Here is a 55,428-nt window from a genome sequence, read left to right as displayed (position 1 = left end):
CGGGGAGAGATTGATGTCCTTCCGATCCGGAGTTGCCCGATGAAGACCGCCGAGACCCTGCAGAACCCCGCCACCGTCGCCGTCCTGAACCGCCGCGCGGAAAAGACTGCCGCCGAAGCAATGGCCGTGCTGGAACAGATGTTTGGTTATTTCAGCTTCGAACCCCTGCCGCTGGAAAGCGCCGAGGATCGCCTCGCCGCCTGATCCGGCAGCATCCCTGGAAATGCTGGCGCGGCCGATCGGTCGCGCCTTTTGCTTTCGCCCCAGATTCTCACCAGTTCCGCGTGTCGCACGGTTGAGTGGTTCTGCGGTCAGGCGCGGCGATTACAGGTCGATCGCGACCATCACCTGGGGCTCGATGACCTTGACGCCGGGCAAGCCGGCCTTCAGCGCCTCGGCATCCTGTTCGAGCAGCGGGAAGGTCTTGTAGTGGCACGGGATCACGGTCTTGAAGTTGAAGTACTTCTTTGCTGCCCAGGCCGCACGCTTCATGTCCATGGTGAAATGCCCGCCCGCTGACAGGATCCCGATATCGGGCTGGTGGTATTCGCCCATCCACGACATGTCGGCCATGATGTCGGTATCGCCCGAGACATAGATGACGTGGCCTTCGCCGGCGATCATGTAGCCGGATTCGTGGCCGGCATAGACCGGTCCCTCATTCCCTTCGAGGGAGGAGGAATGGGCGGCGTTGACCATCGTGACCTTTGCCCCGCCCAGGTCGACGGTGCCGCCCTTGTTGAAGCCCAGGCCCTGGATACCCTGATGGGTCTGCCAGGTGCTGATCAGATCATAGATCCCGACCACCGGCACGTTCAGCTCGCGCGCGATGGACAGCGTGTCGCCGGTATGGTCGCCATGCCCGTGGGTCAGCAGGATATGCGTCGCGCCTGCGATCGCATTCTGCTTCTGATCATCGGGAAAGACGGGGTTTCCTGACAGCCATGGGTCGATCAGGATCACGGCCTGCTCGATCTCGAGGCGGAAGCCGGAATGGCCAAGCCAGGTCAGTTTCATGGAAGAGGCTCCTTTTTCGCTGCGCGCATCCTGCCAAGCCCGCTGCCGCGCGTAAAGTTCCCATGCCCGCGCTTGCCCCGACCGGGCGCGGGGGGTAAACCCTCGGCCAAGTGAAAAGGAGCCCCCATGTCGATCACAGAGGATGAAGCCCGCAAGGTCGCGCACCTGTCGCGCATCGCGGTCGATGACGCGGACCTGCCTGCGCTGGCGCAGGAATTGAACGGCATCCTGCATTTCATGGAACAGTTGAACGAAGTCGATGTCGAGGGTGTCGAGCCGATGACCGGCGTTGAACCCATGCGCCTGAAGCGGCGCGAGGATGTCGTGACCGACGGCGAGATGCAGGATCTGGTCCTGAAGAATGCGCCGGATGCGCGCGAAGGCTTCTTTGCCGTGCCGAAGGTGGTGGAATGAGCGATCTGAACAAACTGACCATCGCCGGGGCCCGCGACGCGCTGGCCAAGGGCGAAGTGACCGCGGTCGAACTGACCGATGCCTGCCTTTCGGCGATCGAAGGCTCGGGCGCACTGAACGCCTTTGTCCATCAGACGCCTGAAAAGGCGCGCGACATGGCCGTCGCAGCGGATGCGCGGATCAAGGCGGGCAATGCCGCCGCCATGACCGGGATTCCGGTGGGCGTGAAGGATCTTTTCTGCGTGCGCGGCGTGCCCAGCCAGTCGGCCAGCCGCATCCTGGAAGGTTTCTTGCCGCAATATGAATCGACCGTGACTCAGAACCTGTGGGATCAGGGCGCGGTCATGCTGGGCAAGGTGAACCAGGACGAGTTCGCGATGGGTTCGTCGACGGAAAACAGCGTCTATGGCCCGACGGTCAACCCGTGGAAACTGGGTGACGGCATCGACCGGACCGCAGGCGGATCGTCCGGCGGCTCGGCGGCGGCGGTGGCGGCCGACCTGTGCCTTGGCGCAACCGGGACCGACACCGGCGGCTCGATCCGCCAGCCTGCGGCCTTTACCGGCACCGTGGGTCTGCGCCCGACCTATGGCCGGGTCAGCCGCTGGGGCGTGATCGCCTATGCCTCGTCGCTGGATCAGGCCGGGCCGATCACCAAGACCGTGCGCGATACGGCGATCATGCTGGGGGCCATGGCCTCGGTCGATCCGAAGGATTCGACCAGCGCCGACCGCCCGGTCCCGGATTACGAGGCCGCTCTGACCGGCGATATCCGCGGCAAGAAGATCGGCATTCCCAAGGAATACCGGATCGAGGGCCTGTCGGACGAGATTGACCGGCTTTGGTCCCGCACCGCCGAGATGCTGAAGGATGCCGGCGCAGAGATCGTCGGTATCAGCCTGCCGCATGCGAAATACGCGCTGCCCGCCTATTACGTCATCGCGCCGGCCGAGGCGTCCTCGAACCTGGCGCGCTATGACGGGGTGCGCTATGGCCGTCGGGCGAAGCTGGGGCAGGGTGACGGCATCGTCGAGATGTACGAGAAGACCCGCGCCGAAGGCTTTGGCCCCGAGGTCCAGCGCCGCGTGATGGTCGGCACCTATGTCCTGTCGGCGGGTTTCTATGACGCCTATTACAACCGCGCCCGCAAGGTCCGCGCGCTGATCAAGCGCGATTTCGAACATGCCTATGCCGCTGGCATCGACGCGATCCTGGCGCCGACCACCCCCAGCGCAGCCTTTGGCCTGGGCACTGCGGACAAGAGCAACCCGGTCGAGATGTATCTGAACGACGTCTTCACGGTGACGCTTAACCTTGCCGGACTGCCGGGCATTTCGGTTCCGGTGGGCCTGGACAGCCAGGGATTGCCGCTTGGAATGCAACTGATCGGTCGTCCTTGGGACGAAGGCGGGCTGTTGAACCTTGCGCAGGCACTGGAAACTGCGGCAGGCTTTACCGGGAAACCGGCGCGCTGGTGGTAAGCGCAGAACTGGAGTGTGCGTGATGCGAGGACTCGTGACGCTGGGGTTGCTGGCCCCCGTCCTGTCGTTGATGGCCTGTGCCGAGAATACGGGCTGGAACCCGAATTACAGCGCGATCAACAACGGCTCGGGCTATTCCAAATATCTTCGGCAACGCGAGGCGGCATTGCACGGGACCGGCCCGGTCCCGCAGGCCATTCCAATTCAATTGCCCGCGCAAGCGCCATCCGTGCTCGACGTGGGTGGAACGCCGACCTCGACCGTTCCGGCCAAGGTCCAGATCGTGACGAAAGATGGCACGCGCAGTGCCATGCCGGTGACGACGAGCGGACCCTATGCCGGGACGACGCCGGTGCTGGTGCGTTATGCCTATGAGCAGAAGCAGGCTCCGGGCAGTTCGATCTACAAGCGGACGGGTGGATCGGTCGCGCAGGCGGCGCGTCTTTGCAGCACCTATCCTTCGGTCGATGCCGCGCAGCGCGGCTTCATCTCGCAGGGTGGTCCGCTGATCGACCCGAAAGGGATGGACCCGGACGGCGACGGTTTCGTCTGTGGCTGGGATCCACGGCCGGTTCGGCAGTCGAACGGGCTTTGAGCCTGTCTCCGAACCACGGCGACCGGCGCGGGCAGCGGCCCGAGCTGATCGTGCTGCATTATACCGGCATGGCCGACGGGCCTTCGGCGCGGGCACGCCTTTGCGATCCCGAAGCCGAGGTCAGCGCGCATTGGCTGATCCACGAAAATGGCCTGACCGAGGCGCTGGTCCCCGAGGATCGGCGCGCCTGGCACGCGGGCGCGGGCAGTTGGCAGGGGCGCGCCGATGTGAATTCGCGCTCGATCGGCATCGAGATCGCCAACCCCGGCGACCGTCCCTTTCCTGAACCGCAGATGGCGGCGCTGGAAAGATTGCTCGCGGCGATCATGGCGCGCTGGGAGATTCCCGCCTCGGGCATCATCGCGCATTCCGACATGGCGCCCGAACGCAAGATCGACCCCGGCCCGCATTTCGACTGGCTGAGGCTGGCCCGTCAGGGATTGGCGCTTTGGCCCGAGGCGGCGGGTGCGGACCTGCCGCTGTCCGAAAGCCTGCGGCGGATCGGCTATCCCGACAGCCCGGCAACGCTTTCGGCATTTCGATTGCGGTTCCGGCCCTGGGCCGATGGCCCGGAAGAGGCCGAGGATCGCAGGCTTGCCGCCGCGCTGGCCTATAGCCGGGCGTAAAGCCGTTCGATCCGGCGGGCCTCGTCCTCCAGCCCGAAGGGCGGGTTGATGACGAACATGCCGGACCCGACCATGCCATGTCCCGGCCTTGCGGGCGGAAATCTCACCTCGGACAGCAGCGCCTGCGGGTGATCACGGCGCAAGGCGTCGACCATCGGTTTCTGGCGGTCGTCGGTCAGGATCGGATACCAAAGCGCGATGACGCCCACGTTCCATTTCCGCGCGATCTGGGCGATGTGGCGGGGAACGGCGTCGTAATCCGCCTTTACTTCATAGCTGGGGTCGATCAGCAGCAGCCCCCGGCGTGGCGTGGGCGGGCAGATGGCCTTGGCCATCGCGAATCCGTCCTGCCGGTGCAGATGCGCAAAGCCGCCGATGCGTGACAGCGCCTCGTGCTCGGTCGGGTGCAGTTCGGCCAGATGGGCCTCGTCCTCGGGGCGCAGGAAGTACCGCGCGATCAGCGGTGATCCGGGATAGGCGTCGGGGCCATGCAGGTCGCGAACCTGATCCAGCGCCCCGCGCAAGGGGTGGTCGGCGGGCAGCCAGTCCTCGGCCAAAGCGCGGGTGATGCCGGCGCGGGCCTCGCCGGTCTTTTCGGATTCCGGGCCGGACAGGTCGTAAAGCCCGCGCCCGGCATGGGTTTCCAGATAGCTCAGCGGCTTGGGCTTGAGCGTCAGGTAATCCAGCATCCACGCAAGCAGCGCGTGCTTCTGCAGGTCGGCCAGATTCCCGGCGTGATAGGCGTGCTGATAGGACAACATCCCCTGCGAATAACCGTCTTGTCCGGAAATGAAAAGCGGCGGTGCCCAGGGAGGAGGGGGCACCGCCGCGGAACGCCGGCCCAGGGAGGAGGAGGGGCCGCGTATTGGTGCGGCAATGGCAGGGAGGAGGAGGCCATTACCGCTAGCTGACGACCCAGGGAGGAGGAGGGGTCGTCGCATTCCTTGGTCCCGACAGTGGTTTTGTGGCGGCACCCTCAGGGAGGAGGAGGAGGGTGCCGCCTGAACCGCGAAGCCCAGGGAGGAGGAGGGGCTTCGCCGTGTCGGTGGCGGCATCCCCAGGGAGGAGGAGGGGGAGCCGCCGGAACCGTGAAACCCAGGGAGGAGGAGGGGTTTCACCGTAACTGTCGGCGGCGCCCTCAGGGAGGAGGAGAGGGGCGCCGCCTGAACTGCAGGACCCAGGGAGGAGGAGGGGTCCTACGGTATCTGGTCGGCGGCGCCCTCAGGGAGGAGGAGAAGGGCGCCGCCTGAACTGCGAAGCCCAGGGAGGAGGAGGGGCTTCACGGTATTGGAGCGGCGACATCCTCAGGGAGGAGGAGAGAGGATGTCGCCTGAACCCAGACCCAAGGGAGGAGGAGTGGGTCGGGTATTCTAATTCTTACTTCGAGCCCCAGGCGGCTTCGTAAGCCACGCTGCGGATCATCGAGCGGTTGATCCCCAGGTCGGCAAGCTCGCGACCCGACAGGTCGTTCAGCTCGCGGACGGTCTGGCGGAACAGGGCCCGACGCGCAAGGTAATCGCGCAGGTCGGCAAACAGGTTCCCGAAGCGTCCTTCGCCGCGTTGGGCGGCACCTTGGTTCAGATCCAGAACAGCCATATCATTCACTCTACTTTGGCGTTTGAGCTTCGGGTCTGTTTTCCGTTTCCGGCCCGTCGCTCTGTTACGGCGAACATGCTCTTTTCGCTGCGCCTGCACAATAGCTGGGGGCGTGATGCTGCTATGCAGAAATGGAATGGCTTTTGAAAGTCCAAGGGTCAAGAGCTTCATAAACTTGGTTTTTTTGTTTTGCCTTTGGGTCAGTATCAAGGAATCCGCAATAATCCCCGGCAAGTTCTGTGAGGGATCAGGCGTTTAGTATTTCGGGGGGTGTCGGCGGCTTGCCGAGGGGCCGCGAAGTTGACATGCTGCCCCCGCTTTGAATCCGGAGGCGATATGGCCATTTCACGAGAAGTTGTGCTTTTCGAACTGCAGCAGATAGCGGTTCCGGGGGGCGGAAACCTGATCTCGGCCGATCTTGTCCGGGCCCTTACGGTGGATGGCGGGACCGTTCGATTCGTCATCGAGGCCGGTGATCCCGAGATTGCACGCAATCTTGCACCGGTCGAGGCCGAGGCGCAGAGGCGTCTTGCGGCACTGCCCGGCGTCGAGAAGGTCCAGATCGTGACGACCGCGCCGGCCGCCCCGCGCCGGGCTGCGGCGCCGGCGGGTGACGTGGTCGCCCGGTCGGGGCAGGCGGGCGCCGAACCGCCGCCCAGTCTCAAGATCGGACGACATCCGACCCCGCAGGCCGGGCCGGCCCCGGTCAGCGGCGTCGCGCGCATCCTGGCCATCGGTTCGGGCAAGGGTGGCGTGGGGAAATCCACGCTGACCTCGAACCTTGCCGTTGCGCTGGCACGGGCCGGGCGCCGGGTCGGGCTGCTGGATGCCGATATCTATGGTCCCTCGCAGCCGCGGATGCTGGGCCTGACCGGCCAGAAGCCAACCAGCGACGGCCAGATGATCGAGCCGCTTCACGCCCACGGCGTCACCGTCATGTCCCTTGGGCTGATGATGAAAGAGGGCGAGGCTCTGGTCTGGCGCGGTCCGATGCTGATGGGCGCGCTGCAGCAGATGCTGAACCAGGTGAAATGGGGCGAGCTGGACGTGCTGTTGGTGGACCTGCCGCCCGGCACCGGCGACGTGCAACTGTCCTTGTGCCAGAAGGCGCAGGTGACGGGGGCGTTGATCGTCTCGACCCCGCAGGACGTGGCGCTGATCGACGCGCGCCGCGCCATCGACATGTTCAACAAGCTGAAGACCCCTGTTCTGGGTCTGGTCGAAAATATGTCGACCTATATCTGTCCGAATTGCGGACATGAGGCGCATCTTTTCGGACATGGCGGTGTCGCCGCCGAGGCGAAGGAGCTGGGTCTGCCCTTCCTGGGCGAGATCCCCCTGAACCTAGACGTGCGGCTGGCGGGCGATTCAGGCACGCCGATCGCTGCGACCGAGGGCCCGGTGGCGCAGGCCTTTTCCCGACTGGCCGACCGGCTGATCGGCGGCGGCATGGCCTGACCTGGTCAGACCCGCATCCAATCTCAAGGGGGCCGCGTCGCGGCCCCTTTTTTCATGGTCGCGGAGGATCGGGAGAACTTCGGGATTTCATGGGAACGGGTCCCCAGATTCGAATCACCGCAGCGTGACTCGTCGTGAAGTCCCATGTTCGCCCGAGAATCGCGAGGCGCCCGGCGGGCCGTCTTATCGCTTTCGAGGGCCGTGGGCAGGGGGTCCGGCCGCGTTTTTGGGAAATTGTGGGATTTTTGCCCCACCTTTCCTGAACTACCATATGTAGTGGTTTGATCGCGCGAGACTTCCAAACCTTCCGTTCCGAAAGATGAGGTCAGATTCGGTTCGGCCGATGTTCACGGGCAAACTCCCGCTCGCGCCCCGATTGCAGCCAAACAAACCCATTGCGTCCCATGCATTCCCATGTCATCCCTTTCCTCACGGAAACGGGCTCAAGGGGCAACAAGACCCCAAGGCGAAAAGCAGGCTTCATACAGGCACCCGCTTTCCGAAAATGGCCTTTGTGGCGCGCGAGCAGCACCTCCCCCAGGTGGCGCAAACACGAAGGTCGATCCCCGAAACTACGGGGCCCAGAGATGGGAACGAGGGCGGCGGATCGGGCAGTGGCAGCAGCCCGATCCGCCCTTTCCTTTTCCGGCAAACGGAAAAGGGCAGGGACAGTGGGAAGGAGCGCGGACAGTGGCGCGCAGGTTCAGAGGATCCGAAGAGGTCAAGGTCGACGCGAAAGGTCGCGTTTCGATCCCGGCCAAGTTTCGGCGGGTCTTCGAGGCGAGCGATCCCGACTGGTCCGCTGGCAAGCGCCCCCAGCTGGTCATCGTCTACGGCACCCGCGACTGGAAGCACCTGCAGCTGTTCACCATCGAGGCGATGGACGACATCGACGACCAGATCTCGAAACTGGGTCGCGGCAGCGCAGAGCGCAACTTGCTGGAAAACATCTATCACGGCCATGCCGAGGAAACCGAGATCGACGGCGATGGCCGCCTGGTCCTTCCGCAGAAGCTGCGCGAGAAGATCGGGCTTGTCGACAGCGCCTTCTTCATTTCGGCCGGCGACAGCCTGAAGGTGTGGACCCCCGAGAATTACGCCGACGAGGAGCGCCGCATCGAAGGACTGGTCCCGGATTTCGAACCGGGCGCCGATCCCCTGTCGCTGCTTGCCCCGGCCCACAAGGAAGAGGGGTAGGGGATGGCTCACACGGAAGATCCCCATATCCCCGTCCTGCTTGGCCCGCTTCTGCGGGCCGTTGCGCCTGTGTCCGGGACCTGGATCGACGGCACATTCGGCGCGGGCGGCTATGCCCGCGGGTTGCTGGCGCAAGGCGCGGACCGGGTCATCGGCATCGATCGCGATCCTTCGGTCTTTCGCATGGCGGCGGAATGGGCGGGCAGCCACGGCGACCGGCTGCGGCTGGTCGAGGGCACGTTTTCGGACATGGACCGGCTGGCGGGCGAACAGGTGGACGGGGTTGTCCTGGATCTGGGCGTCAGCTCGATGCAGCTTGACCAGGCCGAGCGCGGATTTTCATTTTTGCGCGACGGTCCGCTGGACATGCGCATGGGCGGCGACGGCCCGAGCGCGGCCGATCTGCTGAACACCGCGCCCGAAGCCGTCATCGCGGACGTGCTTTACCTGTACGGTGAAGAGCGTGCCTCGCGCCGCATTGCCCGCGCGATCGTCGCGGCACGCCCGCTGACCCGTACCGGACAGTTGTCCGAAGTCGTCTCATCCTGCCTGCCGCGGCCCAAGCCGGGGCAGAGCCATCCCTCGACCCGCGCCTTCCAGGCGATCCGCATCTGGGTCAATGACGAATTCGGCCAGCTGGTCGCAGGGCTTGCCGCGGCCGAGCGGGTGCTGAAGCCGGGCGGCAAGTTGGCGGTCGTCAGCTTCCATTCGCTTGAGGACCGGATCGTCAAGCGGTTCATGCAGGCGCGGTCGAACAGCGCGGGTGGCGGCAGCCGTCACGCGCCAGAGCTTGTGCAGACAGAGCCCGCCTTCAAGCTGCCCTTCCGTCGCGCCATCGGGCCGGACGAGGCGGAGCTTGCGCAGAATCCGCGTTCACGCTCGGCCTTGCTGCGCGTGGGCATCCGCACCGCAGCCTCCGCGGGCGGGGTTGATCCTGGATCGCTGGGCCTGCCCCGGCTGGATTACAGGGGTTCATGATGCGCTCTGTCCTTTACCTGCTGACGACATTGGTGGTGATGGGACTGGCTTTCTGGGCCTATCGCGAGAATTACAGCACGCAGGCCGCATTGACCGACCTGGGCAAGGCGCAGCACGAGATCGCGACCCTGCGCGAGGATCTGGGCGTGCTGCGCGCCGAGTGGTCCTATCTCAACCGCCCCGATCGCCTGCGCGAGCTGGTGAACCTGAATTTCGAGAAGCTGAAGCTCGTTCCTTTCAGCGCCGACCAGTATGTCGATGTTGGGCAGGTCGCGTTCCCGGTTCCTGTCGCGCCGCAACCTTCCGATCCCGCCGCCGCGCTGGCCGGCGCGGGTCTGGGGACAGGCGCGGTGCCCGTCGAACGCCCTGCCGGTTTCCCGCCGCTCAGACCACAGGAGAGGACGCCATGATCCGCACCCCCCTGCGCCCGCTGGCGCGCATTCTCCGGGCCCGCGAAAAAGGCGAGAATCCAGACGTCATCGAGGCCGAGAACCGCGCCCAGCGTCACGCCGTCATTCAGGACGGCGCGCGCCATCGGGCCGAGGGGCGGCTGTTCATCCTGGCTCTGGCCTTCGTGGGGGCTTTCGGGGTCGTCGGGGTGCGCATGGGTGCGCTCGCCTCGACCCATCCCAGTGAGCCGCAAACCCAGGTGACGGGCGCGCAGATCATGTCGCAGCGGGCGGACATAACCGACCGCTATGGACGCGTTCTTGCGACGAACCTGCTGACCCATTCGCTTTACGCCCATCCCCGTCAGATGGTCGATCCGCAGGGCGCGGCCGAAAAGCTGGCCGCGATCTTTCCCGACCTCGATGTCGAGCGTCTGAGGAAGGATTTCTCGGGCAAGCGCAGCTTCCTGTGGATCAAGAAGAAGATCTCTCCCGAACAGATGCAGGCGGTCCATGACATCGGCGAACCCGGCCTGTTGTTCGGCCCGCGCGAGATGCGGCTATATCCCAACGGGCGCATCGCCAGCCACATCCTTGGCGGCTCGACCTTCGGCAAGGAGGACGTGGCCAGCGCCGAGGTCGTCGGCGTCGCCGGCGTCGAGAAGGCTTTCGACCGCTGGTTGCGCGATCCCGCCAATGATGGTGCACCGCTGACCCTGTCGCTGGACCTGACCGTCCAGTCCGCGATGGAGGACGTGCTTGCCAATGGCATGAAGGTCATGAGTGCCAAGGGCGCGACCGCCGTGCTGATGGAGGTGAAGACGGGCGAGGTCGTGGCACTGGCCAGCCTGCCCGATTTCGACCCGAACGATCGGCCGCGGCCGCTGCTCAAGGGCGACGCGTCGGACAGCCCGCTGTTCAACCGGGCCGTGCAGGGGCAATACGAACTCGGCTCGACGTTCAAGATTTTCCCTGTCGCGCAGGCGCTGGACCTGAAACTGGTCAGCCCGACGACGATGATCAACTCGACCACGCCGATGAAGATCGGGAAGTACCTGATCAACGACTTCCACAGCTATGGCAGCCAGCTTTCGGTGACCGACATCATCGTGAAGTCATCGAACGTCGGGACGGTGCGCATCGCGCAATTGCTGGGCGCAGATCGCCAAAAGGACTTCCTCCAGAAGCTGGGCCTGTTTGAGCCGACGCCGCTGGAGTTGAGCGAGGCGCCGACCGGTCGTCCGCTGGTGCCGCAGCGCTGGCCTGCCGTGACCTCGGCCACCGTGGCATTCGGTCACGGGCTTGCGGCAAGCCCGCTGCATCTTGCGACGGCCTATGCCACCATCGCCAATGGCGGAAAGCGTGTCCGCCCGACGCTGGTTCATGAGCGCCAGCGCCGCGATGGCGAACAGGTCCTGTCCCCAGAGGCCGCCAAGACCGCGCTTGCATTGCTGCGCCAGGTCGTGACCCGCGGCACCGCCCGCTCGGCCAATATCGAGGGCTATGAGGTTGCGGGCAAGACCGGGACCGCCGACAAGCCGCGTCCGACGGGGGGCTATTACCACAACAAGAACGTCTCGACCCTGGCCTCGGTCTTTCCGGTCAGCGATCCGAAATATGTCCTGGTGCTGACGCTGGACGAACCTTCGGCCGGACTTGCCGGCGGCGGCGAAAGCCGGACGGCGGGCATGACCTCTGCACCGGTCGCGGGCGAGATGATCCGCCGCCTTGCCCCTCTGCTGGGGCTGCGCCCGATCACCGAACACCCGCTGCCCATGGTTGAACGGCCTTTGACAGATGGGCTAAAGCTCGTCTCGAACTGAGATACGAGGGTTGCGTGACTGACAGGACGATGCGGCTGTCCCTTCTGGGGCTAAGGGGGGACAAAGGGCGCGACCCCGAGGTGACCGGGATCTCGGTCGATTCCCGGACTGTTCAGCCGGGGCATCTGTTCGCGGCGCTGCCCGGATCGGCCCTGCACGGGGCAGAGTTCATTCAATACGCGCTGCGCCAGGGCGCCGCCGCGGTGCTGACCGATCGCGCCGGGGCCGAAATCGCGGCGCCCGTCCTGTCCGGCACTGATGCCGCGCTGGTCGTGGCCGAGGATCCGCGCGCCGTCCTGGCCGCCGCCGCCGCCTTGTGGTTTGGTCAGCAGCCCGACACCGTCGTGGGCATCACCGGGACTTCGGGCAAGACCTCGGTCGCAACCTTCACCCGGCAGATCTGGCAGGAACTGGGCCACCGCGCCATCAGCCTGGGCACCATGGGCGTGCAGGGCGACTATCAGGCGAAGCTTGCCCATACCACGCCCGACCCCCTGACGCTGCACCGGGTCCTTGCCGAGGCAGCCGCCATTGGTGTCACCCATGCCGCGATGGAGGCGTCTTCCCACGGGTTGGACCAGCGGCGGCTGGACGGGGTGCGACTGAAGGTCGGGGCCTTCACCAATTTCAGCCAGGACCACCTGGATTACCACAAGGACTTCGACGAATATTTCGCGGCCAAGGCGCTGCTCTTCAACCATGTGCTGGACGAGGGCGCGGGCGCAGTCATCAACATCGACGACGCCCGTGGCCGCCAGATGGCCGAGATTGCCCGTGACCGCGGACTGGACCTGACCACAGTGGGCCGCGATGGCGCGGCCGATCTGCGTATCCTGGGCCAGCGCTACGACGCCACCGGTCAGGATCTGCGATTCTCGTTCAAGGGCCAGGCACATCTGGTCCGGCTGGCCCTGATCGGAGGCTTCCAGGCAGAAAACGTGCTGGCCGCCGCAGGGCTTGCCATCGCTGCGGGGGATGAGCCCAGCCGCGTGATCGAGACATTGCCCAGCCTGATCACCGTGCGCGGCCGGATGGAACTGGCCGCAATGCGCGAAAATGGTGCCGCCGTCTTCGTCGATTACAGCCACAAGCCGGGCGCTCTTGCCTCGGCCCTGCAATCGCTGCGCCCGCATGTGATGGGCCGGATCATCGTGGTTTTCGGCGCGGGTGGCGATCGCGACCGGCTGAAGCGCCCGCTGATGGGTGAGGCGGCTCGCGACCATGCTGATCTGGTCTTTGTCACCGACGACAACCCCCGATCCGAGGATCCGGCCGCCATCCGTGCCGAGGTCATGGCCGGGGCGGGGCCTGACGCCATCGAGATTGGCGACCGGGCCGAGGCAATCCTGCGCGGCGTCGATGCCCTGCAGCCGGGTGACGCGCTGCTGATCGCAGGCAAGGGACACGAGACCGGCCAGATCATCGGCAGCGACATTTATCCCTTTGACGATGCCGAGCAGGCCTCGGTGGCCGTCGCGGCGCTGGATGGCAAGATATGACCCTTTGGACCTCGCAGGATGCCGCCGCCGCGACCGGTGGCCGCGTCACCCGTGATTTCGCGATCGGTGGCGTCTCGATCGATACCCGCACCATCCAGCCGGGGGACCTGTTCATTGCCCTGCAAGCGGCGCGGGACGGGCATGATTTCGTGGCGCAGGCGCTGGCCAAAGGCGCCGCCGCGGCGCTGGTCAGCCGTGTTCCCGAAGATGTGGCAGAGGATGCAGCCCTGCTGGTCGTCCCCGATGTCCTGGTCGCGCTTGAGGCGCTGGGCCGTGCGGGCCGCGCGCGGATGTCGGGCAAGGTGATCGCGATCACAGGATCGGTCGGCAAGACCTCGACCAAGGAAATGGCGCGTGTCGCGCTTGCCGGGCAGGGCAATATCCATGCTGCCGAAGCCAGCTACAACAACCATTGGGGAGTACCGCTGACGCTGGCGCGGATGCCGGCCGACACGGATTTCGCGATCATCGAGATCGGCATGAACCATCCGGGCGAGATCGAGCCGCTGGCGCGGCTGGCCCGCCCACATGTCGCCATGATCACCACCGTCGCCGCCGCCCATCTTGAGGCCTTTGGTGCGATCGAGGGGATCGCGCGCGAGAAGGGCGCGATTTTTCGCGGCCTGATCCAGCCGGGCACCGCCGTCATCCCCGAGGATCTGGCGGTGACGCCCTTGCTGCGTGATTGCGCCGACGAATCGGGCGCGATCGTGGTCGGATTCGGCCAGCAGGGCGTGGCGCGGCCGCTGAAAGCCGAGACTGCCGACGGCGCGACCCACGTGCGTGCGCGCATCCTGGGCGAGACGGTGGATTTCGATCTTGCCACGGCGGGAACGCATTTCGTGATGAACGCGGTTGGCGTTCTTGCCGCGCTGGCGGCGGCGGGCGCCGATGTCGCGGCGGCTGGAAAGGCGTTGTCTGCTTGGCAGCCCCCCTTGGGCCGCGGCGCGGTTGAGGAACTGGGCGGCATCCGCCTGATCGACGACGCCTATAATTCGAACCCGACCTCGCTTTCGGCGGGACTGGCAACGCTGGTCCGCCTGACCGGGGGCCGCCGTGTCGCGATCCTGGGCGACATGCTGGAACTTGGCCCCGAAGAAATCGAAATGCACCGCACCATGGCCGAGGACGCGGCCATGGCTGAGATCGATCTTGTTCATACCGCCGGGCCCCTGATGAAGGCGCTGCATGACGCGCTTCCCCCCACGCGGCGCGGCCAGCATGCCGAAAACGCCGCCGACCTTGCCGCACGGGTCGGCGATCTGGTCGCCGCCGGCGATATCGTGCTCGTGAAGGGGTCGAAATCGTCGAAAGTGTCAGCAGTGGTTGACGCCCTGCGCCGGACACGGCAAAGCACGCCGCCTGGCGAAAGGAAAGAGTAATGCTCTATTGGCTCGCGACGCTCTCCGACGGCGGGGATTTTTTCAACCTTTTCAGGTATATCACGTTTCGGGCCGGTGGGGCCTTCTTTACGGCGCTGATCTTCGGCTTTATGTTCGGTCGCCCGCTGATCGACCTTTTGCGGCGCAAGCAGAAAAAGGGCCAGCCGATCCGCGATGACGGACCGCAGAATCACTTCTCGAAGGCAGGAACCCCGACGATGGGGGGGCTGCTGATCTTGGCCGCCCTGGTCGTGGGCACGCTGCTTTGGGCGCGCCTCGACAATGGCTATGTCTGGATTGTTCTGGCTGTGACGCTGGGCTTTGCGGCGATCGGCTTTGCCGACGATTATGCCAAGGTGACCAAGCAGCACCATGCGGGCCTGTCGGGTCGCGTGCGTTTGCTGATCGGGCTGTGCATCTCGGCAGGGGCGGCGGCGGCGGCGGCATACATGCATCCCGCCGCGCTCAGCGGTCAGCTTGCATTGCCCTTCATGAAGGACGCGCTGATCAATCTGGGCCTGCTCTACATTCCCTTTTCGGTCCTCGTGATTCTGGGCGCGGCCAATGCGGTGAACCTGACGGACGGGCTGGACGGGCTTGCCATCATGCCGGTCATGATCGCCGCAGCGACTTTCGCGGTCATCGCCTACATGGTCGGGAACGCGAATTTCGCCAATTACCTCGGCGTTCACTTCGTCCCCGGCACCGGCGAGCTTGCGGTCTTCGTCGCCGCGCTGATCGGGGGCGGGCTGGGCTTTCTGTGGTATAACGCGCCGCCTGCGGCCGTGTTCATGGGCGATACCGGCTCGCTTGCGCTTGGCGGGGCGCTGGGTGCCATTGCGGTCGTCACCAAGCACGAGATCGTCCTTGCCATCGTCGGCGGCCTTTTCGTGGTCGAGGCGCTTTCGGTCATCATCCAGGTCCTCTACTTCAAGCGCACCGGTCGCCGCGTCTTCCTGATGGCCCCGATCCACCACCATTTCGAAAAGAAGGGCTGGGGCGAGGCGCAGATCGTGATCCGCTTCTGGATCATCGCGCTGGTGCTGGCCCTGATCGGTCTCGCGACGCTGAAGCTGCGCTGATCCCGTCGCCGTTTTCCAAATACCCTCGGGGGGTCCGGGGGGCGAAGCGCCCCCGGCCTCTCATCGCGAAGGAAAAAGCATGATCCCGGTTCAGGGTGTCGAAAACCAGACCATCGCAGTCCTCGGCCTTGGCCGGTCGGGGCGGGCCACCGCGGCCGCGCTTGCGGCGGGCGGGGCGAATGTCGTCGTCTGGGACGACGGCGTCGATACGCGTGAACAGGCGGCTGCCGAAGGCATGACCGTCCTTGACCTGACCCGCGACCAAAGCTGGGAAGGGGTCTCGGCCCTGATTACCAGCCCGGGCATCCCGCACCTTTATCCCCGTCCCCATCCTGTCATCGCCAAGGCCTATGAGCTTGGCGTGCCGGTCGACAACGATATCGGGCTGTTCTTCCGCAGCTTTGCGACGCGTGACTGGGACCAGTTCGATACCGCACCGCGCGTGATCGCTATCACCGGGTCGAACGGCAAGTCGACGACCACCGCCCTGATCCATCACATCCTGAAAGAGGCGGGCCGTCCGACCCAGATCGGCGGCAATATCGGAACCGGCGTGCTGTCGCTGGAACCCGCCCATGATGGCGAGGTGATCGTGCTTGAGCTTTCCAGCTATCAGACCGATCTGGCCCGCGCGCTGACCCCCGACATCGCGGTCTTCACCAATCTTTCGCCCGATCACCTGGACCGTCATGGCGGCCCCGGCGGCTATTTCGCTGCCAAGCGCCGGCTGTTCGCCGAAGGCGGGCCGGATCGAGCCGTGATCGGCGTTGACGAGGCCGAGGGGCGATATCTTGCGAACCAGCTGGGCATGGGACCGGCGGACGATCGGGTGATCCGGGTTTCCTCGGGTCAGAAGCTGGAAGGCTTCGGCTGGTCGGTCTTTGCCCGCAAGGGGTTCCTGTCGGAATATCGCAAGGGCCGTCAGGTCGCCTCGATCGACCTGCGCGAAGTGACGGGCCTGCCAGGCGAGCACAACCACCAGAACGCCTGTGCCGCCTATGCGGCCGCCCGTTCGGTCGGGATCGCCCCGCGCGAGATCGAGCGCGCCTTCCACTGCTTCGCTGGCCTGCCGCATCGCAGTCAGACCGTGGCCGAGATCGGCGGCGTGCGCTGGGTCAATGACAGCAAGGCCACCAATGTCGACGCCGCGGCCAAGGCGCTGAATGCCTTTACCAACATCCGGTGGATTGCGGGGGGCATGGGCAAGGAAGGCGGGATCGAGGCGCTGGGGCCGCATCTGGGCCAGGTGGTTAAGGCCTACCTGATCGGCCACTCGGCCCGCGATTTCGCCTTGCAGATCGGCCAGACCCCCTATGAGATCGCCGAAACGATGGAGCAGGCGGTCGCCCGCGCCCGAGAAGAGGCGCAGCCGGGTGACACCGTCCTGCTGGCACCCGCCGCAGCCAGCTTTGACCAGTATCCGAATTTCGAGAAGCGGGGCGAGCATTTCACCCAGCTGGTCAATGCGCTGAAGGACTGACGCGACAGCTTCAAGCACAAAGAAAAAAAGGCCCCGCATCGCGGGGCCTTTGTCGTTCGGTTGCGCTGGCTCAGAAGTTGTAGCCGATGCGCATCCCGATGCCCCAAAGGTCGTTGCCCGACATCTTGGCGCGTTTCTCGTCCGGGGTTCCGGTTTCGGCATAGGCATCGCCCAGCTTCATGTAGCTGATGCCGGTGGTGATCTTGATCTGGTCCATCGTGTAGATCGCGGCCACCGTCACGCCCTTGCGTCCGTTCGTCGGCGCCAGCGGGGACACCAGGTCGTCGGTTTCCGGCTCATATGTGATCGAGGCGGTGCCCGACCAGTTCTCGGTGAACTTGCGGCCGATGCCGATGGTATAGGTCGTCGTGTCCTCAAGCTCGACCAGGCCGTCCTCAACGCCGAAGCCGCCGGGCGGGGCCGAGACCAGGACCTGCGGATCGACCTTGAATTCGGACCATTTCACCCAGCGGATCGAGCCGTAAAGCAGCGTGTCCGCGGCCACGCCGGTCTGACCTTCAAGCACCCAGGAACGCGGCGTCTTGACCGTAGTGCTGCTGTCCACATCGATCGGGGGCAGCGCACCGGCGATGCCGGGATGCGTCTCGGTCGTGTCGAAATCATGTTCGATCGGAGAGTTGTAGGTCAGCGAGATGCGCGCCGCGATATCGGGGACTTCATAGGATGCACCCGCGACCCAGCCCACGCCCCAGGCGCCGTCCAGATCGACGTTGTAGCCGGACAGAGGGCCATAGGCGAGGCCCTGCAATGTCACATTGCCGTCCGCATGAGAGCCGCGCAGACCACCATGGACCGAGAAGTTGTTCTCGAACTTGTAGCGCAGCAGTGCGGTATAAGTCGTCGAGTTCACCTCGACCGCGGTTCCGCCCAGCATCAGCGAACCCGAGGGATCATACAGGATGTCCGCGCCGAAGGGCTGCTCCATGATGAAGGCGCCCGACAGGTTGTCGGTGAACTGCTGCTTGTAGGCCAGGCCCATGAAGCCATAGCCCTGCGCAACGTCGCCCGTCTTGCTGCCGCCATAGATGTCGAGATCGCGGCCCGAGACATCCGGGGTCACACCGCCGAAGCTGAGTTCCAGATATTTGCCCTGTTCGAACAGCACCGCGATCGATTGCGGCGCGCGCTCGATGCCTCCGGCCAGGACTGGTGCGGCGCTGGTCAGCAACAGGGCCAGCCCGGTCATCGTCTTTTTCATGTTTTCCTCCCATTCGTGGCCCAAAGGCCTGAGCCGAGCTTTTGGCCGCGGTGACGCCCCCGTCAATCGTATGGCCTGACTGACGCGACGTCGAAAGGGGCGTTCAATCATTAGGCGTGTCGGTGCGACCACTCTACAACAGCCGCGATCCTCGCGCGGTTCGCGACGGCCCACGATTCCACCGTGTTTGCGCTGGACATTCCTGCGTCTCCGTGAAATGGGAAACTGCCAAACGAACCCCTGACAAGGATGCTCCCATGCAGATTCGTGAGGCTTTGACCTTCGACGATGTTCTTCTCGTACCTGCGGCATCCTCGGTGATGCCCTCGACGGCGGATGTGACCACTTGGGTCACAAAGCAGATCCGGATGAACATTCCCCTGCTCTCCAGCGCCATGGACACCGTCACCGAGAGCCGCATGGCGATCGCGATGGCCCAGGCGGGCGGGATCGGTGTGATCCACCGCAATTTGACCGCCGAACAGCAGGCGGACGAAGTTCGCCGCGTGAAGCGGTTCGAATCCGGCATCGTCTATGATCCGGTCACGCTGCGCCCCGACCAGACCATCGCCGACGCCAAGGCGCTGCAAGAGCGCTATAACGTCACCGGCTTTCCGGTGGTGGATGACGAGGGCCGCGTCGTTGGCATCATCACCAACCGCGACATGCGCTTTGCCAGCGACGACCGCACCCCGGTTCGTGCGGTGATGACGGCGCAGGATCTTGCCATCCTGCACGAGCCCGCTGATCGGGCACAGGCGATCAACCTGATGAAGGAACGCCGGATCGAGAAGCTGCTGATCACCAATGGTCAGGGCAAACTGACCGGTCTGCTGACCCTGAAGGATACCGAGAAATCCGTCCTGAACCCGCTGGCCTGCAAGGACGAATTGGGCCGCCTGCGCGTCGCCGCGGCCTCGACCGTGGGCGACGAGGGTTATGAGCGCAGCCTTGCGCTGGTCGAAGCCGGGGTCGACATGGTGGTGATCGACACCGCGCATGGCCATTCCGAGGGCGTGGCCCGTGCCGTGAGCCGGATCAAGGCGCATTCGAACGAAGTCCAGGTCGTCGCCGGCAACGTCGCCACCGCAGAGGCCGCGCGCGCGCTGGTCGATGCCGGTGCCGATGCGATCAAGGTGGGGATCGGCCCCGGCTCGATCTGCACGACCCGCATCGTCGCGGGCGTCGGCGTGCCGCAGCTGACCGCGATCATGGACGCGGTCCGGGGCGCGGGCGACATCCCGGTCATCGCGGATGGCGGCATCAAGTTCTCGGGCGACTTCGCCAAGGCCATCGCCGCCGGCGCAAGCTGCGCGATGGTCGGTTCGGCCATCGCGGGTACCGACGAAAGCCCCGGCGAGGTGATCCTGTACCAGGGCCGGTCCTTCAAGTCCTATCGCGGCATGGGCAGCCTGGGTGCCATGGCGCGCGGTTCGGCCGACCGCTATTTCCAGAAGGATGCAGCCTCGGACAAGCTGGTCCCCGAGGGGATCGAGGGTCAGGTGCCCTACAAGGGCACGGCCTCGGCGGTAATCCACCAGCTGGTCGGCGGTCTGCGCGCGGCAATGGGCTATACGGGCAACGCCACCGTGGCCGAGATGCGGGGCGGTTGCGAATTCGTCCGCATCACCGGCGCGGGCCTGAAGGAAAGCCATGTCCACGACGTGCAGATCACGCGTGAAAGCCCGAACTACCGCATGGGCTGAATCGGGCAGGGCGGCCCTGCGCCGCCCGCCTTTCGACTGTGGCAACGGAATCTTAAGCCCGGTCCGGTATCCAGACGCGATATCGCCGCTGCCGGGATTCCATGTCTGCCTTGCGTCGCCCCGCCGTTCTGCTGATCCTTGGCCTTCTTTGGGCCGGCCGCGCACTTGGCCAGCCCGGTGCCGAGGTTTGCGAATGGGCGGCGGCGCAGGCGGCCCGCGAAACCGGCGTGCCCGCCGACATCCTGGGCGCGCTGACCCTGACCGAGACGGGCCGGCGTCTTGATGGCGTGGTCCGGCCCTGGGCCTGGAGCGCCAATGCCGAAGGTGAAGGGACGTGGTTCGACGATCCCGGCAGCGCCATCGCCTTTGCCGAGGATCGGATCAGGTCGGGGCGCAGCAATCTTGATATCGGGTGCTTCCAGCTGAACTATCGCTGGCATGGCGCGCAATTCGCCTCGGTCGCGCAGATGTTCGATCCGCTTGAGAATGCGCGCTATGCCGCCCGCTTCGTCAGCGACCTCTACCGAGAGACGGGCGACTGGCGGCGGGCCGCGGGTGCGTTCCATTCGCGCACCGCGGTTTATGCCGACCGCTATCTTGCGCGGTTCGACACGTTGCGCGCGACGCTGAAGGAACGCGGGTTCCAGGGCATGACCGGCACGCCCGAAACCTATAACAGCTTCGCCTCGGTCGCGGCGGACAGCCGCCAGCGCGTCCGCCAGCGGCTGATGTTGCTGGGCGCGCCGCCCGGAACCGCGGTGACGGGGACCCCCGGGTCTTTGGCCGCGATCGGTGCCGGGCGGGGCAGTGCGATCACAGCGGCGCGCGGGCCGCTGGTTCCGCTGCACGGGGGCGGACCGCTGTTCGATGATCCGACCCTGCCGCCCCCGCCGGATAACGAGGGGTCATAACTTGACATCGCCCGGCAGAGTGACTTTCTGGGCAAAACCTTTCCAGCCCGCGAATTGCCATGACTCCCGCCGCCCGCGCACAGGCCGCCATCACCGTTCTCGATCAGGTCCTGTCGGGCGAAGCGGCCGAGGCTGCGCTGATTCGCTGGGCAAGGAACAGCCGTTTCGCCGGGTCCGGTGACCGCGCGGCGGTGCGTGACATAGTTTTCGATGCGCTGCGGCGGATGCGTTCGCGTGCGGCACTGGGCGGCGCGCTGAGCGGGCGGGGCCTGATCCTTGGCATGTGCCGCGACGAAGGCACCGATCCCGCCCAAGTCTTTACCGGCGCGCCTTATGCACCCGCCATGCTTGAACCGGCGGAAGTTCAAAGCCAGCGCGCGTCCAGCCCGGCCGAGGCGATGGACCTGCCGGACTGGATGCAGCCGCTTTGGCGGGACGCCCTGGGGGAAACGGCTGCGGATGTCGCTGCCGCGATGCGGGTCCGTGCCCCGGTCTGGCTGCGGGCGAACACGCTTCGCGCGAGCCCTGACGAGGCGCTGGCCGCGCTGGAGCGGGATGGAATCGTTGCCCGCCCGTCTGCGAAGCTGGCAAGCGCGCTGGAGGTAATCGAGGGCGCGCGCCGCGTCTCGGCCTCGGGCGCCTATGCCGATGGGCTGGTCGAGCTTCAGGATCTGTCGCCGCAACTGGCCTGCGCGGCGCTGCCGCGGGTCGGATCGGCGCTGGATTATTGCGCGGGCGGCGGCGGCAAGGCGCTGGCGTTGGCGGCCGCCGGTGTCACCCGCATCGTCGCCCATGATGTCGAAGCTTCGCGCATGGCGGACCTGCCCGGCCGTGCCAAGCGCGCCGGGGCGCGCCTGCGCATTGCCGCGCCCGGTCGCGTCGAGGGGAAATTCGATCTGGTCCTGACCGACGTGCCCTGTTCCGGCAGCGGGACGTGGCGGCGGACACCAGACGCGAAATGGCGGTTGGACCGTGCCGGTCTGGACCGGCTGGTCGCGCTGCAGGCCCGGATCATGGACGAAGCTGCCGCCTTCGTCGCCCCGGGCGGGCATCTGGCCTATATGACCTGCTCGGTCTTCGAACAGGAAAACGCAGAACAGGTCGCGACCTTCCGCGAGCGCAGCGATTTCGAGCCTGTCAGTGAGCTTCGGCTGACGCCGCTGAACGCCTCGGACGGGTTCTATCTTGCGCTGATGCGCCGGCGTTAACCCGCGATTAACCGACTGCGGATACTGACTTCCCATGCAGGGGGAGGACGCATGGCATTCGCAGGTCTGACGCGGCAATGGATGGCGGCGCTTCTGGGGATGGCGATGGCCATCTGCGCGGGCTTCGCGATTTGCTCCATGAATGCGCGCGACAGGGCCGCACATGAGCCCGCAGGGCTGGCCCTGCTTGGGGCAGTGCTGGGGATCGGCCTTCTGGGCCTGTTCCTGCCGATGGGGCGCATGGCCTCGACGTGGCAGCGGCGGCGCGCATTGGCGCGGCTGCGGCAAAGGCTGCGGACGGATCCCGGTGTGACGCTGGTGATCGACCGGGAGGGGACCATTGCCGCCCAGACCCAGCGCGCGCGCGAGCAGATGGGCGAACTTGTCGGCAGTCAGGCGGGCGATCTTTTGGGCAGGTCCAATGCCGATCCCGCCGCCGCGCTGCGGGATATTGCCCAACTGCTTCTGCGCAACCGCGAATGTCGCGTGGATCTGGCGGAAGCGGGCGTTTTTCTGGTCCGCCGCGATCCCAAGGGGGGGCAGATCTGGACTGCCGCCGACCCCTCGCATCTTCCGTTGCCGGTCGACCCGGCCACGCAGGTCGACGAATTCGAAACGCTGCCAGTCCCCCTGCTGCGGCTTGATGCCGCGGCGCGGATCCTGCGCCTCAACGATGCCGCACGGCAGCTTCTGGGCGACGCGCAGCCGGGCCAGCCGCTTTCCGCGCTTCTGGACGGGCCGGGGCGCGAGATCGGCGGTTGGGTGTCGGACATCTGCTTCGGGCGGACTGTGGGCGGGGCCGAGGTATTGCATCTGAAGGGCGACGGCGGCGACCGCTTCCTTCAAGTCAGCCTGACGCGCGGAGAAGGCGATTACGCCACCGCCGTCCTGTCGGATGCAAGCGCGCTGAAGACGCTCGAGGCGCAATTCGTCCAAAGTCAGAAGATGCAGGCGATTGGCCAGCTCGCGGGCGGAATCGCGCATGACTTCAACAACCTGCTGACGGCGATCACCGGTCATTGCGACCTGCTGATGCTGCGCCACGACAAGGCCGACCCGGATTTCGCCGACCTCGACCAGATCAGCCAGAACGCCAATCGTGCGGCCGCGCTGGTGCGGCAGTTGCTGGCCTTTTCGCGCAAGCAGGTGTTGAAACCGCAGATCATCGACCTGCGCGACACGCTGTCGGATCTTACGCATCTGCTGAACCGGCTGGTCGGGGAAAGGGTGGTGCTGACCTTCGACCATGATCCCTCGCTGCGGATGATCCGGGCTGACCGTCGCCAGCTGGAACAGGTGATCATGAACCTTGTGGTCAATGCCCGCGACGCCATGCCCGCCGGTGGTGACATTGCGATCAGGACCGACAACATGCAGCTGGATCAGGCGACCGAGGTCGGTCGCGCGCGGCTGCCTGCCGGAGATTACGTCCGGGTCGAGGTTCATGACCAGGGTTGCGGCATCCCGCCCGAGGAACTGACCAAGATCTTCGAACCGTTTTATACCACCAAGCGTACGGGCGAGGGGACGGGGCTGGGGCTGTCCACCGCTTATGGCATCGTCAAGCAGACTGGCGGCTATATCTTCTGCGACAGCACGCCCGGAGTCGGCAGCGTCTTTTCACTGTTCTTTCCCGCTCATGACCGGTCGCTGGCGACCGAGGAACCCGAAGAGGCACCCGCCCAGCCCCTGGTCACGCGTGCCGAGGCAGAAGCCACGGTCCTGCTGGTCGAGGATGAGGCCCCGGTCCGCGCCTTTGCCAGCCGGGCGCTGAAACTGCAGGGCTATGCCGTGCTGGAGGCCGCCAGCGCCGAAGACGCGCTGACCCTGCTTTCGGATCAGCGGCTGGTGGTCGATGTCTTCGTGACCGATGTCGTCATGCCGGGCATGGACGGTCCGGCCTGGGTCCGGTCCGCGCTGCGCGACCGCCCCCAGACCCGCGTGATCTTCATCTCGGGTTATGCCGAGGACGTCTTTGCCGAAGGGCACGCGCCGGTGCCGAATTCGGCCTTCCTCGCCAAGCCCTTCTCGCTTTCGGACCTGACGGCTCTGGTCGGCCGCCAGTTGGCACGCAAGCTGGAGGCCTAGGCCGCGACCATGCAAAGCGAATCGTAAAGCGCCACGTCGCGATGCAGGAAGCGGCGCAGCATCGCCTCGTGCTCATCACTCAGCGAGACGTCGACCGCTGGCGGGACGTTGACGCGCGGCAGGCTGATGGCACAGTCAAGCCGATCTTCAAGGAAATGGGTCAGGTCCTGCATCTCCTCATAGCGGAAGATGCGGTCGACCCGATCCTCGCTCCGGGTCAGGAAGTCGCATTGCATCCCGATCTGGCGATAGGTTTCCGCCGATCCGGCATAGGACTGCGCGAATTGCGAGAAGGTGACACCATCCATCGCGTGGTCGGGATCATCGATATCGTCGCGGTGGCGAAAGCGGTACCAGCTGCGCAGCCATCCGATCGGTTCGCGCATCAGCGCGACGGTGGTGAACCTGTCCCCGGTCATCTGGTGCAGCCAGGGTTCGATATGGCGGCGATAGCTGCCCAGATCGGTGTGCTTCAATTCCGCGGGCCGCTGGACGGCGACATTGGCCAGGGATTCCAGCGCTGCCTCGACCGCGGTCGAGCCTGCCTTGGGGGTCGCCAGAAAGACGAGCCGTTTCTCCCAAAAAATCAGCATCTTGTTCCATTTCGTGCGATTGGTGGGCGGTCAGGAAATAGCGGCAGGGCGGATCGCTGTAAATCTTTTCTTAATTTCTGCCCCTCAGGATCGACCGTGAGGCGGTGGAAGAATGTGGCGAATCGGCAAGCTGTTCTTGCTTTCTTTCGCGAATTCCCCCACAAAGAGAACAACCCGTGAACATGTGACGGGCGGGCACTGATTGCCCCGACGGGCGGGGTATGAAATAAGCATGGGGACCGCATGGCAGGGGCAACACTTTTCGACATGAACGACAAGCGATCGGCAGACAAGCAGAAGGCTCTGGACAGCGCGCTGGCCCAGATCGAACGGCAGTTCGGCAAGGGTTCGATCATGAAGCTGGGGGGCGACAATCCCGTGGCCGAGATCGAGGCGACATCGACCGGTTCGCTTGGCCTTGATATCGCGCTGGGCATCGGCGGCCTGCCGAAGGGCCGGATCATCGAGATCTTTGGCCCGGAAAGTTCGGGCAAGACCACGCTGACCCTGCATGTGGTGGCCGAAGAACAGAAAAAAGGCGGCGTCTGCGCCTTTGTCGACGCGGAACACGCACTTGATCCGCAATATGCCCGCAAGCTTGGCGTCAACCTGGACGAGTTGCTGATCAGCCAGCCCGATACCGGCGAACAGGCACTGGAAATCGTCGACACGCTGGTGCGTTCGGGCGCGGTGAGCCTGGTCGTGGTGGACTCGGTCGCGGCGCTGACGCCGAAGTCCGAGATCGAAGGCGACATGGGCGACATGCAGATGGGCAGCCAGGCCCGCCTGATGAGCCAGGCGATGCGCAAGCTGACCGCCAGCATCGGCCGCAGCAACTGCATGGTCATCTTCATCAACCAGATCCGCATGAAGATCGGCGTGATGTTCGGCAACCCCGAAACCACGACCGGCGGCAATGCGCTGAAATTCTATGCTTCGGTCCGCCTCGATATCCGCCGTACCGGCTCGATCAAGGACCGGGACGAGGTCGTGGGCAACGCGACCCGCGTCAAGGTCGTCAAGAACAAGGTGGCGCCGCCCTTCCGCCAGGTCGAATTCGACATCATGTACGGCGAAGGCATCTCGAAGGTTGGCGAGCTGATCGATCTGGGCGTCAAGGCCGGCGTCGTCGAGAAGTCGGGATCCTGGTATTCCTATGGCGACGAACGCATCGGCCAGGGTCGTGAGAATGCCAAGCAGTTCCTGCGTGACAATACGGAAATCGCCTTCGCGATCGAAGACAAGATCCGCGCCAGCCACGGTCTTGATTTCGGCGCCGGCGACGAAGGCGACGACTCGCTGACCGAGGACTGATCGCCGAAGATCGCCATCCGCGCGTCCCGCTGATCCGGGGCGCGTTTTTCTTTGCTGCGTCCCGGTCCCTTGTACCAGCGTTCCGGCTTTACGCCCGCGCCCCCCTCGGTTATTTGCGGACTCTGCCCATCCGGAAAGATTGCGCCATGCCCAGCTTGAACGACATTCGCTCGACGTTTCTGAACTTCTTCGAACGCAACGGCCACCGTGTCGTCCAATCCAGCCCGCTGGTTCCACGCAACGACCCCACGCTGATGTTCACGAATTCGGGGATGGTGCAGTTCAAGAACCTGTTCACCGGGGTTGAGACGCGGGACTACAAGCGCGCGACCACCGCGCAGAAATGCGTTCGCGCCGGGGGCAAGCACAACGACCTGGACAATGTGGGCTATACCGCGCGGCACCACACCTTCTTCGAGATGCTGGGGAACTTCAGCTTCGGCGACTATTTCAAGACGCAGGCGATCCCCTATGCCTGGGAATTGCTGACGAAGGATTTCGGCATTCCCAAGGACAAGCTTCTGGTCACCGTCTATCACACCGATGACGAGGCCGCCGATATCTGGAAGAAGGTCGCGGGCCTGTCGGACGACCGGATCATCCGCATCCCGACCAGCGACAACTTCTGGCAGATGGGTCCGACCGGTCCCTGCGGCCCCTGCACCGAGATCTTCTTCGACCACGGCGACAAGATCTGGGGCGGCCCGCCCGGTTCGGCGGACGAGGATGGCGACCGCTTCATCGAGATCTGGAACCTCGTCTTCATGCAGAACGAGCAGTTCGAGGACGGCTCGATGCGCGCGCTTGACATGCAGTCGATCGACACCGGCATGGGGCTGGAGCGGATCGGCGCGCTTTTGCAGGGCAAGCACGACAACTACGACACCGACCTGATGCGCAGCCTGATCGAAGCGTCGGCGCATGCGACCTCGAACGACCCGGATGGGCCGGGCAAGGTGCATCACCGCGTCATCGCCGATCACCTGCGTTCGACCAGCTTCCTGATCGCCGACGGTGTCATGCCCTCGAACGAGGGGCGGGGCTATGTCCTGCGGCGGATCATGCGCCGGGCCATGCGCCACGCCCATATCCTGGGTGCCAAGGACCCGGTCATGCATAAGCTGGTCCCGGCGCTGGTGCGCGAAATGGGCGCGGCCTATCCTGAACTTGGCCGCGCGCAGGCCCTGATCGAAGAAACCTTGAAGCTGGAGGAGACCCGCTTCAAGCAGACGCTGGACCGCGGTCTGCGCCTGCTGGATGACGAACTCGGGAAGCTGCCCGAAGGGGTGAACCTGCCCGGCGAGGCGGCGTTCAAACTTTACGACACCTATGGCTTCCCGCTGGACCTGACGCAGGATGCCCTGCGCGAAAAGGGCCGCGCGGTCGATACCGCTGGGTTCGACAGCGCCATGGCCGAGCAGAAGGCCAAGGCGCGTGCCGCATGGGCAGGCTCGGGTGAAACCAAGGATGCCGCGATCTGGTTCGACCTGGCCGAACAGCACGGCGCGACCGAATTCCTAGGCTATGACACCGAGGAGAGCGAAGGCCAGATCCTGGCGCTGGTGCAGGACGGCGCGGCAGTCGAGACCGCGGGCGAGGGTCAGCAGATCCAGATCGTCGTGAACCAGACGCCCTTCTACGGCGAATCCGGCGGCCAGGTTGGCGATACCGGCCTGATCAAGACCGAGACCGGTGCCGCACGCGTCACCGACACGAAGAAGGCCAATGGTCTTTTCGTCCATGTGGCCGAGGTCACGCTGGGCACGATCAGCCGCGGGCAGGGTGCACAGCTTGCTGTCGAGCACGACCGCCGCGGCGCGATCCGGGCGAACCACTCGGCCACGCACCTGCTGCACGAAGCCCTACGCCGCGCGCTGGGGGAACATGTCGCGCAGCGCGGCAGCCTGAACGCCCCCGACCGTCTGCGCTTCGACTTCAGCCACACCAAGGCCTTGACGGCCGAGGAAATCTCCCAGGTCGAACGCGAGGTGAATGACTTCATCCGCCAGAACACCCCGGTCGAAACCCGGATCATGACCCCGGACGACGCCCGCGGCCTTGGTGCGCAGGCCCTGTTCGGCGAGAAATATGGCGATGAGGTCCGCGTCGTGTCGATGGGCGAGCTGCAAGGCTCGGGCAAAGGCATCGGCGGCAAGACCTATTCGCTGGAACTGTGCGGCGGCACCCATGTCGCGCGCACGGGCGACATCGGGATGTTTGCGCTGACCTCGGAAACCGCGTCCGCCGCCGGCATCCGCCGGATCGAGGCGCTGACCGGTCAGGCCGCGCTGGATGCGCTGCGCCGCGTCGATGGCGAGCTTGCCGAGGTCGCGGGTATCGTCAAGGCGCAGGCCGGCGATGTCGTGAACAAGGTTCGCGCGCTCGCCGACGAGCGCAAGGCACTGGCCAATGAGGTCGCGCAGCTGAAGCGCCAGTTGGCGATGGGCGGTGGTTCGGACGAGGCGCCGAAGGAAATCAACGGAATCAAGCTGATTGCCCGTCGTGTCGATGGCGTCTCGGGGAAGGAGCTTGGCCCGCTGGTCGACGAGATGAAGGCGCGTCTTGGCTCGGGCGCCGTGGTCGTTCTGGCCGAGGCCGACGGCAAGGCTACGGTCGCGGCGGGCGTGACGCCGGACCTGACCGGCCGCGTCACCGCGGTCGAGCTGGTCCAGGCTGCGACCGCAGCACTAGGCGGCAAGGGCGGCGGTGGCCGTCCCGACCGCGCCCAAGGCGGTGCACCCAGCCTTGACGCTGCCGACAGCGCCATTTCCGCCGTCGAAACCCTGATCGGAGAGAAAGCATGACCGCGCTCTGGATTGCCCATGTGAACGTCACCAACCCGGAATCCTACGGCGAATATGCAAAGCTTGCGGGTCCGGCCATCGCGGCGCATGGCGGCGTGTTCCTCGCGCGCGGCACGCGTTATGTCCAGCTTGAGGGGAATGAACGCGCCCGCAACGTCGTGGCGCGCTTCCCCAGCGTCGAGGATGCGGTCGCCTGCTACAACTCGGACGAGTACCAGGCGGCGCTGGAACATGCCAAAAATGCCGCAGAGCGCGATCTTGTGATCGTCGAAGAAAACCCGGCCTGAGACTTCTTGATGATTCTTCAGGGCTTTCGTGCCAAGATTTCTGGAAAAGGCGCGAAAGGGGACAGGCATGTGTCGTTGGGCAGCCTATATCGGCAGTCCGATCTTCCTTGAGGACGTGATCTGCCGGCCCGGCCATTCGCTGGTCCGGCAAAGCCATGGCGCCACGCAGTGCCACACGCCGGTCAATGCGGACGGCTTTGGCATGGCTTGGTACGGCGAACGGGAAGAGCCGGGACTTTACCGCGACATCATGCCCGCCTGGTCCGACAGCAACCTGAAAAGCCTGACCGCGACGCTGAAATCGCACCTGTTCCTGGCTCATGTCCGGGCCTCGACGGGGACGGCGACCAGCCGGAACAATTGCCATCCCTTCGTGGTCGGTAAATGGGCCTTTATGCATAACGGCCAGTTCGGCGGGTATGAACGCTTCCGCCGCCATGCCGAGGTGATGATCCCCGACGAGTATTATTCCCATCGCAAGGGCGCGACCGACAGCGAGGCGCTGTTTCTTGTCGCGCTTGGCGAGGGGCTCGCCGAGGATCCCGCCGGTGCCATGGCCCGCGCCACCGCCCGGTTCGAGGCGCTGGCGGTGCAGCGGGGCGATGCGCCTCATGTTCGGTTGACCGCCGCATTTTCGGATGGCCAGCGGCTATATGCGCTGCGCTATGCCAGCGACGATCAGGCGCCGACGCTGTATCACCGCTGGTCTGACAAGCGTGGAGGTCGTGCGGTGGTCTCGGAACCATTGGAAAGCGACGAAAACGACTGGCTGGAGGTTCCCGCGCAAAGTTTCTGCGTCTTTGATGGCCCGGATCTGGTGGTGACCCCCTTCGTGCCGAACGCACTGCGCGAAGCCGCCTGAAGCGGCCTCGCGACATTCACCGTTTCTCAAATACCCATGCGAGGCATCCAGCCGCGACCCGGGTTCTGATCGGAGCTCAGGCCGGCTCCGACAGCACCAGGCCGCCTTCGCGGATCAGGAACTCGACGATTTCGGCAATGCCCTTGCCGTGGCGAAGTTGCGCCATGACAAAGGGACGTTCCCCGCGTGCGTGGCGCGCGTCGCTTTGCAGAAGTTCGACATCGACGCCGACATGCGGGGCCAGGTCGGTCTTGTTCACCACCAGCAGATCCGAGCGCGTCAGCCCCGGACCACGCTTGCGCGGGATGTCCTGGCCGGCGGCTGTATCGATGACATAGATCGTCAGGTCGGCCAGTTCGGGGCTGAAGGTCGCGGCCAGATTGTCGCCGCCCGATTCGATCAGGATCAGGTCCAGATCGGGAAAGGCGGCGCGCAGATCGGCCACGGCGGCCAGGTTGATGCTGGCATCCTCGCGGATGGCGGTATGCGGGCAGCCGCCGGTCTCGACACCGCGGATGCGCTCGACCGGCAGGACCTGGGCGCGCATCAATGCCTCGGCATCCTCGCGCGTATAGATGTCGTTGGTGATGACGGCCATGGACAGGCGGGGGGCCAGCGCGCGCGCAAGTTGCTCGGTCAGGGTGGTCTTGCCAGCGCCGACCGGTCCGCCGATGCCGACACGCAGGGGTCCGTTGTGGCTCATGTGCGAAAGATCCTTACATCCAGGGTTTCGTGCCGCATCGCGGCCAGATCGGCGCCGAAGCAGCAGGTTTCAAGTGCGTCGCGCCCGGCCAGGGCGGCACGCTCGGCAGTCCGGGCGATGACCGGATGCAGGCGTGCCAGCGCCTTCTGCCCCTGCGCCTGGCCCAGAGGCACGAACCGCGTCGCGGCCGAGACGAGGTTTCCGGCAAAGGCATGCAGGTAATGGGCGATGATTTCGGGCGCGGGCAGGTCCAGATCCCGTGCGGCCAGACCGACGGCGACCGGCAGGGGGCGGGGGGTGACATCGTGCCCGGTCAGGGCGGCGACGGTCTCGGCAAAGGCGCGGCCCTGATCCACGGTTTCCGCAAGACGCTCGGCCGAGCCGGCCTGCGCGCGCGCCAGTTGGGCCAGATCGTCGGGATCTTCGCCCGACAGCGCCAGGGACAGCAGGACGGCATCGATCCAGCCACCGCCATGCGCGACAACCTCGGCGATCCAGTCCGAGATCGCGTCGGGGTCGCGCAGCCCCTGCGCCATGGCCTGCTCAAGCCCGTGCGAATAGGCGAAGGCCCCGGTCGGAAAGGCCGGGGACAGCCATTGGATCAGCGAAAGGCGGGCAAGATGGGTCATCAATGGGCGTGGAAGCCGGGGCCGTGGTCATGGCCCATGGTGCGTCCGTGGCCATAGGCCCCGCCTTCGGGCGCAAACGGCGCCATGGTCGGCGTGACCAGCGCGCCCAGACCCTTCAGCATCCCTTCAAGGACGTGATCGGCGCGGATCAGCAGGTGGTCGGTCGCGATCTGGCAGGGGGTGTGGCGGTTGCCGATATGCCAGGCCAGCCGCGGCAGCGTGCCTTCGACGCGCAGGCATGGCTCCATCGCGGCCAGGATGCCGATCAGGCGCCCATCCTCAAGCTGGAAGGCGTCGCCGGGATCAAGGCTGACAGTCTCGGCAAGATCGACCAGAAACGAGACACCCGCGCCCGAAAGCAGACGCTTGCGGCGCAGGAAGCGTCCCTCATAGTCCAGGATGACGCTGTCGTCGGCGGGGGTCGCGCGCAGGATGGTGGTCGCGCGAAGCTGGAACAGGGGCGCGCTCATCGACGCGCCCCGAAATTCAGGCTTACAGCCAGATCACGTCGCGAAAGACGTAATGCACGATCCGGTCGCGGGTGATGCCCAACCGGGCAAGCTCGGCATCCGACTTCGCCTCGAGCGCGTCGATCTCGGCGCGGCGCGAGCGTTTCTCGGCATAGGAGATCATGCCCTGTCCGATGCGTGCGAAAATCCCGTCTACGCGGGCGCGCAGCGTGGGCGCGAAGGTGGTCGATTGCATAGCCATGGGAAACCCTTTCGGTGCTGGCGAACGGTTTCCTCCCCTGACTGGGAATATAGGTCATAGGTCTTGTCTCATCTATGGCGTTTTCTGCAATGCTGCATTGCAGCAGCACTCAGAACAGGAAGTAGCGTTGCGCCAGCGGCAGTTCGCTGGCGGGCTGGCAGGTCAGCAATTCGCCGTCGGCCCGCACCTCATAGGTTTCGGGATCGACCTCGATCAGTGGGGTGGCCGCGTTCAGCTTCATGTCGGCCTTGCCGATATTGCGGGTGCCGCGGACGGCGACGGCGTTCTTCAGAAGGCTTGCGCCGACGCCCGCGTCCATGCCCGCCTGGCTGAGGAACGTGGCGGCCGAGGCATGGACCGCACGGCCCATCGTCCCCCACATGGGGCGCATGTAGAAGGGCTGGACCGGGATCGAGCCGTTCGGATCGCCCATCTGCGCCCAGGCGATCATGCCGCCGACAAGCACCATCTCGGGTTTGGCGCCGAACATCTTGGGATCCCAGATCACCAGGTCGGCGCGCTTTCCGGCCTCGACACTGCCGGTCTCATTCCCGATGCCATGGGCGATGGCCGGGTTGATGGTGTATTTCGCGACATAGCGGCGGGCACGGATATTGTCGTTCTGGCCGGTCTCCTCGGCCAGACGGCCGCGCTGGACCTTCATCTTGTGCGCGGTCTGCCAGGTGCGGGTGACGACTTCTCCCACCCGACCCATGGCCTGGCTGTCGGACGAGATGACCGAAAAGGCGCCCAGATCGTGCAGGATATCCTCGGCCGCGATGGTTTCGCGGCGGATGCGGGATTCTGCGAAAGCCACGTCCTCGGGGACGCGCTTGTCGAGATGGTGGCAGACCATCAGCATGTCGAGATGCTCTTCCAGCGTGTTCGCCGTGAAGGGCCGCGTCGGGTTGGTCGAGCTGGGAATGACGTTCGGCGCGCCGACCAGCTTGATGATGTCGGGGGCATGGCCGCCGCCCGCGCCTTCCGTGTGGAAGGCGTGGATGGTGCGACCCTTGATCGCGGCAAGCGTGTTCTCGACAAAGCCGGATTCGTTCAACGTGTCGGTGTGGATCGTCACCTGCACGTCCATCGCGTCCGCAACCGTCAGGCAGCAGTCGATGGCGGCGGGGGTTGTGCCCCAATCTTCGTGCAGCTTCAGGGTCGAGGCGCCGGCACGAACCATCTCTTCAAGTGCCTCGGGACGCGAGGCATTGCCCTTGGCCGAGACGAGGATGTTCACCGGGACACTGTCCAGCGCCATCAGCATCCGCTCGATATGCCAGGGCCCCGAGGTGCAGGTGGTCGCCAGCGTGCCATGCGCGGGGCCGCTGCCGCCGCCCAGCATGGTCGTCATCCCCGAGGCGATGGCGTCATCGACCTGCTGGGGGCAGATGAAGTGGATATGGGCATCCATGCCGCCCGCGGTGACGATGCGGCCTTCGCCCGCGATGATCTCGGTCCCCGGCCCGATGACCAGCGTGATGCCGGGCTGGGTGTCGGGGTTCCCGGCCTTGCCGATCCCGGCGATGCGACCGTCGCGCAGGCCGATATCGGCCTTGTAGATGCCCGAGTGGTCCAGGATCAGCGCGTTGGTGATGACCGTGTCCATCGCGCCCCGCGCACGGCTGAGCTGGCTTTGGCCCATGCCGTCGCGGATGACCTTGCCGCCGCCGAACTTCACCTCTTCGCCATAGGTGGTCAGGTCGCGCTCGACCTCGATGATGATCTCGGTATCGCCAAGACGGACCCGGTCGCCGGTGGTCGGGCCATACATCTGGGCATAATCGGCGCGGGAAATGGTCAGGGCCATTCAGTTCTCCTTGAAACGCTCGTCCACCGGCACTGCAAGCGCGGTGGCCAGCGCGTTGGTCTGGCTGGCCATGGCGATCACGGCCAGAAGTTCTGCGTGTTGTTCGGGGGTCATTCCCTTGGCGCGCGCGGCGGCCGTGTGGGAATGGACGCAATAGGCGCAGCCATTCGCGGTCGAGACGGCGATATAGACCAGCTCCTTGACCAGCGGGTCCAGCGCGCCCGGCGCCATGACGGTGGCGGCGCGTTCCCATGTCGCGCGCAGAAGCGCGGGGTCATGGGCAAGCGCACGCCAAAAATTGTTGACGTAATCCGTGCCGCGGGCAGCGCGGATCTCGTCGAAGACAGCCCGGCTTTCGCCGGGCGCCTCCTCATCGGTCAGCAGCGGAACCGTGGCCATCAGACGATCGCCAGAATGCGGGCGGGACCGCCGGTGCCGCGGGCGTGCTTCGGCGCGCCGACGAAGATCGTCGCGCCCTTGGCCGGAAGCTGGTCGACATTCGCGAGGTTCTCGATCCCGTAGCGCCCGCCGGGCAGCCATGAATTGTGGACCGCGAAATCGGCCGAGTTGCCGGGGTCCAGCGACAGGCTGTCGCTGGCGATCGCCGCCGCCCCCATTTCGGCCAGAAGATCGGTGGCCGACTTGCCGAAGCCGGGGAAGGCGAACTTGCCATCGGGGGTGTTGCGGAACTCGGGCGAGCCGACCTTGGCACCCCATCCCGAGTTCATCGCCACGCAGGCCCCCTTGGGGATCTCGCCATTGGCCGAGACCCAGGCCTCGACATCGGCGGCCTCAAGTGCGGCATTGGCGTCGTCCTTGGCCTTGGCGGTGATGTCGATCACGCAAAGCGGGCAGACGAGGCTTTCGGCCGGAAGTTCGGCGACCGAGGTGCCGTCCTTGGAGAAATGCAGCGGCGCGTCGATATGGGTGCCGGAATGCTCGAAGATCGTCAGCTGCCACAACTGATAGCCGGACTTGTCGAAATTCACGGCCTCCTCATAGGCGATGCCGGGTTTTCCGTCGAAGGTCGGGAACTTTTCATCGAAGACATAGGTCAGGTCCACGACCTTGCCGGTTGACTGCGCAAGGGCGGGCCGCGCGCTCATCGCGCTGGCGGCAATCGCCGCAGCGCCACTTGCGGCCGCCCCCATGAACAGCTTGCGCCGGTTCAGCATGGTTTCCTTGACGCCTTCGATCACGCAGGTATTGCACATTCCAAGTCCCTCCCCAAAAAAGGTCAGTCCAGCGGACCCATGACCTTGCCGTTGAAACCCCAGATTTCCCGTGCGCCCGAGATCGGGATCAGCCGCACTTCGCGCTTCTGTCCCGGTTCGAAGCGGACGGCAGTGCCCGCCGCGATGTCAAGACGCATGCCGCGCGCCGCATCGCGATCAAAGTCGAGACCAGGATTGGTCTCGGCAAAGTGGTAATGGCTGCCGACCTGAATCGGGCGGTCGCCCGCATTGGCGACCATCAGGCGGATGGCCTCGGTGCCTTCGTTCAGGATGATGTCGCCTTCGGCAGGAAAGATTTCGCCGGGGATCACGGCATCACCACCAGCAGCGCCCCGGCGGCCGCGGTCGCCGCGCCGAGGAAGCGGGTCGCGCCAAGCCGGCCAAGGCCGATACCGGCGAGATGCAGAGCCGAAGTTGCCAGCACGAAGCCCGCGGCATAGGCGGCAAGCCCCGTTGCCGGGCCTTCAGCGCCATGTGCGTGGCCATGCATCAGACCGAACAGCGCAACCGCGGGCAGCGCGAAGCCCAGCGAGGGACGCAGCGCCAGCGCGACGGCAAGGCCCAGCAGAACGGACGATGCCAGGATCATCGGCTCGACCGCGGGCAGGTGAATGCCCGCCGCGCCGATCGCGCCCCCGGCCAGCATCGCGGCGACGAAGGTCACGGGCAGCGCCCAGATCCCGCGGCGGTCGGTCGCCGTCGCGGCCCAAAGGCCGACCGCAACCATCGCAAGGACGTGGTCAAGGCCGCCGACCGGGTGCATCCACCCATTGGTAAAGGACGAGGCCGCGCCCAGATGGCCCGGATGGGCCAGTGCGGCGGTCGGCATCAGCAGAAGCAGGGGAAGAAGGCGTTTCATCATGCTCACTCAACGGATGGGGTGGTGGACGGTGACCAGCTTGGTGCCGTCCGGGAACGTGGCCTCGACCTGCACCGAGTGGATCATCTCGGGGATGCCCTCCATGCAGTGGTCACGGGTGATGACATGGGCACCGGCCTCCATCAGGTCGGCAACCGTGCGGCCGTCGCGTGCGCCCTCGACGACGAAATCGGTGACAAGGGCAATGGCTTCGGGATGGTTCAGCTTGACGCCGCGCGCCAGCCGGTTGCGCGCCACCATGGCGGCCACCGAGACCAGCAGCTTGTCCTTTTCGCGGGGAGAAAGGTTCATGGTCTTGTCGGACTCCTCAAGTCGAATTCAGATTTGCCACACGCGGGGCAGGGGGCCGGGTCGGATCGCCTGGATCAGCCGCATCATGGCTTGGCGCAGGGGCCAGCCGTCATCGGCCATCACCCGCGCGACAAGCTTGCCATCAAAGGCGCTGGCCGCGCCGTCGGAACCCAGCGCCGCGCGGGCGCGGTCCAGCCGGTCGGCGGCATCGGGGGCAACCAGCACCAGCGTGGCAAAGGCGCGGCAACCGGCCAGCGTCGCGATGCTTTCCCCGCGCGCCAGCGTCGCATCGCCAAGCCGCAGATTCTCGACAAAGACCGGTCGGCCGTCGCGGGTGATCCGTCTGCGGTCGGTCAGGTCAAGGGTGCGAACCGTCTCGCCCATCGCGGCGCGACCCAGGATCAGGGTTTCCACCCAAAGCGCGGTCGCATCGCCCGCCAGCGCGATTTCCTGTTCCCGCAGCAAGGCAGAGCGGTCGAACAGGATGGTTTCCTGAGGCAACAGGTCCAGATGCGCGCCCGCAGCGACTTCGAACCGCGCCGTGACCCGCGCCCGCCCGGTGGTGGAGCGATAGGCGCGCTCGGCTGTCTGGGTGGTGACGGTCAGATGGGTGCCTGCCTCTTGGGTCACGGTGATGTCCATGCGGTCCCCGCCGGTCAGCCCGCCCGAAGTGTTCAGCAGAACGATCTCGCAGCCCGGCGCAGGGGGCAGCATGGCCTTGGCGCTGCCGGCCTGATGCAGTCGGGTCAGGCGGGTCATCCCGCGGGAAAAGGCGAATCCGGCACGAAGCGTGCCGCAAGCGCGGTTCAGTTCGGTTGAAATGTTCTGGTGCAACATCACGGCCTCTTGCCCGGACCATGAGCAAATTTCGCGCGATTTCGCAATGGATGGTGCGATATGTCCAATGATTCTCCCGAGGACAGCCTAAATCGCAGGCATGATGCCTAAAATAAGGGCGAAGGCAATTGGGCTTTTCCCTCGGGGCGTCGGGCATTATACGTCAGCGGAATTCATGACCGCGAGAGGATACCAACATGGCCAATGTGGTGGTCGTCGGCGCCCAATGGGGCGACGAAGGCAAGGGCAAGATCGTCGACTGGCTGTCCGAGCGCGCCGATGTGATCGCGCGCTTCCAGGGCGGTCACAATGCCGGCCACACGCTGGTTGTCGGGGGCGAGGTCTACAAGCTGTCGCTGCTTCCCTCTGGGATCGTCCGGTCGGGCAAGATGAACGTCATCGGCAACGGCGTCGTGCTGGATCCCTGGGCATTGTTCCGCGAGATCGAGAAGCTGGAAAGCCAGGGCGTCAAGATCGGCCCGGAAAACCTGATGATCGCGGAAAACACCCCGCTGATTTTGCCGCTGCACCAGGACCTTGACCAGCTTCGCGAAGAAGCCGCGGGCGCTTCCAAGATCGGCACCACCGGTCGCGGCATCGGCCCCGCCTATGAAGACAAGGTCGGCCGCCGCACCATCCGCGTCGCCGATCTGGGCGACGAGGACACGCTGGATTCCCGCCTGGATCGCCTGCTCGCCCATCACGATGCGCTGCGCCAGGGTCTTGGCGCGACGCCGATCGACCGCGCCGAGTTGCGCGCCAAGCTGCTTGAGATCGCGCCGAAGCTGCTGCAATACGCACAGCCGGTGTGGAAGGCGATGAACGACTATCGCAAGGCCGGCAAGCGCATCCTGTTCGAAGGCGCGCAGGGCAGCTTGCTGGACATCGATTTCGGCACCTATCCCTATGTCACCAGCTCGACCACCATGTCGGGTATGGCGGCGTCGGGCACCGGCCTTGGCCCCAGCGCCATCGGTTTCGTGCTGGGCATCGTCAAGGCCTATACGACCCGCGTCGGCTCTGGCCCCTTCCCGACCGAGCTTGAGGATGCGGATGGCCAGCGCCTGGGCGAACGCGGCCACGAATTCGGGACCGTCACCGGTCGCCGCCGCCGTTGCGGCTGGTTCGACGCAGTTCTGGTGCGTCAGACCTGCGCGATCTCGGGCGTGGATGGCATCGCGCTGACCAAGCTGGACGTGATGGACGGGTTCGAGACCATCAAGATCTGCGTGGGCTACGAAATCGACGGCAAGCAATACGATTACCTGCCGACCGCGGCCGCGCTGCAGGACCGCGTCAAGCCGATCTATGAAGAGCTTGAAGGCTGGACTGAATCGACCCAGGGCGCGCGCAGCTGGGCGGACCTGCCCGCGAACGCGATCAAGTATGTCCGCCGGATCGAGGAGCTGATCCAATGCCCGGTGGCGCTGCTGTCGACTTCACCCGAGCGCGACGACACCATCCTTGTCACCGATCCGTTCTCGGACTGACATGGATCTCAGGGCGCGCAAACGCTGGTCACTGGTGGTCCTGCTGATCGGCCTGCCACTTTACATCGTGGTGGCCGTGACGGTGGTGAACTGGATGGACCGCGCCCTGGGCCGCCAGCCGATCGTGCTGGAGCTTGCGGTCTATATCGGGCTCGGGATCCTGTGGATTCTGCCCTTTCGCCGGATCTTCTCCGGCATCGGCAAGGGCGAATGACCGTCCTTGCCAGCACCCGCCCGGTCACTCTGATCGGGGGGGCGCCTTTTCCGCGCACCGATCTGGAAGCGGCGCTGGCGCTGGCACCGGGCGTGGTGGCGGCGGATGGTGGGGCGGATCAGGCGCTGGCGCTGGGCGTGATGCCCCAGGCGGTCATCGGAGATTTCGATTCCCTGTCTGACGAGGCCCGCGCTGCGATTCCCGCAGATCGCCTGCATCATGTCACCGAGCAGCTTGGCACCGATTTCGAGAAATGCCTGTCGCGGATCGATGCGCCGCTGGTGTTGGCCGTCGGCTTTTCGGGTGCGCGGCAGGACCATTTCCTGGCCGCCCTGAACGCCCTTGCCCGCCGCGTCGGCCCTCGGTGCATCCTGATCGCGGGCGATGATGTCATCACGCTGGCCCCCGAAACGCTTGCGCTGGACCTTGCGCCCGGAACGCGAGTGTCGCTGGTTCCCATGGGGGACGCCTCGGGGCGCTCGACCGGGCTGAAATGGCCGATCGACCAGATCGCCTTCGCGCCCGATGGCCGCGTCGGCACCTCGAACCAGGCGACCGGACGGGTCGAGTTGCGCGACATGTCGGGGCCGATGCTGCTGATCCTTCCACGGGCGCAGCTGAAGCTGCTGGCCGCCGCGCTCTGACGGCCGCCCGGTTTTCACCGTTTCTTAAATACCCGACGACGACCTTGCCGTATCAGCGGCGTCGGCTGCGGGGATCCATCGCGTCCCGCAGCCCGTCTCCAATATAATTCACCGACAGAACCGTCACCGAGATTGCCATCCCCGGCAGGATCACCCGCCACGGATATTGCTGCATCTGGTCGACCGCGTCGTAAAGCAGCCGCCCCCAGGTCGGGAAATCAGGGGGGAAGCCCAACCCCAGAAAGGACAGCGCGCTTTCCGTGATGATGGCGGTGGCTATGCCCAGCGTTGCCGCGACCATGATCGGCGACAGCACGTTCGGCAGCACATGGCGCAGGATCATCCGGATGGGGGGCGTCCCGATCGAGCGCGCGGCCAGGATGAAATCGCGTTCCTTCAGCGCCAGAACCTCGCCCCGGACAATGCGCGCGGTCTGCATCCAGGACGTCGCCCCGATGGCCAGGACGATCAGCAGGAAGGTTCCGCCTGCCGGTCCCAGCGTCCGCGCCAGCGGTTCGCGGAACAGCGTCACCATCAGCAGCAGCAGCGGCAGCAGGGGCAGGGCCAGAAACAGTTCGGTCAGCCGCATCAGCGGCGCGTCGAGCGCCCGGACATAGCCCGACAGGATGCCGATCAGGCTGCCCAGCGTCAGTGCGATCAGCATCGCAGTCAGCCCGACCGCCAGTGAGATCCGCCCCCCCGCTATCAGTCGCGACAGCATGTCGCGCCCCAGTTGATCGGTGCCAAGGAGATGGGGCCAGGAAAAGCCCTGATTGCGGGCGCGGATATCCAGATGCGTCGCCTCGATCCGCCACAGAAGCGGACCGCCCAGCACGAACAGCAGGATCAGAGCGAACAGGACCAGCGCGATCATCGCCCCCCGATGGCGGCGGAACTGTCGCCAGACATCGCGCCACTGGCTGCTCGGCGGGGCGTCGGGCGTTGATGCCCCGTCCAGTGTCGCGGCCAATGGATCAGTCATAGCGGATCCTTGGGTCCAGAAGACCGTAAAGCAGGTCCGCGATCAGGGTGAAGGCGACGATCAGGATGGCGAAGATGAAGGTCAGCGTCATCACCATCGGGATATCGTTCGAATTGATCGCCAGGATCAGAAGCTGGCCAAGCCCGTTCACCTTGAAGACCTGCTCGGTGATGATCGCGCCCCCGAAGACTGCGGGCAGGCCAAGCGCGATCACCGTCACGACCGGGATCAACGAGTTTCGCAGGACGTGCTTCAGCACGACGACCCGCTCTTTGAGGCCCTTGGCGCGGGCGGTGCGGACATAGTCCTGGCGCAGGTTGTCCAGCATCGAGGCACGCATGAACCGGCTGATCTGCGCCGCGTTGAACAGCGCCAGCACCGTGACCGGCATTGCCATCTGCCGGACCTGCTGGACAAGGCTGGTCCAGTCGGTCACGCGTAGCGTCGTGTCATAGATCGTGGGCAGCCATTGCAGCTTGATGCCGAAGACGATGATCAGCACGACGCCCGTGAAGAAGGTCGGCAGCGAGAATCCGACCATCGATATGAATGTCCCGATCTGGTCGAACCAGCTGTATTGGCGATAGGCCGAAACGATCCCGATCGGAACCGCAATCAGGATCCCCAGCACATAGGACAGGCCCACCACGGTCAGGGTTTGCGGCAAACGCTGGGCGATGACGTCAAAGGCGGGGCTGCGGGTCTGAAAGCTGATGATTCGCTGCATTCCCCGGCTGAAACCGGTGCCGAAGATCTGGTCGAAGGCGTGCAGCGGCTCGACCCAGAAGAACTGCTGCAGCCACATGACGTATCGGACATACCAGGCCTGTCCCAGGCCAAGTGCTTCGCGCATCCGGTCCCTGATCTCGGGGGGGATGGTCATCGGGATATCGCCCAGCGGATCGCCGGGCGACGCCTCAAGCAGCAGGAAGATCACCAGCGAGATGAACAGCAGCGTCGGAACCGCCAGCAGAACCCGGCGCAGTGCATAGTTCAGCATCCTGCTTCCCCGGGATGGGGCAGGGCGGCCCGGCCGCCGGACCGGGACGCACGCAGGTTCACTTGACGCGGGTCCAGTCCGCGACGTTCCACAATTCGCTGTCCCAGGTGTTCAGGATGACGCCCCCCAGCCGGTTCGAATGGGCCGAGACGCGGCCACGATCGACCAGCGGAACGATGGTCATGCTGTCCTTGGTGATCATGTCGTTCAACCGCTTGGCCAGGTCCGCACGCTGGCCGATATCGGCGGTCTTGCCCAACTCCACGATCAGCCGGTCATATTCGGGATCGCAGTAGCGGTTTACGTTCTCACCCTGCCATTGCGATTCCGGGCCGGGGGCCTTTTCGCAGGTATAGCGGGCCAGATAGGGTTCGGGATCCGTGCCGTCGAAGTTGTTCGCATACATTTCGACATCGGCGTAGAAGCGCTGGAAGGTGTCGGGTGATCCCGCATCGCCGCCGAAGAATACCGAAGGGTCCACCGATTTCAGCTCGGTCGCGACACCGATCTCTTGCCACCATTGCTTGATGAGCGCCTGAAAGTCCTGCCGGATCGGGTTGACCGAGCTTTGGAACAGCAGCTCCAACGGCTTGCCGTCCTTCTGGCGGATGCCATCGGCGCCGGGAGCCCATCCGGCCTCGTCCAGCAGCTTCTTCGCGCCCTCGATATCCTGTTCAAGGCAACCGGTATTGTCCGAGGCAAAGGTTTCGGGCGCGGGGACAAGGTTGCAGGTCGGCCGTCCGGCATCGCCAAAGCCGATCTCGGTCAGCAGGGTCCGGTCGATCGCCATGCTGAGCGCCCGTCGCACGCGTTCATCCGACAGGATCGGGTGGGGATGCCTGGCTGTCGCGCGCTCGCCTTCGGGCAGGTCGGGCGATGGGTCGGTCAGGTTCATCTCGATCCGTTCGACCAGCGTGCCAAAGCCGGTGACGATCTTGCCCTTGCCTGCCGCTGCCATGCCTTTCAGCGCATCGGGCGGAACAAGGGTGTTCCAAGCATAGTCGAACTCGCCCGTCTCCAGAACGGCGCGGGCGGCTGCCGCCGCGTCTCCGCCGCCTTTCAGCACCGCCTTGGCGAAGGCGGGCTTCTCCGGGTCGCGATAGTTGGGATTTGCTTCAAGGGTCACGCTGTCATTGGTGCGGAATTCGACCACGCGGAAGGGGCCGGTGCCGATGGGGCCGAAATTCTCGGCGGTGCAGGCGGACGCGCCGCTGCCGACGCACTTCCCGAACTGTGCCTTTTGCAGCACCGGCGACTGCGCCCCGGTGAAGGCGGTGAACGGATTCGGGCGAGGTTCGCGGAAATGGATGACGACCGTCAGCGGGTCGGGTGTCTCGATGCTGTCGATGCCTTCATAGCGCGCCAGCTGGGCGCAGCCGCCCTCGGGGTTCATGCAGTAATCGGCGGTGAATTTCACATCTTCCGACGTCAGGGGCGTTCCATCGGACCATTTCAGGCCCGGTTTCAGCTTCCAGGTCACGGATTTCAGGTCTTGCGAGATGCCGCCATTCTCGACGCTGGGGATCTCGGCGGCGAGGCGGGGAAAGACCACACCCTTTTCGTCGAAGCCGGCCAGCGGCTCGATCACCAGGGACGAGGCCTCAAGATCCTTGGTCCCCGAGGAAAGGTAGGGGTTCAGCGTCGAGGGGGCCTGCCAATAGATGATGTTCACCTGCCCGTCGCTGCCGCGTTCGGCAAAAGCCGACGGGGCCAGGGCCACGCTTGCGGCCGCACCAAGCATCAGGGTCTTCAGTCGCATCGCTCTCTCCTGTTGAACTGTGGAGTGTTCGCCCGTGCTGTCGGTCTGGCCGCCTAGTCTTTTGTTTTTTCGCGCCTTCCCTTTGTCCTTCGACCGCGCCTGCGGCCTTGCCCGTGGAACAGCGCCAAGTTTCAGGCCGCTGCGGGGGAAAAAGCAAGAATCAACTTGGAGCGGAAAGATGTTGCAATGCGCTTTGGCGGGCATAGCCTTCGCCCTGACCAGATCGCCGGGGAATGACCATGCCCGATGCCGGCCAAGGCTGCCCGCTTCTTTCAGTGCGGGGGCTGCGCGTGACCTTTCAGACCCATGACGGGCCGGTGACGGGGGTTGATGGGCTGGATTTCGATATCTCGGCAGGCGAATGCCTGTGCGTGGTGGGCGAATCGGGTTCGGGCAAGTCGGTCAGCGCGCTTTCCCTGATGCGGCTTGTCGAGTTCGGCGGCGGAGAGATCGCGGCCGGACGGATCCTGCTGCGGGATGGCGCGCGCGCGGTCGATCTGGCCCAGGCTGCGCCCGGGGTAATGCGGGCCATTCGTGGCGACCGGATCGCGATGGTCTTTCAGGAACCGATGACCGCGCTGAACCCGGTCCTGACCATCGGCGACCAGATTTCCGAAGGGTTGATCGCCCATCGCGGGCTGACGCGCGAACAGGCCAGAACGCGCGCGCTGGAATTGCTGCGCGAGGTGCGCATTCCCGAACCTGTCGAGCGGCGGCTGCTGCAATATCCGCATGAACTGTCGGGCGGGATGCGGCAGCGGGTCGTCATTGCCATGGCGATGGCCTGCCGGCCCAAGCTGCTGATCTGTGACGAGCCGACCACCGCGCTTGATGTCACCATCCAGGCCGAGATCCTGGCGCTGATCGAGCGCCTGAAACGGGAAACCGGCATGGCCGTCCTGTTCATCACCCATGACATGGCGGTGGTCGCGCGGATGGCCGACCGGGTCGTGGTCATGTTCCGGGGCCGCAAGGTCGAAGAGGGTCCGGTCGCGCGCATCTTTGACGATCCCCAGCAGGACCACACCCGCGCGCTGCTGGCCGCCGTGCCGCGGTTGGGAGAGATGACCGGCCGCGATGCGCCGGAACCGATTTGCCTGTCGGGCATATCCCCGGCGATTCCAGCGCCCTTGCGCGCCCCTGCGCGGTCCGAGCAAAGACCGCTCCTGCGGGTTGAAAATCTGTGCACGCGGTTCGCTGTCCGGGGCGGGTTTCTGCGGCGGACCGTGGCGCGGGTCCACGCGGTCGAAGATGTCTCGTTCTCGCTGGCCGAAGGCGAGACGCTGGCCCTGGTCGGGGAATCCGGCTGCGGCAAGTCCACCACCGGCCGCTCAATCCTGCGTCTTGTCGAACCGCAGGCCGGCAGCATTTATCTTGAGGGACAGGATATTCTGGCCTTGGCCCCCTCGGCGCTGCGCCGGGCACGGCGCGACATGCAAATGGTGTTTCAGGATCCCTATGCCAGCCTTGATCCCCAGATGAAGCTGCTGGATCAGGTCGAAGAGCCGATGCTGAATTATGGCATCGGCGACCGGGCCGAGCGCCGGGACCGCATCGCCCGGCTTTTCGACCGGGTCGAATTGCCGCGCGCCTATATGAACCGCTATCCGCATGAGCTGTCGGGCGGCCAGCGCCAGCGGATCGCTATCGCCCGCGCGCTGGCGCTGGCCCCGCGCCTTCTGGTCGCGGACGAGGCGGTTTCGGCGCTGGATGTCTCGGTGCAGGCGCAAGTTCTGAATCTGCTGATGGAGTTGCAGCGCGAAACCGGGATCTCGATGCTGTTCATCAGTCATGACATGGCCGTTGTCGAACGCATCAGCCATCGTGTCGGCGTCATGTATCTGGGCCGCATCGTCGAGATCGGCTCGCGGCGTCAGCTGTTCGAAAACCCGCAGCACAGCTATACCCGCCAGCTTCTGGCCGCCGTGCCGGTCGCAGATCCGCGCAGCCGGAGGAATGGGGGCGCTCCCCGGTTCCGGCCCGTTCCCTCTCCGATCCATCCGCCGGGGCACGATCCCGGCCCCTCGATCTATCGAGAGGTGCAGCCGGGGCACCGGGTGCTTGTGGAACCGATGACGCATGGTTAGGGCTTGGGCATGATGAAGATGGGTGGTCCGATCCCGATTTCCGCGCCGCCGCGCTTTCCTGCCAACCCGCCCGCGCAATCGGATGTGGTGGTCGTCGGCGGAGGCATTGCGGGCGTGATGACCGCGCTTTACCTGGCCGAGGCCGGTCGGCGGGTCGTGCTTTGCGAAAAGGGCCGCATTGCGGCCGAGCAAAGCTCGCGCAATTGGGGCTGGGTTCGCCAGCAGGGCCGCGATCCCGCCGAATTGCCGATCATGATCGAGGCGATGCGGCTGTGGCAGGATCTTGACCAACGTCTGGGCGATGCCGTCGGGCTGCGCCAGACCGGGACGACCTATCTGGCAGCCTCGCCTAAGGATCTTGAGAATTTCGTCTCGTGGTTGCCCCATGCCCGGCACCACGGGCTGGATACCCGGCTGATCGAGCGGGCCGAGCTTGACGCGATCCTGCCCAATGCCGCGGGTTGGATCGGCGCGCTGCACACGGCCAGCGATGCGCGGGCCGAACCCTGGACCGCCGTGCCGGCAATCGCGGCATTGGCCGCCGACAGGGGCGTGACGATCTGCGAAGGCTGCGCCGTGCGGGGGATTGAAACGACTGCGGGGCGGGTGTCCGCCGCCGTGACGGAAAAGGGCAGGGTCGAGGCACCGCAGGTGCTGCTGGCCGCGGGTGCTTGGTCATCGCTTTTTGCGGGCAATGCCGGGATGCGTTTTCCACAGCTTTCGGTCCGTGCCACAGTCGCTGCGACGGCCGGGATGCCCGAGTTTCATTCGGGCAACGCTGCGGATCCGGGCTTTGCCTTTCGCCGCCGACTGGACGGTGGCTTCACGCTTGCGCCGGGGATCGGCCACGACTTCTGGATCGGGCCATCCGCCTTTCGCAACCTTGCGCAGTTCCTGCCCCAGGTCCGGCGGGACTTGCGGCATACCCGGCTATCCCCTGCCTCGCCCCGCGACTATCCCGATGCTTGGGGCACGCCGCGGCGCTGGCGGCTTGACCGCCCCTCGCCCTTCGAGCGGATGCGGGTTCTGGATCCCCAGCCCAACCTGCGCCGGGTCGAGGCGCTGGCGCAGGCTTTTGCCGCGGCATTCCCGGTGCTGGGCAAGCCTGCGATAGACCGGGTCTGGGCCGGAATGATCGATGTCACCCCGGATCAGGTTCCGATTCTGGATGAAAGCCCGGTCTCGGGCTTTTACGTCGCGACCGGGCTTTCCGGCCACGGCTTCGGCATTGGGCCGGGCGTCGGTCGGGTGATGGCCGATCTGATGCTGGGCCGGGCACCCGGACATGATCTTTCCCGGTTCCGGTTTGCCCGCTTTTCCGACGGTTCGCGGATCGAGCTGGGCCCTTCGATCTGAGTCAGCTTGCGGCGGCATTTCAAAACGGCCAAGCTTTGCCCCGAAGGAGATGTCACATGCCTGTCAAGAACCGCTTCGCCGAACTTCTGCCCGAGATCACCGCCTGGAGGCGGGACTTCCACGAGCATCCCGAATTGCAATACGAGGTGCACCGGACTGCGGGCAAGGTGGCGGAACTGCTGCGCAGTTTCGGCCTTGATGATGTGGTCGAGGGCGTGGGCCGCACCGGGGTCGTCGGTGTCATCAAGGGCCGCAGCGATACCCAGGGGCGGGTGATCGGGCTGCGCGCCGATATGGACGCCTTGCCGATCAAGGAGATCACGGGCGCCGAATACGCCTCGAAGACGCCGGGCGTCATGCATGCCTGCGGTCATGACGGCCATACTGCCATGCTGCTTGGGGCCGCCCGCTATCTGGCCGAGACGCGGAATTTCGACGGCACCGCGATCATGATCTTTCAACCCGCGGAAGAGGGCGGCGGCGGTGGGCTGGCCATGATCGAGGACGGGCTGGCGGAGCGCTGGGGCATCCAGGAATTCTATGGCATGCACAACATGCCGGGTTATCCGACAGGCAGCTTCGCCATTCGCGAGGGCGCGATGATGGCGGCGGCCGACCAGTTCGACATCGTGGTGACGGGCAAGGGTGGGCATGCCGCGAAACCGCATGAGGCGGTCGACACCACACTGGTCGCGGCGCAGATCGTGGTTGCGCTGCAATCCATCGTCTCGCGCAATATCGACCCGCTGAAAAGCGGCGTCGTCTCGGTCTGCGTGGTCCAGACAGATTCGCCCGCGCATAACGTGATCCCGCAGGTCGTGGTGATGAAGGGAACGGCGCGCAGCCTTGATCCGAAAGTCCGCGACCAGCTTGAGGAAGGCATCCAGCGTGTCGCGAGCAATGTCGCGGCCGCCTTCGGTGCAACGGCCGAGGTCGATTACCAGCGCGGCTATCCCGTCACCATGAATCACCCCGATGCCACGGTTCATGCCGCCAAGGTCGCGCGCGAGGTCGCCGGTGATGTCGACATGGACATGATGCCGCTGATGGCGGGCGAGGATTTCAGCTATATGCTGAACACCCGTCCCGGCGCCTATATCTTCGTCGGGAATGGCGATACCGCCATGGTCCACCATCCCGCCTATGATTTCGACGACAATGCGATCCCCGCCGGGTCAAGCTGGTATGCCGGCATGGTCGAGGCGCGGATGCCTGTCCCGGCCTGAGCTTGCTGCCGGGGGCTTTGCGCCCCCGGACCCCCGCAGGGTATTTCGGAAACGATGAAGGGGGCCGCGAGGCCCCCTGTTTCGTTGTTCCGGACATGATCCGCTTCAGAAGTGGATCGTCCGGCCATAGGCCGACAGCACGGATTCGTGCATCATCTCGCTGAGGGTCGGGTGCGGGAAGACCGTTTCCATAAGCTCGGCCTCGGTCGTTTCCAGTGTGCGGCCGATGACATAGCCCTGGATCAGTTCGGTGACTTCAGCCCCGACCATATGCGCGCCCAGCAGCTCGCCGGTCTTTGCGTCGAAGACGGTCTTGACCAGACCTTCGGGTTCGCCAAGGGCGATGGCCTTGCCGTTGCCGACGAAGGGGAAGCGGCCGACCTTGACGTCATAACCAGCGGCCTTGGCCTTTTCCTCGGTCAGGCCGACAGAGGCGACCTGCGGGTTGCAATAGGTGCAGCCCGGGATCGAGTTCGGCTTGATCGGGTGGGGATGCTGGCCCGCGATCAGTTCCGCGACCATGACGCCTTCATGGCTGGCCTTGTGGGCAAGCCAGGGCGCGCCCGCGACGTCGCCGATGGCGAAAAGCCCTTCGACGCCGGTGCGGCAATATTCGTCGGTCACGACATGGGTGCGGTCGATCTTGGCGCCCAGTTTCTCGAGGCCGAGATTTTCGACGTTGCCGACGATGCCGACTGCCGAGATGACGGTGTCGAATTCATGCGTCTCGGTCTTGCCGCCGATCTCGATATGGGCGGTGACTTTGCCCTTGGCGCGGTCAAGCTTCTTGACCGTCGCCTTTTCCATGATCTTCATGCCCTGCTTGAGGAACTGCTTTTTCGCAAGGGCAGAAATTTCGGCGTCCTCGACCGGCAGCACGCGGTCCATCACTTCGACAACGGTCGTGTCGGCCCCCAGCGTGTTGAAGAAGCTGGCGAATTCAATGCCGATCGCGCCCGAGCCGATGACGAGCAGCTTGCCGGGCATCCGCGGCGGGTTCAGCGCGTGCTTGTAGTTCCAGACCAGATCGCCATCGGGTTCCAGCCCCGGCAGTTCACGCGCACGGGCGCCGGTCGCCAGCACGATGGACTTGCCGGTCACCTCTTCGGTGGCCTTGTCGGTCTTGACGCTGATCTTGCCGGGGGCGGTCAGCGTGGCTTCGCCCATGATGACCGTGATCTTGTTCTTCTTCAGCAGGTGGCCCACGCCGCCTGAAAGCTGCTTGGCGACTCCGCGCGACCGCTGGACGACCGCGGGCAGGTCATAGCCGATCTTGTCTGCGGACAGGCCAAATTCCTTGGCGCGGTGCATCAGATGGAAGACCTCGGCCGAGCGCAGCAGCGCCTTGGTCGGGATGCAGCCCCAGTTCAGGCAGATGCCGCCAAGGTGCTCACGTTCGATCACCGCGACTTTCAGACCGAGCTGGGCACCGCGGATGGCGCTGACATAACCGCCGGGACCCGAGCCGATCACCACCATGTCGAAGGATTGCGCCATGGAATTCTCCCTCTGAAAAATTTAGTTGAGCGTTAAACCATTTATTCGAGGGCATCAAGCAACAGCTTGCCCGACACCAGCGCGCCATAGCCCCCCGCCTGCATCACGCGATTTTCCGCCTCGGTCGGGGGGCGGCCCAGGGCGGCGTTCCGCCAGGGAAAGCGGCCGAAACGGGCAATGGTGTCGCGGTGCAGTTCGGCGTGGCGCAGGTTTTCGCCAGGCATGAACTCGGCGAAAAGCTCGACCGCGCGGTTCTGGTCGGACAGGTCCTCGCTGTGCTCGAAGGGAAGATAGAAGAACTGTCGCGCCGGGGGTTCGATCCGCAGGTCGTGACCGGCGCTGACAGCGGCATCCGCGATTTCGCGGGCCAGGTCGTCGGTGGCGAAGGCGCGCGGATCTTCGCGGAACATGTTGCGGGGGAACTGGTCGGTCAGGATCAGCGCGGCAAGCGCGCCATGGGGCGATTGCGCCCATTGCCGGGCAAGTTCATCCGCCTGGGCCCAGGTGGCCATGAAGCGGTCGCGGATCGAGTGGTCCAATGCATCGTCACGGGCGTACCAGCCCTTTTCTCCGACCTCGTCCAGCCAGAAGCGGGTAATCTCGTCGGGGGTCGCAATTGCGTCGGTCGTCATCGATGCCCTCCTTGGCTGGACGGGATCGATGGTCGCAGAGCGGCGCAGGGGTCGCAAGCCCGCGAATTATTCGGCGGCGCGGGAAACATCGTCCGAGCCGGCATTCTCCAGCGCCGCTTCGATCGCCAGCGGTGTGGTCAATGGCGCGATGACCGCGAAGTTCTGGTCCTGAACCGGTGTCGGGCGGCGCGTGCGGCGCCATCCGGCATAAAGCGTCAGCGCGCCGAGCAGGAAACCGATATAGACCCAGAAGCCCTCGGGTCCCAGTTCCGACATCAGCCAGCCGGTGATCAGCGGCCCGGTCATTGCGCCGATGCCGTTGATGAACAGAAGCCCGGCCGAGGCGGCGGCCATGTCGCTCGCATCAAGGAAATCGTTCGTATAGGCCAGAAGCAGCGAATAGACGGGGTTCGCGACGCCCCCGATCAGCGCCGCGGTCAGCAGCAGGCCCCAGATGCCGGGCTGGACGTAAAGCGTCACGAAGCTGACGATCAGACCCAGCAGCGCCAGCACCATGACGATCATGCGGCGGTCATGGTGGTCCGAGAACCAGCCGACCGGGTATTGCAGCACCAGTCCGCCGATATAGATCGCGGCAACGAAGGCCGAGATCTCGGACACGCTGAGACCCTTCAGCGACCCCCAGACCGAGGCCATGCCGAAGATTGCCGAGAACACGCCCCCCATCAGGAATATACCGATGCAGCCCAGCGGCGAGACTTTGAACAGGCGGGTAAAGGACATCCGCTTGATCGTCGAGAATTGGGGCGCGGGCTGGCGTGACAGCAGGATCGGCAGAAACGACAGGCTGACCAGCACCGACGGGATGACGAACAGCAGATAACCGCCCGGATCGCTGGTGTTCATCAGCACCTGCGCGACGATGATCCCCAGCATCTGGACGATCATGTAGGCCGAAAGCGCCTGCCCCCGGTTCTGGTTGCTGGCGCTGGCGTTAAGCCAGCTTTCGGCGGTGATGTAGACGCCCGAGAAGCAGAAGCCGATGAGCAGCCTGAGCAGCGCCCAGACGATCCAGTCGGGGTAGACGGCATAAAGGATCAGCACGTTCGAGATCATCGAGCCGAGCGCCGCGAAGACGCGGACATGGCCGACCTTCTGGATCATGCCGGGCACTGTGCGCGAGCCCAGCAGGAAGCCGCCGAAATAGCACGCCATCACCACCGACATCTCGGTGGTCGAGATGCCCTCGATCGCGCCGCGAATCCCCAGCAACGTGCCTTGCATCCCGTTGCCGACCATAAGCAGCAGGATGCCGAGCAGGAGTGGCCAGGTCGTGCGCAGCACCGAGAGCATGTTCGGAATCCTTTACGGAATCAGAAGTGAAGCGTCGCCGTAACTGAAGAAGCGATAGCCCGAATCCACCGCGTGGCGATAGATGTCGCGGATCCGGTCCTGTCCCATCAGCGCGCTGACCAACATCAGCAGCGTCGATTTCGGCAGGTGGAAGTTGGTCATCAGCGCGTCGGTCGCGCGGAAACGATAACCGGGATAGATGAAGATTTCCGTGACACCGCGATAGGGATGAACGACCCGATCCTCGGTCGCGGCGGATTCGATCAGGCGCAGGGCGGTGGTGCCGACGGGAATGACCCGCCCGCCCGCGGCACGGGTGGCATTGATGGCTTCGGCGGCCTCGGGCGTCACCTCGCCCCATTCGCCGTGCATCTTGTGGGTGGTCACGTCCTCGACCTTGACCGGCAGGAAGGTGCCGGCGCCGACATGCAGCGTCACATGGACAAACCGGACGCCGCGGTCCGCCAGCGCCTTCAGCAGGGGCGGGTCGAAATGCAGGCTGGCGGTGGGGGCGGCGACCGCACCGGTGCGGCTGGCCCAGACGGTCTGGTAATCGTCGCGGTCGGCCTCGTCCGGGGCGCGCAGCGCCGCGATATAGGGGGGCAGGGGCATCGCGCCCACCTTGTCCAGCGCCGCGTCAAATTCCTCGCCCGTCGCGTCGAAGCGCAGGACCAACCCGGCCTCGGCAATCTCGGACACCTCGGCGGAGAGCGTTTCGCCAAAGCGGATCGTCTCGCCCTGCTTCAGCTTGCGCAGGGGCTTTGCCAGCGCCTTCCAACCGCCATCGGCGGTGGGTTCCAGCAGGGTGACCTCGATGCGGGCGACGGCTTCGCCCTGCGGGGTCTGGCGGCTGCGCGTCCCGGTCAGCCGGGCCGGGATGACGCGGGTGTCGTTCAGCACAAGAAGATCTCCCGGACCCAGCAGGTCCGGCAGGTCGCGTACATGCAGATCACGCGTCGAGTCGCCCTGCGCCAGCAGCAGGCGCGCAGAACTGCGCGGCCGCGCGGGACGCGTTGCGATCAGGCCCTCGGGCAGATGGAAATCGAAATCGTCAAGCTTCATGTCCGGCTTGTCGCCTTGCCCCCTGTCAGCGTCAAGGCGGCGGGTAATCACAAAGTGAAAAACTCGGACTTTACTTGGCCGACGGAATCAGTAAGTTTTGGGCGCGTCCGAAAGGTACCATGATGATCATCTGCCACTGCACCCAGATTTCCGACCATGACATCCGCGCCGCGGTGGACTGGATGCGTGCGGCAGACCCGGAAACCATCATTACCCCCGGAAAAATCTATCATGCCCTTGGCAAGCGCCCCGACTGCGGAAGCTGCATGCCCTTGTTTCTAGACACGATGCGCCATTGCGATAATCTGGCTGTACCCCCGATCCTGAGGGGGCTGAGAGCCACGCGCAAAGGAGCAATCCATGAAGGGCGACGCCAAGGTCATCGAGTATCTCAACGCGGCGCTGCGGTCTGAACTGACCGCCGTCAGCCAGTACTGGCTGCATTACCGGCTGCAGGAAGATTGGGGCTACGGCCGCATCGCCGACAAGTCCCGCGCCGAATCGATCGAGGAGATGAATCACGCGGATCGGCTGATCCAGCGCATCATCTTTCTTGAGGGGCATCCGAATCTGCAGAAACTGGACCCCCTGCGCATCGGGCAGAATCTCAAGGAAACGCTGGAATCCGATCTTGCCGCCGAATACGACGCGCGCACGCTGTATGTCGAGGCGCGCGACCACTGCGAGTCGGTCAAGGATTATGTCAGCAAGGACCTGTTCGAGGCGCTGATCGCCGATGAGGAAGGCCATATCGACTTCCTTGAAACCCAACTCGATCTCTACGAGTCGATCGGGGCGCAGAACTATGGTCAGCTGAACGCCAAGCCGGCCAGCGAAGCCGAGTGATCCCGAAAGGGGGGGCACAGGCCCCCCGTTTCACCGGCCGAGCCAGTCCTCGGCCAGGTCCGGCAGGTCGTCGAAATGCGCCAGCATCGCCTCTGGCGCCAGTCGGGCCAATCCTTCGCCCTCGGGGCCAAAGGCCACCAGCGCGACCTTGACCCCCGCTGCGGCTGCGGTCTTGCGGTCGGTCTCGGTATCTCCCACCAGGAAGGATCGCGTGACTTCTCCACCCGCGGACCGGACCGCCGCGGCATAGGGGCGGGGATCGGGTTTCCTGACGGGCAGCGTGTCCGCCCCGATCAGCGCGGCAAAGCGGTCGCGGATGCCCAGTTCGCGCAGCAGGATCTCGGCCAGCCCCTCGGGTTTGTTGGTGCAGACCGCCAGAATGTGCCCGGCTGCGGCCAACTTGTCCAGTGCGTCCTCGGTCCCTGGATACAGCCGGGTGTGGACCGCGATCCTCTGGCCGTAATGATCCAGCAACCGCGCATAATCATCGTCCTCGGCCCCCGGGGGCAGCAGGGTGTCGGCGCCGATCCGCGCATAGCCGGCGCGCAGCATCGCGCGCCCGCCGTGAAACGCGATCAGGGCATCGCCGACCGGATCCAGCAACGGGCCAAGTCCACGTCCCTCGAAACAGGCATTCGCCGCCGCGATCAGGTCGCCCGACGTATCCGCCAGGGTCCCGTCCAGATCGAACACCACCGTTCCCGCCATACTGTAACCTTCCGTCAAGATGTTTGATCTGCCGGGGCCTTTCCCCGATGTCGCCCCCTAGGTAGAACGCCTGCATCGGATAAGAAACAGGCAAGAGGCAGTCATGTCAGACAACCCCATCGCGCTTATCGTCCTGGCAGCAGGCCAGGGCAGCCGCATGCAGTCGGACCTGCCCAAGGTTGTGCACCGCCTGGGCGGCGTGCCATTGGTCGGACATGCGCTGGCCGCTGGCCGCGCAGTCGAGCCCGAACGTGTCGTGGTCGTCGCCGGTCACGGCGCCGAGATGGTCAGGAAGGCCATCGGCAAGCTTGACCCCGAAGCCGCGATCGCGCTTCAGGAGGAACAGCTTGGCACCGGCCATGCCGTGCTGCAGGCGCTGCCGCTGCTCGACGGGTTCGAAGGGCGCGTGATCGTCCTTTACGGCGATACGCCCTTTATCGGTGAGGACACGCTTCTGGCCCTGTCGAGCCACCCCGCCGATGTCGTCGTCCTGGGGTTCGAGGCCGCGGATCCCGGCCGTTATGGCCGCCTGGTCGTCGGCCCCGAGGGGTTGGAGCGGATCGTGGAATACAAGGATGCGGATGCCGCGACGCGCGCGATCCGTCTGGTCAATTCGGGTGTCCTCGCCGCCGATGCCAGCCTGCTGCGTGCGCTTCTGCCTCAGCTTGGCAACGACAATGCGGCTGGTGAATATTACCTGACCGACATTCCCGCCCTTGCCCGCGCCGAAGGTCGCCGGGTCGAGGTCGTGACCTGTGACGAGGCCGAGACGCTGGGCATCAACACGCGCGAGGAACTGGCCGCCGCGGAAGCGGCCTTCCAGTCCCGCGCACGTGCCCGTGCGCTTGAGGATGGCGTGACGCTGAGCGATCCGGCGACCGTCTGGTTTGCGCTGGACACCGTCATCGGCCGCGACGCGGTCATCGGGCAGAACGTGGTGTTCGGTCCCGGTGTCACCGTTGAAAGCGGGGCCGAGATCCTGCCCTTCTGCCATCTGGAAGGCTGCCATGTCAGCTCTGGCGCGACCGTCGGTCCCTTCGCCCGCCTGCGCCCCGGCGCGGAACTGGGTGGGGACGTGCATGTCGGCAATTTCGTCGAGATCAAGAACTCGGTGCTGGACGAAGGCGTCAAGGTCGGCCACCTGACCTATCTGGGCGACGCCCAGATCGGGGCGGGCACGAATATCGGCGCAGGCACCGTGACCTGCAACTATGACGGGGTCGGCAAGCACAAGACCCTGATCGGGGCCAATGCCTTCATCGGTTCGGACACGATGCTGGTCGCGCCGGTCCGCGTCGGCGACCGGGCCATGACCGGATCGGGGTCGGTCATTACCGAGGATGTGCCCGACGACGCGCTGGCCCTTGGCCGCGCAAGGCAGGTGACGAAACCGGGGCTAGCCACACGCCTGATGCAGGCGCTGCGTCAGAAGAAAGGTCAGTAACATGTGCGGGATCATTGGCATTCTTGGGGGTCACGAGGTTTCTCCGCAGCTGGTCGAGGCGT

General features: G+C 65.3%; 55 protein-coding genes. 31 read left to right on the top strand and 24 right to left on the bottom strand.

Features of this window, described 5'->3' with window-relative positions:
- Positions 1 to 39: 39 nt before the first annotated feature.
- Positions 40 to 204, top strand: coding sequence for a hypothetical protein (locus tag RM190_RS16555; RefSeq protein ID WP_311760573.1), 165 nt, complete (start codon positions 40 to 42; stop codon positions 202 to 204).
- A gap of 120 nt (positions 205 to 324) precedes the next feature.
- Here RM190_RS16555 and RM190_RS16550 read toward each other — a convergent pair whose 3' ends face one another.
- On the bottom strand, positions 325 to 1,017 hold the full coding sequence (locus RM190_RS16550; protein WP_311760572.1) for a metal-dependent hydrolase: 693 nt from the start codon (positions 1,015 to 1,017) through the stop codon (positions 325 to 327).
- Positions 1,018 to 1,143: 126 nt separating this feature from the next.
- On the opposite strand from RM190_RS16550, the gene gatC reads away from it, so the two are divergent.
- Genes gatC through RM190_RS16530 form a run of 4 tightly spaced genes read left to right on the top strand, consistent with a single transcriptional unit; the run spans position 1,144 to position 4,133 of the window.
- Entirely contained in the window at positions 1,144 to 1,431 is a 288-nt protein-coding gene (gene gatC, locus RM190_RS16545) for an Asp-tRNA(Asn)/Glu-tRNA(Gln) amidotransferase subunit GatC (protein ID WP_311760571.1), read from the top strand.
- Positions 1,428 to 2,912, top strand: a complete 1,485-nt coding sequence (gene gatA / locus RM190_RS16540; protein WP_311760570.1) for an Asp-tRNA(Asn)/Glu-tRNA(Gln) amidotransferase subunit GatA — start codon at positions 1,428 to 1,430, stop codon at positions 2,910 to 2,912. The genes gatC and gatA overlap by 4 nt, the downstream gene beginning before the upstream one ends.
- A 22-nt stretch (positions 2,913 to 2,934) precedes the next feature.
- Complete coding sequence (locus RM190_RS16535) at positions 2,935 to 3,507, top strand: hypothetical protein (RefSeq protein WP_311760569.1); 573 nt, start codon at positions 2,935 to 2,937, stop codon at positions 3,505 to 3,507.
- Positions 3,504 to 4,133 (top strand): N-acetylmuramoyl-L-alanine amidase, encoded by a 630-nt coding sequence (locus tag RM190_RS16530; protein WP_311760568.1) that lies wholly within the window; start codon positions 3,504 to 3,506, stop codon positions 4,131 to 4,133. Before RM190_RS16535 ends, RM190_RS16530 begins: the two co-directional genes overlap by 4 nt.
- Here the strand turns inward: RM190_RS16530 and RM190_RS16525 are convergent.
- Both RM190_RS16525 and RM190_RS16520 read right to left on the bottom strand, forming a co-directional pair.
- On the bottom strand, positions 4,118 to 4,894 hold the full coding sequence (locus RM190_RS16525; protein ID WP_311760567.1) for a 23S rRNA (adenine(2030)-N(6))-methyltransferase RlmJ: 777 nt from the start codon (positions 4,892 to 4,894) through the stop codon (positions 4,118 to 4,120). The genes RM190_RS16530 and RM190_RS16525 overlap by 16 nt on opposite strands.
- A 616-nt stretch (positions 4,895 to 5,510) precedes the next feature.
- On the bottom strand, positions 5,511 to 5,729 hold the full coding sequence (locus RM190_RS16520) for a DUF1127 domain-containing protein (protein ID WP_311760566.1): 219 nt from the start codon (positions 5,727 to 5,729) through the stop codon (positions 5,511 to 5,513).
- Positions 5,730 to 6,065: 336 nt separating this feature from the next.
- On the opposite strand from RM190_RS16520, the gene RM190_RS16515 reads away from it, so the two are divergent.
- The 9 genes from RM190_RS16515 (at position 6,066) to murD (ending at position 17,017) form a co-directional block, all read left to right on the top strand.
- Entirely contained in the window at positions 6,066 to 7,187 is a 1,122-nt protein-coding gene (locus tag RM190_RS16515; protein ID WP_311760565.1) for an Mrp/NBP35 family ATP-binding protein, read from the top strand.
- A gap of 690 nt (positions 7,188 to 7,877) precedes the next feature.
- On the top strand, positions 7,878 to 8,384 hold the full coding sequence (mraZ, locus tag RM190_RS16510; protein ID WP_311760564.1) for a division/cell wall cluster transcriptional repressor MraZ: 507 nt from the start codon (positions 7,878 to 7,880) through the stop codon (positions 8,382 to 8,384).
- Between the two features lie 3 nt (positions 8,385 to 8,387).
- Positions 8,388 to 9,362 carry a 16S rRNA (cytosine(1402)-N(4))-methyltransferase RsmH gene (gene rsmH / locus RM190_RS16505; RefSeq protein ID WP_311760563.1) on the top strand — a complete coding sequence of 325 codons (975 nt, stop codon included), beginning with the start codon at positions 8,388 to 8,390 and terminating at the stop codon, positions 9,360 to 9,362.
- Positions 9,362 to 9,772 (top strand): cell division protein FtsL, encoded by a 411-nt coding sequence (ftsL, locus tag RM190_RS16500; RefSeq protein WP_311760694.1) that lies wholly within the window; start codon positions 9,362 to 9,364, stop codon positions 9,770 to 9,772. Before rsmH ends, ftsL begins: the two co-directional genes overlap by 1 nt.
- Positions 9,769 to 11,574 (top strand): peptidoglycan D,D-transpeptidase FtsI family protein, encoded by a 1,806-nt coding sequence (locus RM190_RS16495; RefSeq protein WP_311760562.1) that lies wholly within the window; start codon positions 9,769 to 9,771, stop codon positions 11,572 to 11,574. Before ftsL ends, RM190_RS16495 begins: the two co-directional genes overlap by 4 nt.
- Before the next feature lie 29 nt (positions 11,575 to 11,603).
- Positions 11,604 to 13,073 carry a UDP-N-acetylmuramoyl-L-alanyl-D-glutamate--2,6-diaminopimelate ligase gene (locus RM190_RS16490; RefSeq protein ID WP_311760693.1) on the top strand — a complete coding sequence of 490 codons (1,470 nt, stop codon included), beginning with the start codon at positions 11,604 to 11,606 and terminating at the stop codon, positions 13,071 to 13,073.
- Positions 13,070 to 14,455 (top strand): UDP-N-acetylmuramoyl-tripeptide--D-alanyl-D-alanine ligase, encoded by a 1,386-nt coding sequence (locus tag RM190_RS16485; RefSeq protein WP_311760561.1) that lies wholly within the window; start codon positions 13,070 to 13,072, stop codon positions 14,453 to 14,455. The genes RM190_RS16490 and RM190_RS16485 overlap by 4 nt, the downstream gene beginning before the upstream one ends.
- Positions 14,455 to 15,537, top strand: a complete 1,083-nt coding sequence (gene mraY, locus RM190_RS16480; RefSeq protein ID WP_311760560.1) for a phospho-N-acetylmuramoyl-pentapeptide-transferase — start codon at positions 14,455 to 14,457, stop codon at positions 15,535 to 15,537. The genes RM190_RS16485 and mraY overlap by 1 nt, the downstream gene beginning before the upstream one ends.
- A gap of 79 nt (positions 15,538 to 15,616) precedes the next feature.
- Positions 15,617 to 17,017, top strand: a complete 1,401-nt coding sequence (gene murD / locus RM190_RS16475; protein WP_311760559.1) for a UDP-N-acetylmuramoyl-L-alanine--D-glutamate ligase — start codon at positions 15,617 to 15,619, stop codon at positions 17,015 to 17,017.
- 70 nt (positions 17,018 to 17,087) lie between these two features.
- Here the strand turns inward: murD and RM190_RS16470 are convergent, their stop codons facing one another.
- Positions 17,088 to 18,236: an OmpP1/FadL family transporter gene (locus RM190_RS16470; RefSeq protein ID WP_311760558.1), complete on the bottom strand. Its 1,149-nt coding sequence runs from the start codon at positions 18,234 to 18,236 to the stop codon at positions 17,088 to 17,090.
- A 257-nt stretch (positions 18,237 to 18,493) separates the two neighbouring features.
- Here RM190_RS16470 and guaB point away from each other — a divergent pair, with 257 nt between their 5' ends.
- From guaB to RM190_RS16450, 4 genes are all read left to right on the top strand, one after another.
- Positions 18,494 to 19,942 carry an IMP dehydrogenase gene (gene guaB / locus RM190_RS16465; RefSeq protein ID WP_311760557.1) on the top strand — a complete coding sequence of 483 codons (1,449 nt, stop codon included), beginning with the start codon at positions 18,494 to 18,496 and terminating at the stop codon, positions 19,940 to 19,942.
- A 101-nt stretch (positions 19,943 to 20,043) separates the two neighbouring features.
- On the top strand, positions 20,044 to 20,853 hold the full coding sequence (locus tag RM190_RS16460) for a hypothetical protein (RefSeq protein WP_311760556.1): 810 nt from the start codon (positions 20,044 to 20,046) through the stop codon (positions 20,851 to 20,853).
- Positions 20,854 to 20,912: 59 nt separating this feature from the next.
- Positions 20,913 to 22,061, top strand: coding sequence for an RsmB/NOP family class I SAM-dependent RNA methyltransferase (locus tag RM190_RS16455; protein WP_311760555.1), 1,149 nt, complete (start codon positions 20,913 to 20,915; stop codon positions 22,059 to 22,061).
- A gap of 51 nt (positions 22,062 to 22,112) precedes the next feature.
- Positions 22,113 to 24,149 (top strand): ATP-binding protein, encoded by a 2,037-nt coding sequence (locus RM190_RS16450; RefSeq protein WP_311760554.1) that lies wholly within the window; start codon positions 22,113 to 22,115, stop codon positions 24,147 to 24,149.
- On the opposite strand, the gene RM190_RS16445 is transcribed toward RM190_RS16450, so the two are convergent.
- Complete coding sequence (locus RM190_RS16445) at positions 24,146 to 24,742, bottom strand: hypothetical protein (RefSeq protein WP_311760553.1); 597 nt, start codon at positions 24,740 to 24,742, stop codon at positions 24,146 to 24,148. The genes RM190_RS16450 and RM190_RS16445 overlap by 4 nt on opposite strands.
- 243 nt (positions 24,743 to 24,985) lie before the next feature.
- Here RM190_RS16445 and recA point away from each other — a divergent pair, with 243 nt between their 5' ends.
- From recA to RM190_RS16425, 4 genes are all read left to right on the top strand, one after another.
- Entirely contained in the window at positions 24,986 to 26,056 is a 1,071-nt protein-coding gene (gene recA, locus RM190_RS16440; RefSeq protein WP_311760552.1) for a recombinase RecA, read from the top strand.
- A 146-nt stretch (positions 26,057 to 26,202) separates the two neighbouring features.
- Entirely contained in the window at positions 26,203 to 28,860 is a 2,658-nt protein-coding gene (gene alaS, locus RM190_RS16435) for an alanine--tRNA ligase (RefSeq protein ID WP_311760551.1), read from the top strand.
- Positions 28,857 to 29,147, top strand: a complete 291-nt coding sequence (locus RM190_RS16430; protein WP_311760550.1) for a DUF1330 domain-containing protein — start codon at positions 28,857 to 28,859, stop codon at positions 29,145 to 29,147. The genes alaS and RM190_RS16430 overlap by 4 nt, the downstream gene beginning before the upstream one ends.
- 67 nt (positions 29,148 to 29,214) lie before the next feature.
- The gene (locus RM190_RS16425; protein WP_311760549.1) at positions 29,215 to 30,009 is read left to right on the top strand and encodes a class II glutamine amidotransferase; all 795 of its coding nucleotides are present in this window, start codon (positions 29,215 to 29,217) and stop codon (positions 30,007 to 30,009) included.
- Between the two features lie 76 nt (positions 30,010 to 30,085).
- Here RM190_RS16425 and ureG read toward each other — a convergent pair whose 3' ends face one another.
- The 11 genes from ureG to RM190_RS16370 all read right to left on the bottom strand — a co-directional run bounded on the left by ureG (position 30,086) and on the right by RM190_RS16370 (position 37,105).
- On the bottom strand, positions 30,086 to 30,712 hold the full coding sequence (gene ureG, locus RM190_RS16420; protein WP_311760548.1) for an urease accessory protein UreG: 627 nt from the start codon (positions 30,710 to 30,712) through the stop codon (positions 30,086 to 30,088).
- A complete protein-coding gene (locus tag RM190_RS16415; RefSeq protein ID WP_311760547.1) occupies positions 30,709 to 31,341 on the bottom strand; it encodes an urease accessory protein UreF in 633 nt (210 codons plus the stop codon). Before RM190_RS16415 ends, ureG begins: the two co-directional genes overlap by 4 nt.
- Positions 31,341 to 31,811, bottom strand: a complete 471-nt coding sequence (locus RM190_RS16410; RefSeq protein ID WP_311760546.1) for an urease accessory protein UreE — start codon at positions 31,809 to 31,811, stop codon at positions 31,341 to 31,343. The genes RM190_RS16415 and RM190_RS16410 overlap by 1 nt, the downstream gene beginning before the upstream one ends.
- Before the next feature lie 22 nt (positions 31,812 to 31,833).
- Entirely contained in the window at positions 31,834 to 32,052 is a 219-nt protein-coding gene (locus RM190_RS16405; protein WP_311760545.1) for a hypothetical protein, read from the bottom strand.
- A 109-nt stretch (positions 32,053 to 32,161) separates the two neighbouring features.
- Complete coding sequence (gene ureC, locus RM190_RS16400) at positions 32,162 to 33,862, bottom strand: urease subunit alpha (protein ID WP_311760544.1); 1,701 nt, start codon at positions 33,860 to 33,862, stop codon at positions 32,162 to 32,164.
- Positions 33,863 to 34,261: a carboxymuconolactone decarboxylase family protein gene (locus RM190_RS16395; protein WP_311760543.1), complete on the bottom strand. Its 399-nt coding sequence runs from the start codon at positions 34,259 to 34,261 to the stop codon at positions 33,863 to 33,865. It abuts the gene before it with no gap.
- Positions 34,261 to 35,076: a cyclase family protein gene (locus RM190_RS16390; RefSeq protein ID WP_311760542.1), complete on the bottom strand. Its 816-nt coding sequence runs from the start codon at positions 35,074 to 35,076 to the stop codon at positions 34,261 to 34,263. The genes RM190_RS16395 and RM190_RS16390 overlap by 1 nt, the downstream gene beginning before the upstream one ends.
- A gap of 23 nt (positions 35,077 to 35,099) precedes the next feature.
- Positions 35,100 to 35,408, bottom strand: a complete 309-nt coding sequence (locus RM190_RS16385; RefSeq protein ID WP_311760541.1) for an urease subunit beta — start codon at positions 35,406 to 35,408, stop codon at positions 35,100 to 35,102.
- Positions 35,405 to 35,956, bottom strand: a complete 552-nt coding sequence (locus RM190_RS16380) for a HupE/UreJ family protein (protein ID WP_311760540.1) — start codon at positions 35,954 to 35,956, stop codon at positions 35,405 to 35,407. The genes RM190_RS16385 and RM190_RS16380 overlap by 4 nt, the downstream gene beginning before the upstream one ends.
- Before the next feature lie 9 nt (positions 35,957 to 35,965).
- Complete coding sequence (locus tag RM190_RS16375) at positions 35,966 to 36,268, bottom strand: urease subunit gamma (protein ID WP_311760539.1); 303 nt, start codon at positions 36,266 to 36,268, stop codon at positions 35,966 to 35,968.
- Positions 36,269 to 36,295: 27 nt separating this feature from the next.
- Positions 36,296 to 37,105, bottom strand: a complete 810-nt coding sequence (locus tag RM190_RS16370; RefSeq protein ID WP_311760538.1) for an urease accessory protein UreD — start codon at positions 37,103 to 37,105, stop codon at positions 36,296 to 36,298.
- A 197-nt stretch (positions 37,106 to 37,302) separates the two neighbouring features.
- On the opposite strand from RM190_RS16370, the gene RM190_RS16365 reads away from it, so the two are divergent.
- Genes RM190_RS16365 through RM190_RS16355 form a run of 3 tightly spaced genes read left to right on the top strand, consistent with a single transcriptional unit; the run spans position 37,303 to position 39,453 of the window.
- Positions 37,303 to 38,595 (top strand): adenylosuccinate synthase, encoded by a 1,293-nt coding sequence (locus RM190_RS16365; protein WP_311760537.1) that lies wholly within the window; start codon positions 37,303 to 37,305, stop codon positions 38,593 to 38,595.
- A 1-nt stretch (position 38,596) separates the two neighbouring features.
- A complete protein-coding gene (locus RM190_RS16360; protein WP_311760536.1) occupies positions 38,597 to 38,809 on the top strand; it encodes a DUF2842 domain-containing protein in 213 nt (70 codons plus the stop codon).
- Positions 38,806 to 39,453 (top strand): thiamine diphosphokinase, encoded by a 648-nt coding sequence (locus RM190_RS16355; protein WP_311760535.1) that lies wholly within the window; start codon positions 38,806 to 38,808, stop codon positions 39,451 to 39,453. The genes RM190_RS16360 and RM190_RS16355 overlap by 4 nt, the downstream gene beginning before the upstream one ends.
- A gap of 52 nt (positions 39,454 to 39,505) precedes the next feature.
- On the opposite strand, the gene RM190_RS16350 is transcribed toward RM190_RS16355, so the two are convergent.
- From RM190_RS16350 to RM190_RS16340, 3 genes are read right to left on the bottom strand one after another with little or no spacing between them, the layout of a single operon-like run.
- The gene (locus RM190_RS16350) at positions 39,506 to 40,435 is read right to left on the bottom strand and encodes an ABC transporter permease (RefSeq protein WP_311760534.1); all 930 of its coding nucleotides are present in this window, start codon (positions 40,433 to 40,435) and stop codon (positions 39,506 to 39,508) included.
- Positions 40,428 to 41,435: an ABC transporter permease gene (locus RM190_RS16345; protein ID WP_311760533.1), complete on the bottom strand. Its 1,008-nt coding sequence runs from the start codon at positions 41,433 to 41,435 to the stop codon at positions 40,428 to 40,430. Before RM190_RS16345 ends, RM190_RS16350 begins: the two co-directional genes overlap by 8 nt.
- A 58-nt stretch (positions 41,436 to 41,493) precedes the next feature.
- Positions 41,494 to 43,194 carry a peptide ABC transporter substrate-binding protein gene (locus RM190_RS16340; RefSeq protein WP_311760532.1) on the bottom strand — a complete coding sequence of 567 codons (1,701 nt, stop codon included), beginning with the start codon at positions 43,192 to 43,194 and terminating at the stop codon, positions 41,494 to 41,496.
- A 239-nt stretch (positions 43,195 to 43,433) separates the two neighbouring features.
- Here RM190_RS16340 and RM190_RS16335 point away from each other — a divergent pair, with 239 nt between their 5' ends.
- From RM190_RS16335 to RM190_RS16325, 3 genes are read left to right on the top strand one after another with little or no spacing between them, the layout of a single operon-like run.
- The gene (locus tag RM190_RS16335; RefSeq protein ID WP_311760531.1) at positions 43,434 to 45,281 is read left to right on the top strand and encodes an ABC transporter ATP-binding protein; all 1,848 of its coding nucleotides are present in this window, start codon (positions 43,434 to 43,436) and stop codon (positions 45,279 to 45,281) included.
- An 18-nt stretch (positions 45,282 to 45,299) separates the two neighbouring features.
- A complete protein-coding gene (locus RM190_RS16330; RefSeq protein WP_311760692.1) occupies positions 45,300 to 46,637 on the top strand; it encodes an NAD(P)/FAD-dependent oxidoreductase in 1,338 nt (445 codons plus the stop codon).
- A 56-nt stretch (positions 46,638 to 46,693) separates the two neighbouring features.
- On the top strand, positions 46,694 to 47,863 hold the full coding sequence (locus RM190_RS16325; protein WP_311760530.1) for a M20 aminoacylase family protein: 1,170 nt from the start codon (positions 46,694 to 46,696) through the stop codon (positions 47,861 to 47,863).
- Positions 47,864 to 47,968: 105 nt separating this feature from the next.
- On the opposite strand, the gene lpdA is transcribed toward RM190_RS16325, so the two are convergent.
- From lpdA to queA, 4 genes are all read right to left on the bottom strand, one after another.
- Positions 47,969 to 49,360 carry a dihydrolipoyl dehydrogenase gene (gene lpdA / locus RM190_RS16320; RefSeq protein ID WP_311760529.1) on the bottom strand — a complete coding sequence of 464 codons (1,392 nt, stop codon included), beginning with the start codon at positions 49,358 to 49,360 and terminating at the stop codon, positions 47,969 to 47,971.
- Between the two features lie 41 nt (positions 49,361 to 49,401).
- Positions 49,402 to 49,992, bottom strand: coding sequence for a DUF924 family protein (locus RM190_RS16315; RefSeq protein WP_311760528.1), 591 nt, complete (start codon positions 49,990 to 49,992; stop codon positions 49,402 to 49,404).
- 66 nt (positions 49,993 to 50,058) lie between these two features.
- Positions 50,059 to 51,306 (bottom strand): MFS transporter, encoded by a 1,248-nt coding sequence (locus RM190_RS16310; RefSeq protein WP_311760527.1) that lies wholly within the window; start codon positions 51,304 to 51,306, stop codon positions 50,059 to 50,061.
- Positions 51,307 to 51,318: 12 nt separating this feature from the next.
- Positions 51,319 to 52,368, bottom strand: a complete 1,050-nt coding sequence (gene queA / locus RM190_RS16305) for a tRNA preQ1(34) S-adenosylmethionine ribosyltransferase-isomerase QueA (protein WP_311760526.1) — start codon at positions 52,366 to 52,368, stop codon at positions 51,319 to 51,321.
- A 122-nt stretch (positions 52,369 to 52,490) separates the two neighbouring features.
- Between queA and RM190_RS16300 the strand changes: the two genes are divergently transcribed.
- Positions 52,491 to 52,781 (top strand): (2Fe-2S)-binding protein, encoded by a 291-nt coding sequence (locus RM190_RS16300; protein WP_311760525.1) that lies wholly within the window; start codon positions 52,491 to 52,493, stop codon positions 52,779 to 52,781.
- Positions 52,729 to 53,214: a bacterioferritin gene (gene bfr, locus RM190_RS16295; protein ID WP_311760524.1), complete on the top strand. Its 486-nt coding sequence runs from the start codon at positions 52,729 to 52,731 to the stop codon at positions 53,212 to 53,214. Before RM190_RS16300 ends, bfr begins: the two co-directional genes overlap by 53 nt.
- 30 nt (positions 53,215 to 53,244) lie before the next feature.
- Here bfr and RM190_RS16290 read toward each other — a convergent pair whose 3' ends face one another.
- Complete coding sequence (locus RM190_RS16290) at positions 53,245 to 53,922, bottom strand: HAD-IA family hydrolase (protein WP_311760523.1); 678 nt, start codon at positions 53,920 to 53,922, stop codon at positions 53,245 to 53,247.
- 103 nt (positions 53,923 to 54,025) lie between these two features.
- Between RM190_RS16290 and glmU the strand changes: the two genes are divergently transcribed.
- Positions 54,026 to 55,366: a bifunctional UDP-N-acetylglucosamine diphosphorylase/glucosamine-1-phosphate N-acetyltransferase GlmU gene (gene glmU, locus RM190_RS16285; RefSeq protein WP_311760522.1), complete on the top strand. Its 1,341-nt coding sequence runs from the start codon at positions 54,026 to 54,028 to the stop codon at positions 55,364 to 55,366.
- Positions 55,367 to 55,428: the final 62 nt, after the last annotated feature.

The sequence above is a fragment of the Paracoccus broussonetiae genome (assembly GCF_031854425.1).
In the GTDB taxonomy this organism is placed as follows: Bacteria; Pseudomonadota; Alphaproteobacteria; order Rhodobacterales; family Rhodobacteraceae; genus Paracoccus; species Paracoccus broussonetiae.
The sequence above is the reverse complement of the archived record's forward strand: the minus strand, read 5'-3'. Positions and strand labels throughout refer to the sequence as shown.

Bases quoted from the DNA above. Each gene is read 5' to 3' on its own strand.
- RM190_RS16490 (WP_311760693.1), top strand. From the start codon at position 11,604: ATGCGGCTGTCCCTTCTGGGGCTAAGGGGGGACAAAGGGCGCGACCCC.
- bfr (WP_311760524.1), top strand. From the start codon at position 52,729: ATGAAGGGCGACGCCAAGGTCATCGAGTATCTCAACGCGGCGCTGCGG.
- RM190_RS16380 (WP_311760540.1), bottom strand. From the start codon at position 35,956: ATGAAACGCCTTCTTCCCCTGCTTCTGCTGATGCCGACCGCCGCACTG.
- RM190_RS16520 (WP_311760566.1), bottom strand. From the start codon at position 5,729: ATGGCTGTTCTGGATCTGAACCAAGGTGCCGCCCAACGCGGCGAAGGA.
- guaB (WP_311760557.1), top strand. From the start codon at position 18,494: ATGCAGATTCGTGAGGCTTTGACCTTCGACGATGTTCTTCTCGTACCT.
- RM190_RS16340 (WP_311760532.1), bottom strand. From the start codon at position 43,194: ATGCGACTGAAGACCCTGATGCTTGGTGCGGCCGCAAGCGTGGCCCTG.
- RM190_RS16335 (WP_311760531.1), top strand. From the start codon at position 43,434: ATGCCCGATGCCGGCCAAGGCTGCCCGCTTCTTTCAGTGCGGGGGCTG.
- ftsL (WP_311760694.1), top strand. From the start codon at position 9,362: ATGCGCTCTGTCCTTTACCTGCTGACGACATTGGTGGTGATGGGACTG.
- mraY (WP_311760560.1), top strand. From the start codon at position 14,455: ATGCTCTATTGGCTCGCGACGCTCTCCGACGGCGGGGATTTTTTCAAC.
- RM190_RS16355 (WP_311760535.1), top strand. From the start codon at position 38,806: ATGACCGTCCTTGCCAGCACCCGCCCGGTCACTCTGATCGGGGGGGCG.
- queA (WP_311760526.1), bottom strand. From the start codon at position 52,368: ATGAAGCTTGACGATTTCGATTTCCATCTGCCCGAGGGCCTGATCGCA.
- RM190_RS16555 (WP_311760573.1), top strand. From the start codon at position 40: ATGAAGACCGCCGAGACCCTGCAGAACCCCGCCACCGTCGCCGTCCTG.
- RM190_RS16315 (WP_311760528.1), bottom strand. From the start codon at position 49,992: ATGACGACCGACGCAATTGCGACCCCCGACGAGATTACCCGCTTCTGG.
- RM190_RS16350 (WP_311760534.1), bottom strand. From the start codon at position 40,435: ATGACTGATCCATTGGCCGCGACACTGGACGGGGCATCAACGCCCGAC.
- RM190_RS16300 (WP_311760525.1), top strand. From the start codon at position 52,491: ATGATCATCTGCCACTGCACCCAGATTTCCGACCATGACATCCGCGCC.
- RM190_RS16325 (WP_311760530.1), top strand. From the start codon at position 46,694: ATGCCTGTCAAGAACCGCTTCGCCGAACTTCTGCCCGAGATCACCGCC.
- RM190_RS16360 (WP_311760536.1), top strand. From the start codon at position 38,597: ATGGATCTCAGGGCGCGCAAACGCTGGTCACTGGTGGTCCTGCTGATC.
- RM190_RS16415 (WP_311760547.1), bottom strand. From the start codon at position 31,341: ATGACCCATCTTGCCCGCCTTTCGCTGATCCAATGGCTGTCCCCGGCC.
- recA (WP_311760552.1), top strand. From the start codon at position 24,986: ATGGCAGGGGCAACACTTTTCGACATGAACGACAAGCGATCGGCAGAC.
- RM190_RS16550 (WP_311760572.1), bottom strand. From the start codon at position 1,017: ATGAAACTGACCTGGCTTGGCCATTCCGGCTTCCGCCTCGAGATCGAG.
- alaS (WP_311760551.1), top strand. From the start codon at position 26,203: ATGCCCAGCTTGAACGACATTCGCTCGACGTTTCTGAACTTCTTCGAA.
- RM190_RS16345 (WP_311760533.1), bottom strand. From the start codon at position 41,435: ATGCTGAACTATGCACTGCGCCGGGTTCTGCTGGCGGTTCCGACGCTG.
- RM190_RS16290 (WP_311760523.1), bottom strand. From the start codon at position 53,922: ATGGCGGGAACGGTGGTGTTCGATCTGGACGGGACCCTGGCGGATACG.
- RM190_RS16370 (WP_311760538.1), bottom strand. From the start codon at position 37,105: ATGTTGCACCAGAACATTTCAACCGAACTGAACCGCGCTTGCGGCACG.
- RM190_RS16450 (WP_311760554.1), top strand. From the start codon at position 22,113: ATGGCATTCGCAGGTCTGACGCGGCAATGGATGGCGGCGCTTCTGGGG.
- RM190_RS16470 (WP_311760558.1), bottom strand. From the start codon at position 18,236: ATGAAAAAGACGATGACCGGGCTGGCCCTGTTGCTGACCAGCGCCGCA.
- gatA (WP_311760570.1), top strand. From the start codon at position 1,428: ATGAGCGATCTGAACAAACTGACCATCGCCGGGGCCCGCGACGCGCTG.
- RM190_RS16375 (WP_311760539.1), bottom strand. From the start codon at position 36,268: ATGAACCTTTCTCCCCGCGAAAAGGACAAGCTGCTGGTCTCGGTGGCC.
- RM190_RS16485 (WP_311760561.1), top strand. From the start codon at position 13,070: ATGACCCTTTGGACCTCGCAGGATGCCGCCGCCGCGACCGGTGGCCGC.
- lpdA (WP_311760529.1), bottom strand. From the start codon at position 49,360: ATGGCGCAATCCTTCGACATGGTGGTGATCGGCTCGGGTCCCGGCGGT.
- RM190_RS16525 (WP_311760567.1), bottom strand. From the start codon at position 4,894: ATGTTGTCCTATCAGCACGCCTATCACGCCGGGAATCTGGCCGACCTG.
- RM190_RS16455 (WP_311760555.1), top strand. From the start codon at position 20,913: ATGACTCCCGCCGCCCGCGCACAGGCCGCCATCACCGTTCTCGATCAG.
- ureC (WP_311760544.1), bottom strand. From the start codon at position 33,862: ATGGCCCTGACCATTTCCCGCGCCGATTATGCCCAGATGTATGGCCCG.
- RM190_RS16460 (WP_311760556.1), top strand. From the start codon at position 20,044: ATGTCTGCCTTGCGTCGCCCCGCCGTTCTGCTGATCCTTGGCCTTCTT.
- RM190_RS16405 (WP_311760545.1), bottom strand. From the start codon at position 32,052: ATGGCTATGCAATCGACCACCTTCGCGCCCACGCTGCGCGCCCGCGTA.
- RM190_RS16410 (WP_311760546.1), bottom strand. From the start codon at position 31,811: ATGAGCGCGCCCCTGTTCCAGCTTCGCGCGACCACCATCCTGCGCGCG.
- glmU (WP_311760522.1), top strand. From the start codon at position 54,026: ATGTCAGACAACCCCATCGCGCTTATCGTCCTGGCAGCAGGCCAGGGC.
- RM190_RS16495 (WP_311760562.1), top strand. From the start codon at position 9,769: ATGATCCGCACCCCCCTGCGCCCGCTGGCGCGCATTCTCCGGGCCCGC.
- RM190_RS16365 (WP_311760537.1), top strand. From the start codon at position 37,303: ATGGCCAATGTGGTGGTCGTCGGCGCCCAATGGGGCGACGAAGGCAAG.
- RM190_RS16515 (WP_311760565.1), top strand. From the start codon at position 6,066: ATGGCCATTTCACGAGAAGTTGTGCTTTTCGAACTGCAGCAGATAGCG.
- RM190_RS16390 (WP_311760542.1), bottom strand. From the start codon at position 35,076: ATGTGCAATACCTGCGTGATCGAAGGCGTCAAGGAAACCATGCTGAAC.
- murD (WP_311760559.1), top strand. From the start codon at position 15,617: ATGATCCCGGTTCAGGGTGTCGAAAACCAGACCATCGCAGTCCTCGGC.
- RM190_RS16535 (WP_311760569.1), top strand. From the start codon at position 2,935: ATGCGAGGACTCGTGACGCTGGGGTTGCTGGCCCCCGTCCTGTCGTTG.
- RM190_RS16445 (WP_311760553.1), bottom strand. From the start codon at position 24,742: ATGCTGATTTTTTGGGAGAAACGGCTCGTCTTTCTGGCGACCCCCAAG.
- RM190_RS16330 (WP_311760692.1), top strand. From the start codon at position 45,300: ATGGGTGGTCCGATCCCGATTTCCGCGCCGCCGCGCTTTCCTGCCAAC.
- RM190_RS16430 (WP_311760550.1), top strand. From the start codon at position 28,857: ATGACCGCGCTCTGGATTGCCCATGTGAACGTCACCAACCCGGAATCC.
- RM190_RS16425 (WP_311760549.1), top strand. From the start codon at position 29,215: ATGTGTCGTTGGGCAGCCTATATCGGCAGTCCGATCTTCCTTGAGGAC.
- rsmH (WP_311760563.1), top strand. From the start codon at position 8,388: ATGGCTCACACGGAAGATCCCCATATCCCCGTCCTGCTTGGCCCGCTT.
- ureG (WP_311760548.1), bottom strand. From the start codon at position 30,712: ATGAGCCACAACGGACCCCTGCGTGTCGGCATCGGCGGACCGGTCGGC.
- RM190_RS16310 (WP_311760527.1), bottom strand. From the start codon at position 51,306: ATGCTCTCGGTGCTGCGCACGACCTGGCCACTCCTGCTCGGCATCCTG.
- RM190_RS16395 (WP_311760543.1), bottom strand. From the start codon at position 34,261: ATGGCCACGGTTCCGCTGCTGACCGATGAGGAGGCGCCCGGCGAAAGC.
- gatC (WP_311760571.1), top strand. From the start codon at position 1,144: ATGTCGATCACAGAGGATGAAGCCCGCAAGGTCGCGCACCTGTCGCGC.